Source organism: Streptomyces sp. NPDC002785 (assembly GCF_040295565.1).
GTDB lineage: Bacteria > Actinomycetota > Actinomycetes > Streptomycetales > Streptomycetaceae > Streptomyces.
This window is the reverse complement of sequence record NZ_JBEOVN010000005.1, coordinates 55139-104590: the sequence shown is the minus strand read 5'-3', so window position 1 is coordinate 104590 and position 49452 is coordinate 55139. Positions and strand designations below refer to the sequence as shown.

Annotated in this window: 46 protein-coding genes and 4 pseudogenes; 19 read left to right on the top strand and 31 right to left on the bottom strand. The window is 67.7% G+C overall.

What is annotated here, in order from left to right; genetic code table 11:
* Nucleotides 1-56: 56 nt before the first annotated feature.
* The 14 genes from ABTZ94_RS03125 to ABTZ94_RS03060 form a co-directional block, all read right to left on the bottom strand.
* Nucleotides 57-773 (bottom strand): hypothetical protein, encoded by a 717-nt coding sequence (locus ABTZ94_RS03125; RefSeq protein ID WP_351196898.1) that lies wholly within the window; start codon nucleotides 771-773, stop codon nucleotides 57-59.
* 72 nt (nucleotides 774-845) lie between these two features.
* The gene (locus ABTZ94_RS03120) at nucleotides 846-1400 is read right to left on the bottom strand and encodes a GNAT family N-acetyltransferase (protein WP_351196906.1); all 555 of its coding nucleotides are present in this window, start codon (nucleotides 1398-1400) and stop codon (nucleotides 846-848) included.
* Nucleotides 1400-3682: an MMPL family transporter gene (locus ABTZ94_RS03115; protein WP_351196896.1), complete on the bottom strand. Its 2283-nt coding sequence runs from the start codon at nucleotides 3680-3682 to the stop codon at nucleotides 1400-1402. Before ABTZ94_RS03115 ends, ABTZ94_RS03120 begins: the two co-directional genes overlap by 1 nt.
* A gap of 224 nt (nucleotides 3683-3906) precedes the next feature.
* Entirely contained in the window at nucleotides 3907-4617 is a 711-nt protein-coding gene (locus ABTZ94_RS03110; protein WP_351196894.1) for a hypothetical protein, read from the bottom strand.
* Between the two features lie 74 nt (nucleotides 4618-4691).
* Nucleotides 4692-6818: a phosphocholine-specific phospholipase C gene (locus ABTZ94_RS03105; protein ID WP_351196892.1), complete on the bottom strand. Its 2127-nt coding sequence runs from the start codon at nucleotides 6816-6818 to the stop codon at nucleotides 4692-4694.
* Nucleotides 6819-7276: 458 nt separating this feature from the next.
* Nucleotides 7277-8785, bottom strand: coding sequence for an Asp-tRNA(Asn)/Glu-tRNA(Gln) amidotransferase subunit GatB (gene gatB / locus ABTZ94_RS03100; protein WP_351196890.1), 1509 nt, complete (start codon nucleotides 8783-8785; stop codon nucleotides 7277-7279).
* Between the two features lie 15 nt (nucleotides 8786-8800).
* A complete protein-coding gene (locus ABTZ94_RS03095; protein WP_351196888.1) occupies nucleotides 8801-9040 on the bottom strand; it encodes a hypothetical protein in 240 nt (79 codons plus the stop codon).
* A complete protein-coding gene (gene gatA / locus ABTZ94_RS03090) occupies nucleotides 9037-10539 on the bottom strand; it encodes an Asp-tRNA(Asn)/Glu-tRNA(Gln) amidotransferase subunit GatA (RefSeq protein WP_351196886.1) in 1503 nt (500 codons plus the stop codon). Before gatA ends, ABTZ94_RS03095 begins: the two co-directional genes overlap by 4 nt.
* Nucleotides 10540-10544: 5 nt before the next feature.
* The gene (gene gatC, locus ABTZ94_RS03085; protein ID WP_015036350.1) at nucleotides 10545-10841 is read right to left on the bottom strand and encodes an Asp-tRNA(Asn)/Glu-tRNA(Gln) amidotransferase subunit GatC; all 297 of its coding nucleotides are present in this window, start codon (nucleotides 10839-10841) and stop codon (nucleotides 10545-10547) included.
* Nucleotides 10842-11034: 193 nt separating this feature from the next.
* On the bottom strand, nucleotides 11035-13194 hold the full coding sequence (locus ABTZ94_RS03080) for a putative bifunctional diguanylate cyclase/phosphodiesterase (RefSeq protein WP_351196884.1): 2160 nt from the start codon (nucleotides 13192-13194) through the stop codon (nucleotides 11035-11037).
* Nucleotides 13195-13550: 356 nt separating this feature from the next.
* Complete coding sequence (ligA, locus tag ABTZ94_RS03075) at nucleotides 13551-15743, bottom strand: NAD-dependent DNA ligase LigA (protein ID WP_351196882.1); 2193 nt, start codon at nucleotides 15741-15743, stop codon at nucleotides 13551-13553.
* 30 nt (nucleotides 15744-15773) lie between these two features.
* Nucleotides 15774-16799 (bottom strand): methionine synthase, encoded by a 1026-nt coding sequence (locus ABTZ94_RS03070; protein WP_351196880.1) that lies wholly within the window; start codon nucleotides 16797-16799, stop codon nucleotides 15774-15776.
* A gap of 110 nt (nucleotides 16800-16909) precedes the next feature.
* Entirely contained in the window at nucleotides 16910-17599 is a 690-nt protein-coding gene (locus tag ABTZ94_RS03065) for an SDR family oxidoreductase (RefSeq protein WP_351196878.1), read from the bottom strand.
* Nucleotides 17600-17715: 116 nt separating this feature from the next.
* Nucleotides 17716-18255: an LOG family protein gene (locus tag ABTZ94_RS03060; RefSeq protein ID WP_351196876.1), complete on the bottom strand. Its 540-nt coding sequence runs from the start codon at nucleotides 18253-18255 to the stop codon at nucleotides 17716-17718.
* 100 nt (nucleotides 18256-18355) lie between these two features.
* Here ABTZ94_RS03060 and ABTZ94_RS03055 point away from each other — a divergent pair, with 100 nt between their 5' ends.
* Both ABTZ94_RS03055 and ABTZ94_RS03050 read left to right on the top strand, forming a co-directional pair.
* Nucleotides 18356-18691, top strand: coding sequence for a DUF427 domain-containing protein (locus ABTZ94_RS03055; protein ID WP_351196874.1), 336 nt, complete (start codon nucleotides 18356-18358; stop codon nucleotides 18689-18691).
* Nucleotides 18692-18786: 95 nt separating this feature from the next.
* Nucleotides 18787-19587, top strand: coding sequence for an alpha/beta fold hydrolase (locus tag ABTZ94_RS03050; RefSeq protein ID WP_351196872.1), 801 nt, complete (start codon nucleotides 18787-18789; stop codon nucleotides 19585-19587).
* Nucleotides 19588-19766: 179 nt separating this feature from the next.
* Here the strand turns inward: ABTZ94_RS03050 and ABTZ94_RS03045 are convergent, their stop codons facing one another.
* Nucleotides 19767-20234: an ATP-binding protein gene (locus ABTZ94_RS03045; RefSeq protein ID WP_351196871.1), complete on the bottom strand. Its 468-nt coding sequence runs from the start codon at nucleotides 20232-20234 to the stop codon at nucleotides 19767-19769.
* A 289-nt stretch (nucleotides 20235-20523) separates the two neighbouring features.
* Between ABTZ94_RS03045 and ABTZ94_RS03040 the strand changes: the two genes are divergently transcribed.
* The 8 genes and pseudogenes from ABTZ94_RS03040 to ABTZ94_RS03010 all read left to right on the top strand — a co-directional run.
* Nucleotides 20524-21372, top strand: a complete 849-nt coding sequence (locus ABTZ94_RS03040) for a helix-turn-helix domain-containing protein (RefSeq protein WP_351196869.1) — start codon at nucleotides 20524-20526, stop codon at nucleotides 21370-21372.
* Nucleotides 21373-21384: 12 nt separating this feature from the next.
* Nucleotides 21385-21588 carry a DUF397 domain-containing protein gene (locus ABTZ94_RS03035; RefSeq protein WP_351196867.1) on the top strand — a complete coding sequence of 68 codons (204 nt, stop codon included), beginning with the start codon at nucleotides 21385-21387 and terminating at the stop codon, nucleotides 21586-21588.
* 30 nt (nucleotides 21589-21618) lie between these two features.
* A pseudogene (locus ABTZ94_RS37735) lies at nucleotides 21619-21721 on the top strand (IS5 family transposase); the annotation flags it as partial.
* 269 nt (nucleotides 21722-21990) lie between these two features.
* Nucleotides 21991-22452 (top strand): hypothetical protein, encoded by a 462-nt coding sequence (locus ABTZ94_RS03030; protein ID WP_351196865.1) that lies wholly within the window; start codon nucleotides 21991-21993, stop codon nucleotides 22450-22452.
* Between the two features lie 6 nt (nucleotides 22453-22458).
* Nucleotides 22459-23844 carry a hypothetical protein gene (locus ABTZ94_RS03025; RefSeq protein ID WP_351196863.1) on the top strand — a complete coding sequence of 462 codons (1386 nt, stop codon included), beginning with the start codon at nucleotides 22459-22461 and terminating at the stop codon, nucleotides 23842-23844.
* Nucleotides 23841-24152: a hypothetical protein gene (locus tag ABTZ94_RS03020; RefSeq protein ID WP_351196861.1), complete on the top strand. Its 312-nt coding sequence runs from the start codon at nucleotides 23841-23843 to the stop codon at nucleotides 24150-24152. The genes ABTZ94_RS03025 and ABTZ94_RS03020 overlap by 4 nt, the downstream gene beginning before the upstream one ends.
* 196 nt (nucleotides 24153-24348) lie before the next feature.
* On the top strand, nucleotides 24349-24774 hold the full coding sequence (locus ABTZ94_RS03015) for a DUF5959 family protein (protein ID WP_351196859.1): 426 nt from the start codon (nucleotides 24349-24351) through the stop codon (nucleotides 24772-24774).
* 28 nt (nucleotides 24775-24802) lie between these two features.
* Nucleotides 24803-24961, top strand: a pseudogene (locus tag ABTZ94_RS03010) (IS5/IS1182 family transposase); the annotation flags it as partial.
* Between the two features lie 62 nt (nucleotides 24962-25023).
* Here ABTZ94_RS03010 and ABTZ94_RS03005 read toward each other — a convergent pair.
* Nucleotides 25024-25440: pseudogene (locus ABTZ94_RS03005) on the bottom strand (aminomethyltransferase beta-barrel domain-containing protein); the annotation flags it as partial.
* 110 nt (nucleotides 25441-25550) lie between these two features.
* On the opposite strand from ABTZ94_RS03005, the gene ABTZ94_RS03000 reads away from it, so the two are divergent.
* From ABTZ94_RS03000 to ABTZ94_RS02990, 3 genes are all read left to right on the top strand, one after another.
* On the top strand, nucleotides 25551-25745 hold the full coding sequence (locus ABTZ94_RS03000) for a DUF397 domain-containing protein (RefSeq protein WP_351196857.1): 195 nt from the start codon (nucleotides 25551-25553) through the stop codon (nucleotides 25743-25745).
* Between the two features lie 518 nt (nucleotides 25746-26263).
* Entirely contained in the window at nucleotides 26264-27910 is a 1647-nt protein-coding gene (locus tag ABTZ94_RS02995) for an alpha/beta hydrolase (RefSeq protein ID WP_351196855.1), read from the top strand.
* 417 nt (nucleotides 27911-28327) lie between these two features.
* On the top strand, nucleotides 28328-28522 hold the full coding sequence (locus ABTZ94_RS02990; RefSeq protein WP_351196853.1) for a DUF397 domain-containing protein: 195 nt from the start codon (nucleotides 28328-28330) through the stop codon (nucleotides 28520-28522).
* A gap of 389 nt (nucleotides 28523-28911) precedes the next feature.
* Here the strand turns inward: ABTZ94_RS02990 and ABTZ94_RS02985 are convergent, their stop codons facing one another.
* The 4 genes from ABTZ94_RS02985 to ABTZ94_RS02970 all read right to left on the bottom strand — a co-directional run bounded on the left by ABTZ94_RS02985 (nucleotide 28912) and on the right by ABTZ94_RS02970 (nucleotide 32331).
* Nucleotides 28912-29646 carry an ATP-binding cassette domain-containing protein gene (locus tag ABTZ94_RS02985; RefSeq protein ID WP_351196851.1) on the bottom strand — a complete coding sequence of 245 codons (735 nt, stop codon included), beginning with the start codon at nucleotides 29644-29646 and terminating at the stop codon, nucleotides 28912-28914.
* Nucleotides 29647-29662: 16 nt separating this feature from the next.
* Complete coding sequence (locus ABTZ94_RS02980) at nucleotides 29663-30247, bottom strand: hypothetical protein (RefSeq protein WP_351196849.1); 585 nt, start codon at nucleotides 30245-30247, stop codon at nucleotides 29663-29665.
* Between the two features lie 2 nt (nucleotides 30248-30249).
* Nucleotides 30250-31623 carry a hypothetical protein gene (locus ABTZ94_RS02975; RefSeq protein WP_351196847.1) on the bottom strand — a complete coding sequence of 458 codons (1374 nt, stop codon included), beginning with the start codon at nucleotides 31621-31623 and terminating at the stop codon, nucleotides 30250-30252.
* Between the two features lie 168 nt (nucleotides 31624-31791).
* Nucleotides 31792-32331 carry a hypothetical protein gene (locus tag ABTZ94_RS02970; protein WP_351196845.1) on the bottom strand — a complete coding sequence of 180 codons (540 nt, stop codon included), beginning with the start codon at nucleotides 32329-32331 and terminating at the stop codon, nucleotides 31792-31794.
* A gap of 225 nt (nucleotides 32332-32556) precedes the next feature.
* Here ABTZ94_RS02970 and ABTZ94_RS02965 point away from each other — a divergent pair.
* The 3 genes and pseudogenes from ABTZ94_RS02965 to ABTZ94_RS02955 form a co-directional block, all read left to right on the top strand.
* Nucleotides 32557-32993 (top strand): annotated as a pseudogene (locus ABTZ94_RS02965) (helix-turn-helix domain-containing protein); the annotation flags it as partial.
* A 39-nt stretch (nucleotides 32994-33032) separates the two neighbouring features.
* Nucleotides 33033-33671 carry a flavin reductase family protein gene (locus ABTZ94_RS02960; RefSeq protein ID WP_351196843.1) on the top strand — a complete coding sequence of 213 codons (639 nt, stop codon included), beginning with the start codon at nucleotides 33033-33035 and terminating at the stop codon, nucleotides 33669-33671.
* Between the two features lie 188 nt (nucleotides 33672-33859).
* Nucleotides 33860-34363, top strand: a complete 504-nt coding sequence (locus ABTZ94_RS02955; protein WP_351196841.1) for a hypothetical protein — start codon at nucleotides 33860-33862, stop codon at nucleotides 34361-34363.
* A 170-nt stretch (nucleotides 34364-34533) separates the two neighbouring features.
* Here ABTZ94_RS02955 and mnmA read toward each other — a convergent pair whose 3' ends face one another.
* On the bottom strand, nucleotides 34534-35670 hold the full coding sequence (mnmA, locus tag ABTZ94_RS02950; RefSeq protein WP_351196839.1) for a tRNA 2-thiouridine(34) synthase MnmA: 1137 nt from the start codon (nucleotides 35668-35670) through the stop codon (nucleotides 34534-34536).
* Between the two features lie 61 nt (nucleotides 35671-35731).
* Between mnmA and ABTZ94_RS02945 the strand changes: the two genes are divergently transcribed.
* The gene (locus ABTZ94_RS02945; RefSeq protein WP_351196837.1) at nucleotides 35732-36442 is read left to right on the top strand and encodes an N-acetylmuramoyl-L-alanine amidase; all 711 of its coding nucleotides are present in this window, start codon (nucleotides 35732-35734) and stop codon (nucleotides 36440-36442) included.
* A 5-nt stretch (nucleotides 36443-36447) separates the two neighbouring features.
* On the opposite strand, the gene ABTZ94_RS02940 is transcribed toward ABTZ94_RS02945, so the two are convergent.
* On the bottom strand, nucleotides 36448-37617 hold the full coding sequence (locus ABTZ94_RS02940; RefSeq protein WP_351196835.1) for a cysteine desulfurase family protein: 1170 nt from the start codon (nucleotides 37615-37617) through the stop codon (nucleotides 36448-36450).
* A 115-nt stretch (nucleotides 37618-37732) separates the two neighbouring features.
* Nucleotides 37733-37918, bottom strand: a complete 186-nt coding sequence (locus tag ABTZ94_RS02935) for a hypothetical protein (RefSeq protein WP_351196833.1) — start codon at nucleotides 37916-37918, stop codon at nucleotides 37733-37735.
* A 310-nt stretch (nucleotides 37919-38228) separates the two neighbouring features.
* Here ABTZ94_RS02935 and ABTZ94_RS02930 point away from each other — a divergent pair, with 310 nt between their 5' ends.
* Nucleotides 38229-39347, top strand: a complete 1119-nt coding sequence (locus tag ABTZ94_RS02930; RefSeq protein ID WP_351196831.1) for an amidase domain-containing protein — start codon at nucleotides 38229-38231, stop codon at nucleotides 39345-39347.
* 45 nt (nucleotides 39348-39392) lie between these two features.
* On the top strand, nucleotides 39393-39809 hold the full coding sequence (locus ABTZ94_RS02925) for a hypothetical protein (protein ID WP_351196829.1): 417 nt from the start codon (nucleotides 39393-39395) through the stop codon (nucleotides 39807-39809).
* A gap of 350 nt (nucleotides 39810-40159) precedes the next feature.
* Here the strand turns inward: ABTZ94_RS02925 and ABTZ94_RS02920 are convergent, their stop codons facing one another.
* The 8 genes from ABTZ94_RS02920 to ABTZ94_RS02885 form a co-directional block, all read right to left on the bottom strand.
* The gene (locus ABTZ94_RS02920) at nucleotides 40160-41026 is read right to left on the bottom strand and encodes a thioesterase family protein (RefSeq protein ID WP_351196827.1); all 867 of its coding nucleotides are present in this window, start codon (nucleotides 41024-41026) and stop codon (nucleotides 40160-40162) included.
* Nucleotides 41027-41133: 107 nt separating this feature from the next.
* Entirely contained in the window at nucleotides 41134-41805 is a 672-nt protein-coding gene (locus ABTZ94_RS02915; RefSeq protein ID WP_351196825.1) for a trimeric intracellular cation channel family protein, read from the bottom strand.
* 18 nt (nucleotides 41806-41823) lie between these two features.
* Nucleotides 41824-43071 (bottom strand): ABC transporter ATP-binding protein, encoded by a 1248-nt coding sequence (locus ABTZ94_RS02910; RefSeq protein ID WP_351196823.1) that lies wholly within the window; start codon nucleotides 43069-43071, stop codon nucleotides 41824-41826.
* Nucleotides 43068-44168, bottom strand: a complete 1101-nt coding sequence (locus ABTZ94_RS02905; protein WP_351196821.1) for an ABC transporter ATP-binding protein — start codon at nucleotides 44166-44168, stop codon at nucleotides 43068-43070. Before ABTZ94_RS02905 ends, ABTZ94_RS02910 begins: the two co-directional genes overlap by 4 nt.
* Nucleotides 44165-45166, bottom strand: a complete 1002-nt coding sequence (locus ABTZ94_RS02900; protein WP_351196904.1) for an ABC transporter permease — start codon at nucleotides 45164-45166, stop codon at nucleotides 44165-44167. The genes ABTZ94_RS02905 and ABTZ94_RS02900 overlap by 4 nt, the downstream gene beginning before the upstream one ends.
* A gap of 144 nt (nucleotides 45167-45310) precedes the next feature.
* Nucleotides 45311-47086, bottom strand: coding sequence for an ABC transporter substrate-binding protein (locus ABTZ94_RS02895; protein ID WP_351196819.1), 1776 nt, complete (start codon nucleotides 47084-47086; stop codon nucleotides 45311-45313).
* Between the two features lie 95 nt (nucleotides 47087-47181).
* On the bottom strand, nucleotides 47182-48186 hold the full coding sequence (locus ABTZ94_RS02890) for an ABC transporter permease (RefSeq protein ID WP_351196817.1): 1005 nt from the start codon (nucleotides 48184-48186) through the stop codon (nucleotides 47182-47184).
* Nucleotides 48187-48633: 447 nt separating this feature from the next.
* Nucleotides 48634-49416, bottom strand: a complete 783-nt coding sequence (locus ABTZ94_RS02885; protein ID WP_351196815.1) for an enhanced serine sensitivity protein SseB C-terminal domain-containing protein — start codon at nucleotides 49414-49416, stop codon at nucleotides 48634-48636.
* Between the last annotated feature and the right edge of the window lie 36 nt (nucleotides 49417-49452).

Genomic DNA, 49452 nt, shown 5'->3' with positions numbered 1-49452 from the left:
GGAGCGGGCTCCCTGTCGTGGGGGAGGTCGTTAGACCGCCGTAGGGCGGTGCGTACTCACTTGGTGGTGCCCACGGTCGGCAGGGGCAGGATGAGGTCGAAGTACATACCGGCGGAGATCACCAGGCCGAGGACACCGAGCGCGATGCCGGCGGTCGCGACCGCGCGCACCCAGCCGGGCTGCGGGTGCGGGGAGGGCGCGCCGAAGGCCGGGCGGATCAGGGCGAAGATGCCGACCAGCAGGGCGAGCAGAGCGAACAGGCCGTTGACCAGCGCCGTGGAGTGCCAGGCGTCGCCGTAGATCTCGGAGATCTGCTGGGCCGCGGTGCCGCCGCTCGAGGTCTTGATCTGCCCGATCAAGGTCTGGCGCTCGGCGGCGATCTTGCCGGTCCAGGACCCGCTGAGCGCGACGACACCGAGACCGGCGGCGGCCACGGCCGCGGCGGCCGAGCCGAGGCCGGACGTCCCCTTGCCGGAGTCGTCGAAGTCGGGGTCCTTGAAGTCGGGGTCCTCGAAGTCGACATCCAGGTCGGGATCCTGATCGGAGCCGGAGGCGGAGGCGGAGCCCGCCCCGGCGGCGCCGGCCACCGCGAGCTCTCCGTCGCCTTGGGCCGGTCCCTTGTCGAGGCTGTGCGCCGCGTCCTTGGCAGCGGTCTCCTCGGCCGCGTTCGCGTCGGCTGCGTTCTCCTCGGCCCCGGTCTCCTCATCATCGAGAACAGCGGGAGCGACGGAGCCGGTGGGAGTGGTGGGGTTCTTGGGAGTTCCGGGGTTCATGTCCCGCACGCTAGGCGGCCCAGATGAGAACCCTCTTAAAACCGTCGCCGGCCCGTCCCACCTCCCCCGTCCTCAAGCCTTCTGCGCCGGCCACTCCCGGGCCAGTACGGACCAGATCTCCAAGTCGTGCCGCTCGCCGCGGTACAGGTAGCTCTCGCGCAGCACCCCGTCGCGTGTCATGCCGAGCCGCTTGGCCACGGCAATGCTTCGGGTGTTCGCGGCGGACACATCCCACTCCACGCGGTGCATGCCGCGCTCGTGGAACGCCCAGTCGATCAGCTTCCGTGCTGCCCGCGTGACCAGGCCACGCCCCTCCCCCGCCGACTCCAGCCAGCAGCCGGCCTCGCAGTTCCCGGACTCCGTGTCGAAGATCCGGAACAGGACACCGCCGACGAGCGTGCCGTCCAGCCAGATGCCGTAGAGCCGCCCTGTGTCGGCCGCCTGCTTCTCCGCGTACTGCCGGAGCAGGGCGCGCGCCGAGTCGAGGTCGGTGACGAACGAGGCGAACGGGATCCAGGGGTCGACGAGCCCGCGGGCCCGGTCCACATGGGCGAGGAACTCCTCCGCCTGCCAGATCTCCAGCGGACGCAGTTCCGCTCCGTCGTCGCCCAGGGATATCGCGAACATCATGCTCCTTCTCGAACCGATTCCGCTGCTTGCGCTGCTTGCGCTGCTTGCGCTGCTTGCGCTGCTTGCGCTGCTTGCGCTGCTTGCGCTGCTTGCGCTGCTTGCGCTGCTTGCGGGATCTTCGCATGCGGCGCGCGGTACTCGGGAGGCTCGATGCTGATCCGCGGCAGCTGCCGGTCCAGCCAGCGCGGCAGCCACCAGTTCGCTCCGCCCAGCAGATGCATCAGGGCGGGAACCAACAGCGTCCGGAGAACGAAGGCATCGAGCGCGACCGCCGCGGCGAGCGCGATACCGAACATGGCGATGACCCGGTCCCCGCTGAGGACGAACGCGAGGAAGACCGAAATCATGATCACGGCAGCGGAGTTGATCACGCGGCCGGTCTCGGCGAGGCCGACCCGGACCGCCCGACGGTTGTCACCTGTCTCCAGCCACTCCTCGTACATCCGCCCGACCAGGAACACCTGGTAGTCCATGGAGAGCCCGAACAGCACGGACACCATGATGACCGGCAGGAACGGTTCGATGGGCCCCGAGCTGCCCAGCCCCAGCAGCTCGCTCCCCCACCCCCACTGGAAGATCGCGACGACGACGCCGAACGAGGAGGCGACGGCGGCCACATTCATCACGGCGGCCTTCAGCGGAATGCCGATCGACCGGAAGGCCAGCAGCAGGAGCAGACAGCCGAGCCCTATGACGACGCCGATGAAGAGCGGGAGTTTGCCGATGATGATCCGGGCGAAGTCGTCGTAGCTGGCCGTCACCCCGCCCACATGGGCCCGGAGCGAGGTGTTCGCCTCGGCCCGCGGGAGAACGTCCGTACGCAACCGGTCGACGAGCGCACTGGTCTCCTGCGACTGCGGTGACGACTTCGGTACGACGGTGACGAAGGCCGCACTGCCGCTGTTGTTGTACGTGACCGGGCCGACCGAGGCCACGCCGTCGGTGCTCCGCAGGACGGCCGGCAGGCCGTCCATCGCCAGCCGGTCGTCCGCGCCGTCGAGCTGCGCGGCAACCGTCAGCGGGCCGTTGACGCCGGGCCCGAATCCGTCGGCCAGCAGGTCGTACGCCTGCCGGGTGGTCGACGAGGAGGCGTTGTTGCCCTGGTCGGCGGTGCCCAGATGCAGGGAGAACGTGGGCAGCGCGAGGACCAGCATCACCACGGCGGCGAGCGCCCCGAGCAGCTTGGGGTGGCGTTCGACGAACGCGGACCAGCGGGCGGCGAAGCCGGTGGGCAGTTCGGGCTGCAGCCCGTGCTCGGCGAGCCGTCTGCGCTCGCGCCGGCTCAGCGCCCGCATGCCGATGAAGGACAGCAGGGCGGGCAGCAGGGTCACGGACGCGGCCACGGTCAGGACGACGGTGAGCGAGGCGGCGATCGCCACGCCGTTGAGGAACCCGAGCCGCAGGATCAGCATGCCGAGCAGCGCTATACAGACGGTGGCTCCGGCGAAGACGACGGCCCGCCCGGTCGTCGCGACGGCGTTCTGAGCCGCCTCGGTGACCGTCATGCCTCTGCGCAGCCCTGTGCGGTGCCGGGTGACGATGAACAACGCGTAGTCGATTCCGACGCCGAGCCCTATCAGCATGCCCAGCATGGGGGCGAAGTCGGCGACGGTCATCACATGGCCCAGCAGCACGATGCCTGCGTACGCCGTGCCGACGGAGACGAGGGCGGTGGCGATGGGCAGCATGCTGGCGGCGAGCGAGCCGAAGGCGAGGAACAGGACGACCGCTGCGACGACGACCCCGATGGCCTCGCTGAAGTGGACGGACGGCGCTTCGGTGAGGGCGATGGCCGAACCGCCCAGTTCCACCTGGAGGTGGTCGCCGGCGGCAGCCTTCGCCGTGTCGACGACCTCCTGGGCCTGCTGCACCGGGATGTCGTCGGACTGCTGGTCGAAAGTGATCGTGGCGTAGGCGGTGTGTCCGTCCGCACTGATCTGCCCGGCGCCGGACGCCCCGTACGGCCCGGTGACGGCGCCGACACCGGGCAGTTCCTCGACCGTGTGCAGGGTCCGGGTCATCGTCTGCCGGACATCGGCGGCCCGCACGGTGGAGTCGGTGGTGTGCCAGACGATGGTGTCCGTGTCACCGCCGATGTCCGTGAAGCCGCTCTTGAGGAGCTCGGCGGCTTGGCCGGACTCCGTACCGGGCACCCCGTAGTCGTTGGAGTAGGCAGAACCCGCGAAACCCGCCGCGGTGGCCGCGCCGCCGAGGGCGAAGAGCCAGATGAGGACGGCGATGAGACGGTGCCTGATACACCAGCGGGCAATGGCAGCCAACGGACGTGCTCCCTGATGGTTCGCGGTTCTTTACCGGAACAAAACGTGAATTGCCCGTAAAGAACGCATTACCTGAGAACCTTCACTCTGGCAGCCGTTGGTGATCCTTTGTCCCTTTCGTGGCCTTACTCACAACGGTTTCCGGCCACTTCACTCGGCGAGTCGTTCCTCCTCCGCCTCCAGTTCGTCCTCGAACCGCTCCTCGATCTCCGCGATGCCCTTCGTCAATATGTCCGCCAGGTGGGCGGGGCAGGCCAGCAGCTCGCTCCCGAATCCCTGGCCGGGTTCGGGTGCGGGGCATGTTTCGGGGGCGTAGAGATGCGCGACGCGGCGAGAGCGGCCCGGGAGAGGCTGCCGGGCGGTGTGGCGTGGGCCTCCAGGTCCCAGTACGGATCGCCGTACGGATAGTCGTTGAGCACACCGCCCAGGCTGTGGACGCTGTTCTCGTGGCTCTCGGGGATGATCTCGGGGATCCCGCCCACGCTGCCCGGCAGGATCACATCGGCGGCGATCCGTGCCCATCCGACGGCGTTGTGGGGGCAGGCCGCGGCCTCGTCCCACGCGGTGAGCGGAACCTGGGCGTCCGGCGCGTCGAGCAGCGCAGACGCATCCGTGTCCCACTCCTTCATGCTCCCCGTGTACGGATGGTCCGCATGCCCGCAGCCGGGCGCCCGGCGCAGCCGCTCGTCCATGGCCTCCGCCGCGGCGCCGAGCGCGTCCACAACGGCCCGCTCGACAGGGTCGCCGCGCCGCCCGATGACGTACGGCGCCATGTTCACCAGCCCGAAGGTCAGCAGAACGGCATGCTCGCCGTCCGGTTCGGCGGCGAGCATGCGGGCGCACTCCAGGACGACGGGGTCCGCCTTCTCGGGATCAGCGCCCCGGGGGTCGGCGCCCACCGTGACGGCGGGCCATTCCTCGATCGGTTCAGTCATGATCAAGGAAACGCCCCGCCGCGCCCCGGTTCCGCCGGACATCGAACTCCCGTGCCTTTGCGCGCGCTGGTCGGTCAGCCGGAGACGCTCGCCCGGCCGTTCTCGATGTGTCCCATCAGCCGGCGCCGGAAGGCATCGTCCCCGTCGACGGTGACGGCCAGGTCGTACCAGCCGTGTGCGTCGGCCGCCGAGTGCACGACCGTACGGCTGCGCCCCGGCTTGACCTTGACGGTCCTGGTCCAGTCCCGCAGGTCCGCCTCGTCGACGTAGCTCAGCGGCCGTACGGTGAAGGTGAGCGTCGTGCGCCCCGTGTTGCGCAGGGTGAGATGCAGATCCCGCTCATGCGCGTCGACCCGCGAGGCGACCTCGGCCCCGGCCGAAATGCCGTCCTTCGCGGACCCGGCGAACTCGCGCCGAAAGCCGTTCGGCCCCGTCACCGTGAACCGGTACGCCGCGCCGGTAAGGGGCACCGTCCATTGCGCCGTGCCCCTTACATCCCGGTGCTGCGGTACGGGAAACTCTCCCGCGTACGGATACAGCGCGAAATGCGCGGACGAGCGCCCTGTGTTGCTGAGGGCCACCTGCACCGCCCCGTCCACCAGCTTCGCCCGGGCGTCCGGCTGGTACGGCAGCGCACGGGCCGGGCGCACCCCGGCCTCCTGTACGGGCATGTGCTGCACGAGCGGCGGCTTCGGCGCCCAGCGTCCGCTGAACGGCGGGATGGCGCCCGGCTGTTCCACCTCGGGTCGGCGCCGCGCGTGCTTGAAGTCGAAGGCCGAGGTCAGATCGCCGGTGACGGTGCGCCGCCAGTCGCTGATGTTCGGTTCCCCCACACCGGTCCAGCGCTCCAGGAAGCGGATCACGGAAGTGTGGTCGAAGACCTCGGAGCAGACGTAGCCACCCACGGTCCACGGCGACACCACGAGCAGCGGCACCCGCATCCCGAGGCCGGTGGGCTTGCCCTCCCACTGCTCCTCGGCCACCTCGGGCGGTGCGACCGGCGGCGGCACATGGTCGAAGAAGCCATCGTTCTCGTCGTAGTTGATGAGCACGGCGGTGTGCCGCCACACATCGGGGTGCTTGCCCAGCGCGTCCAGGACCTTGTAGACGATCGTCGCGCTGTGGATCGGCGAAGAGACGCTCGGATGCTCGGAGTCGACGGCCGACGGCACCAGATAGGAGACCTCGGGCAGCGTGCCCGCCGCCACGTCCTTGGCGAACTCATCGGCCAGGGTTCCGGTCTCCACCCGGCGCAGCGCACGCTCGAAGAGGCTGCGTTCGGTCTTGTCCAGGGTGGCGACACCCTCTTCGAGCAGACCGAACAGCCGCTCCCGCTCCGTGGCGTCCGCGTCCCGTACCGCCGAGTAGAACGACTCCATGTACGTATGGCCGCCGGTCTTCGCCAGTGCCTTGCGGGCGATCGCCTTGAAGGTGGCGAAGAACTCGATCTGGTTGTCGGTGAAGTTCTCCCACTCGGTGTACGTACGCCAGCTGCGCCCGGCCTTCTCCAGCCGCTCCGCATACGTGCCCCAGTCGTATCCGGGGTGCGTGCCCTCGCTGTACGCGTCGTTCCCGACGGCCCGCTTGCCGTTCGCCTCGTTGCCCGTCTTCCCGCTCCACAGGTGGTTGCGGTTGGGGCTGGTCGAGGTGTGGATGGAGGAGTGGTAGGCGTCGCAGACCGTGAACGTGTCGGCCAGTTCGTAGTGCAGCGGGATGTCACGGCGGTCGTAGTACGCCATGGTGGCGGCCGTCTTGGCGGTCACCCAGCCGTTCATCCACCCCCCGGCCCACGCCTTGCCGCCACCGCTCCAGGAGTGGTCGAGCGCGCCGATGTACTGGAGGTCCTTCTTCTGCGTCTCGGCGGCGTCCCGCACCGGGAACGGCAGCACGGAGGTGCCCAGCGGAGCGGGCTGCTCGAAGACCGGCTTGCCGGAGGGCAGTTCGACGGCGTTGCGGTCGCCGAAGCCGCGTACTCCCCGGAGCGTCCCGAAGTAATGGTCGAAGGAACGGTTCTCCTGCATCAGGATCACCACGTGCTTGATGGCTCCGAGCCCGTCGGCGCCACCGGACCCCGCCGAGTGCGCCGGCTGCGCGGCGATCGCTGCCTGCAGCGACGGCGGCAGCAGCGACCCCGCCGCCGCGACGCCCAGCGCACCGCCGCCGAGCGCGAAGAGCCGTCGCCGTGAAATGTCCGTGGTCAAGTGAGCCTCCCGAGTCCTGTGGTACAGCCGGGAAACTAATCAAGCCAGGTGGCGCCGGGAAGGATTTCGTACGGCTCGGTGGTGAACGTCCAACAGGTCGTCCGGGAAGTCCAACCGGTGAGGCGCTGCGGACGCTCGGACAGAGCGGCGAGCGAGCCGGCGTACGTGAGGTCCGGGCCGGGGTTCACGCCGATCAGCGCGGCGAGCAGCGGGCCAGGACCCGCCGCCGCGACGACCGGGAGCAGGGCCGAGGATCGCGTACCGGCACGCCCAGCAGGAGGACGACGGAGAGGATCTCGGCAGTGCCGGTGTTCGGCGGACTCCGACTCCTCGGATGGGTGAAGGGGCGGTACACCCGGCTCACGGGTGCACCGCCCCTTCAGGGACGTACGGGAACCGCCCACGCACAGGACGGCCGGCCTCCCAGGATCGGCCCTTGTTACCGGGCCTTTCCGGGATCAGCCCTCGACGCCGAGCTTTTCCAGGATCAGCTCGCGCACGCGGGCCGCGTCCGCCTGGCCTCGGGTGGCCTTCATGACCGCGCCGACGAGCGCGCCCGCCGCCGCGACCTTGCCGCCGCGGATCTTGTCCGCGATGGCCGCGTTGGCGGCGATCGCCTCGTCCACGGCCGTGCTCAGCGCGCCCTCGTCGGAGACGACCTTCAGACCGCGCTTCTCGACGACGGTGTCCGGGTCGCCCTCGCCCGCGAGGACGCCCTCGATGACCTGACGTGCCAGCTTGTCGTTGAGGTCGCCCGAGGTGACGAGCTCGGCCACCCTGGCGACCTGCACCGGCGTGATCGGCAGCTCGTCGAGGCCGCGGCCGGTCTCGTTGGCGTTACGGGCCAGCTCGCCCATCCACCACTTGCGGGCCTGGTCCGAGGGGGCGCCCGCGTCGGTCGTGGCGACGATCAGGTCGACCGCGCCGGCGTTGAGGATGGACTGCATGTCGTGGTCGGAGACGCCCCACTCCTCCTTCAGCCGGTTGCGACGCAGCCGCGGCAGCTCGGGGAGGCCCTTACGGAGCCCCTCCACCCACTCGCGGGCCGGGGCGACCGGAACCAGGTCGGGCTCGGGGAAGTAGCGGTAGTCCTCGGCGTTGTCCTTGATGCGGCCGGCCGTGGTCGAGCCGTCCTCCTCGTGGAAGTGCCGGGTCTCCTGCACGATCGTGCCGCCCGAGCTCAGCACCGCGGCGTGGCGCTGGATCTCGAAGCGGGCGGCGCGCTCGACGGAACGCAGCGAGTTCACGTTCTTCGTCTCGGAGCGCGTACCGAACGTCTCGGTGCCGTTGGGGCGCAGCGACAGGTTGACGTCGCAGCGCATCTGGCCCATCTCCATCCGGGCCTCCGACACACCGAGCGCCCTGATGAGCTCGCGGAGCTCGGCGACGTACGCCTTGGCGACCTCGGGGGCGCGTGCGCCCGCTCCCTCGATCGGCTTGGTGACGATCTCGATGAGCGGGATGCCCGCACGGTTGTAGTCGAGCAGGGAGTGGGACGCGCCCTGGATACGGCCGGTGGCACCGCCGACGTGGGTCGACTTGCCGGTGTCCTCCTCCATGTGGGCGCGCTCGATCTGCACCCGGAAGATCTCCCCGTCCTCCAGCTGGACGTCCAGATAGCCGTTGTAGGCGATCGGCTCGTCGTACTGGGAGGTCTGGAAGTTCTTCGGCATGTCCGGATAGAAGTAGTTCTTCCGGGCGAAGCGGCACCACTCGGCGATCTCGCAGTTCAGCGCGAGGCCGATCTTGACGGCGGACTCGACGCCGATCTCGTTGACGACCGGCAGCGCGCCGGGCAGGCCGAGACAGACCGGGCAGGTCTGTGAGTTGGCGTCCTGCTTGAGCTCGGTCGAGCAGCCGCAGAACATCTTGGTCTTGGTGCCGAGCTCGACATGGACCTCCAGGCCCATGACGGGGTCGTAGGACGCGAGCGCGTCCTCGTACGACACCAGGTCAGTGACAGTCACGGTGAAACTTCCCTCTCAGCCCAGCAGTACGTCGTCATCGCCGATGCGCTTGAGTTCGCGCACCAGCAGGGCGACACCAGTGGCGATGGCGGCGGCGGAGACAACGGCGTCGATCAGTCGGAGCGTGTCGTGTTCGAAGCGGGCCTTCCTGGCCTGCTTGATGACGCCGAGCGCCCCGAAGGCGGTGGTGCCGATGGACAGGTACGTACCGGTCTTGGACTTCTTGAAGCCCTTGGCCTTGGTCAGTGCGCTCACAGCGACGGAGCCTCCTCCAGCAGCGGGTGGCCCCACTTTTCCACGAAGGCGGCCTCGACGGCGGCTCCGACCTTGTACAGCCGGTCGTCCTTCATGGCGGGGGCGATGATCTGCAGTCCGACCGGCAGGCCGTCCTCCGGGGCCAGGCCGCAGGGCAGCGACATGGCGGAGTTGCCGGCGAGGTTGGTCGGAATGGTGCACAGGTCCGCGAGGTACATCGCCATCGGGTCGTCGGCGCGCTCGCCAATCGGGAAGGCGGTGGTGGGCGTCGTCGGGGAGACGATGACGTCAACCTGCTCGAAGGCCTTCTCGAAGTCCTGGGTGATGAGGGTGCGGACCTTCTGCGCCGAGCCGTAGTACGCGTCGTAGTAGCCGGAGCTGAGGGCGTACGTACCGAGGATGACGCGGCGCTTGACCTCGTCGCCGAAGCCGGCCTCGCGGGTGAGCGCGGTGACGTCCTCGGCGGACCTCGTGCCGTCGTCGCCGACCCGCAGGCCGTAACGCATGGCGTCGAAGCGGGCCAGGTTGGAGGAGCACTCGGACGGCGCGATCAGGTAGTACGCCGACAGAGCCAGGTCGAACGACGGGCAGTCCAGCTCGACGATCGTGGCGCCGAGCGACTTCAGCAGCTCGACCGACTCGTTGAAGCGCTGGACGACACCGGCCTGGTAGCCCTCACCGGCGAACTGCTTGACGACACCGACGCGCATGCCGTCGACGCTGCCGTTGCGTGCTGCCTCGACGACCGGCGGGACCGGGGCGTCGATGGACGTCGAGTCGAGCGGGTCGTGCCCGGCGATCACCTCGTGCAGCAGGGCCGCGTCCAGGACGGTACGGGCACAGGGCCCGCCCTGGTCCAGGGAGCTGGAGAACGCCACCATGCCGTAGCGGGAGACGCCGCCGTAGGTGGGCTTGACGCCGACGGTGCCGGTGACGGCTGCGGGCTGGCGGATGGAACCGCCGGTGTCCGTGCCGATGGCGAGCGGGGCCTCGTACGACGCGAGCGCGGCCGAGGAGCCACCGCCGGAGCCGCCCGGGACGCGGGTGAGGTCCCACGGGTTGCCGGTCGGGCCGTAGGCGCTGTTCTCGGTGGAGGACCCCATGGCGAACTCGTCCATGTTGGTCTTGCCGAGGATGACGACGTCGGCGGCCTTCAGCTTCTTGGTGAGGGTCGCGTCGTACGGCGGGATCCAGCCTTCGAGGATCTTGGAGCCGACGGTGGTCGGCACGCCCTCGGTGGTGAAGATGTCCTTCAGCGCGAGCGGGACACCGGCCAGCGGGCCGAGCTTCTCGCCGGCCGCCCTCTTGGCGTCGATGGCACGGGCCTGCGCGAGCGCGCCCTCGCGGTCGATGTACAGGAAGGCGTGGACCTTCTCGTCGACCGCGTCGATCCGGGCCAGGTGGGCCTCGGTGACCTCGACGGCCGTGAGCTCACCGGACGCGATCTTCGCGGCGATCTCGGCCGCGGTGAGCTTGATGATGGTGCTGTTGTCCGTCATGGCTGTTAGTCCTCCCCCAGGATCTGCGGCACCTTGAAACGCTGCTGCTCCTGGGCCGGGGCGCCGGAGAGCGCCTGCTCGGGGGTGAGCGACGGACGGACCTCGTCCGCGCGCATGACGTTGGTCAGCGGCAGCGGGTGGGAGGTCGGCGGTACGTCTTGGTCGGCGACCTCGGAGACGCGGGCGACCGCGCCGATGATGTCGTCGAGCTGACCGGCGAAGTGATCGAGCTCTTCGCCCTTCAGCTCCAGACGCGCCAGCCGGGCGAGGTGGGCGACCTCCTCGCGCGTGATGCCAGGCATGCAGCGATCCTCAGGGGTTGGTGTGTGGTTTTGGCCCAATCCTATGGTGTCGCCCACAGCCGCTCCCGCCACCCGGGCGAACACCCTGGTCAGACGCCGGTTACAAGCCCGTCCGGCGTTTCGGACCCGCCCGGCGATCGAAGACGCAGCGGCCACCGGACGCCCCCGGTGCCCACACACCGCACCCCCGCACTCACGTCGTCGCGGGCCGCGACTCGACCGCCCGCCCGGACGGACGCTCCAGCTCGGGCGTCGCTGCGGCTGCGGCTGCCGCCGCTGCGGCAGCCGCAGCGGCCAGCTCCGCCGGCCGACGCCACCCGTGCTCACCCCGTGCCCGCAGCCAGGCCGTCGTCTCCTGCGGCGGCATCGCAGCGGCGACCAGCCACCCCTGCACCGCATCGCACCGCAGATCCCGCAGCCGCTCCCAGGTCTCGTCGTCCTCGACCCCTTCCGCGACGACCAGCAGACCGAGCGAGTGAGCCAGGTCGATCGTGCAGCGGACGATCTCCGCGTCCTCGTTGTCGATGGCCAGACGGGCCACGAACGACCGGTCGATCTTCAGCTCGCTGACCGGCAGCCGGCGCAGATGGACCAGCGAGGAGTACCCCGTACCGAAGTCGTCGAGGGACATCTTCACACCGTGTCCGGTGAGTCCGGCGAGGGTGTCGGCGGCGCGCTGCGGGTCCTCCAGCAGCACGTGTTCCGTTATTTCCAGCTGCAGCGCCCCGGGCGGTACACCGTGCCGGGCGAGCCGGGCCGCGACACCGCCCGCGAATCCGGGGGTGTGGACGTCGCGCGGGGAGACGTTGACCGCGACCGGGACGAACAGCCCCTGCGCCCGCCACCGGGCGACCTGGGCCAGCGCCGTCTCCAGGACGTACTCCGTGAGGTGCGGCATCAGGCCGGACGACTCGGCGATGGCGATGAACTCGTCCGGAGGGACCCGCCCGCGCTCCGGATGCACCCAGCGCACCAGCGCTTCGAGACCGGCCACCTGGCCGTCGAAGCGGACCTTCGGCTGGTAGTGGAGCTCCACCTCGCCGGCGTCCAGCGCACGCCGCAGATCGCCCAGGAGCCCGAGCCGGTCCGGGGTGTTGCTGTCCCGCTTCGACTCGTACACCTCGACGCCCGTACGGTCGCGCTTGGCCTGGTACATCGCCACGTCCGCGCGCCTGAGCAGCCCTTCGGCGTCCAGTGCGTGGTCCGGGTAGACCGCGACCCCGGCACTCGCCTCCAGCACCAGGGTCAGACCGTCCAGGTCCAGCGGGGAGGACAGCTCGGCGACCAGATGGCGGGCGACCCGCTGGGCACTGGTGGCGGAGTCAGCGGTCGGCAGGAGCACGGCGAACTCGTCACCACCGAGCCTCGCGGCCTCCGCTCCTCGCGGGAGCGCGAGTCTGAGACGTTCCGCTATCTGCAGCAGCAGCCGGTCCCCCGCCAGATGACCGAGGGTGTCGTTGACCGCACGGAAACGGTCGAGGTCGATCAGGACGAGAGCGGACCTGGTGCCGATGGCCTCGGCGTCCTCCAGGGCCGTCCAGGTGCGTTCCAGCAGCCACTGCCGGTTGGGCAGTCCGGTCAGCGGGTCACGCAGCTGCTCCTCGGCCCGGGCGCGGGCGATCCGGAGGGTGGATTCCAGGGCGATCAACGGGGCCGCGAAGAGCGGCAGGAGTACGGGCATGGCCATCGCGACGACACAGATCAGCGGTGCGATGCCGAGCAGGGCAACCGCGACGAGGCCCTGGCGCAGCAGGGCGGTGCGGGCGATGGTCGGCAGCCCGCCGCCCTGGGGCGCCCGTGCGTACCACTGCAGGACCCGGGTCACCAGAAGATAGGTGGAGGCGGCCAGGAGGACTTCCGGCACGGCGGCGATGCCCCAGTCGAGTGGCTGCGAGGGCGACTCGACCGTCTGCACCTCACCGAACGCGGCGAGCACCAGGGCTGCCGCGCCTATCCCCAGGATGTCCACCGCGCCGTGCAGCAGCCCCTGCCACCAGCGGTGTCTGCGGGCCACGCCGACGAGGACGACGACGACCAGGCTGACCAGACCGGCGGGCACCCAGCCGTACAGGAACAGCACGGCAAGGGTGAGGGCGGCCCCGGAACCGGTGCCACCCCACCAGCGGTCGCGTCCGAGCGCGACCAGATGACCGACGATGATTCCGGTGAGGACGGCGAGGGACCAGCCGACCCTGCCGTCGGGGAAGAGCGCGTGTCCTTCGCTCACGGTCCGGTAGAAACCGGTCGCGAGCTGAACAACGGCGATCGCCACGATGACGGCCCCCACTTTGGGCGTGAGGCCGACGAAACCTTGCAGCCGCGACACCGGTGCGGCGCTCTCGGTCGGTTTCATTCCGTCCCTCTCACAGCCGGCGGTGCCGATGTCGCCCGATGGTTCAACTCCACGCCACACGACCCGACTTCCCACGCTGTGGCCGGGCATGGCAGGCTCACATCTCAACAGTAGGCCGCAGAAGGCTTCTACGGGCAGCGCTCTACAGCTCTTGCCCGAATGCGGACCGACCGTCCGTCAGCACCTGGTATGCGCCGATCGGGTGAACCCCGTCCCCGACGACAACCCTTTTCGCTTTCGCCCCTCTACACCCTTTCTGCATCGTCTTGTTCGCCGCTCGCCCACCGATCGGTCCCATGCCGGGGTTGTCCGACAGGGGGCTGTCCTGTCCATCGGTTCTCCGACGGGGAACTGTCCTATTCCGCCGGCTCTCCGACAGGTACGGCTGTCTCGCGCGCGGCATCCGGACCCTGTTCGAGCAGTACGGCGAAGCCGTCCTCGTCCAGCACGGGCACCTTCAGCTGCATTGCCTTGTCGTACTTCGAGCCGGGGTTCTCGCCGACGATCACGAAGGAGGTCTTCTTCGAGACGGAACCCGTGACCTTCGCCCCCCGGCTCTGGAGCGCCTCTTTCGCGCCGTCCCTGGTGTGCCCGGCCAGCGTGCCGGTGACGACGACGGTGAGTCCTTCGAGCGGTCGCGGTCCCACCTTCTCCCCCGCCCCCTCGTCCTCCATCCGGACCCCGGCCTCCCGCCACTTGCGCAGGATTTCCCGGTGCCAGTCCTCGGCGAACCACTGCTTCACCGAGGCGGCGATGATGGGGCCGACCCCGTCGGCATCGGCGAGCTCCTGTTCGGTCGCCTCGTCGATCCGGTCGATGGAGCGGAACTGACGGGCCAGCTCCTCGGCCGCGACCGGGCCCACATGGCGGATGGAGAGCCCGGTGAGGATCCGGGCCAGCGGAACGCCCTTGGCCGCGGCGATGGCATCGAGCATGGCGAGGGCGTTCTTCTTCGGCTCGCCCTGCTGGTTGGCGAAGACCCAGGCGGCCTTCTCCTCACCGGTCTTCGGATCGCGCTTGGGCAGTCCGCTGTCCTGGTCCAGGACATAGGCCCGGATCGGCAGCAGCTGCTCGGCGGTCAGCCCGAAGAGATCGCCCTCGTCACACAGCGGCGGCTCGGCAGGCTCCAGCGGCTTGGTCAGGGCCGCGGCCGCGACATAGCCGAAGTGGTCGATGTCGAGGCACTTGCGGCCCGCGAGATAGGCGAGGCGCTCGCGCAACTGCGCGGGACAGGAACGCGCGTTGGGACAGCGGACGTCGACATCGGCCTCCTTCATGGGCTTCAGCTCCGTACCGCACTCGGGGCAGTGCGACGGCATCACGAACGCCTGCTCGGTGCCGTCGCGCAGATCGACGACCGGGCCGAGGATCTCCGGGATCACATCGCCCGCCTTGCGGAGCACCACCGTGTCCCCGATGAGGACGCCCTTCGCCTTCACCACGTTCTGGTTGTGCAGGGTGGCGAACTCGACCTCGGAGCCCGCCACCTCTACCGGCTCGACCTGGGCGTACGGGGTGACCCGGCCGGTGCGTCCGACGCCGACCCGGATGTTCACCAGCTTGGTGTTGACCTCCTCCGGCGGGTACTTCCAGGCGATCGCCCAGCGCGGGGCGCGCGAGGTGGAGCCGAGCCGGCCCTGGAGCGGGATCTCGTCGAGCTTGACGACGACGCCGTCGATCTCGTGCTCCACGGAGTGCCGGTTCTCACCGAAGTACGCGATGAACTCCCGTACCTCGTCGAGGGAGTCCACCACCTTGTTGTGCCTGGCGGTCGGCAGACCCCATTCATGCAGCAGCTCGTAGGCCTGCGAGAGGCAGTCGATGTCGAAGCCCTCTCGGGCGCCGATGCCGTGCACCACCATGTGCAGCGGACGGGTGGCGGTGACCTTCGGGTCCTTCTGGCGCAGTGAACCCGCCGCCGCGTTGCGCGGGTTGGCAAATGGCTTGTCGTCGGCCTCGACAAGGCGGGCGTTGAGCTCCTCGAAGGCTTCCATCGGGAAGAAGACCTCACCGCGGATCTCGACGAGCGCCGGAATCCGCTCCCCCTTCAGCCGGTGCGGGATCTCGGCGATCGTACGGACGTTGGGGGTGATGTCCTCGCCGGTGCGGCCGTCGCCGCGGGTCGCGGCCCGGGTCAGCCGCCCGTGCTCATAGGTGAGGTTGACCGCGAGACCGTCGACCTTCAATTCGCACAGGAAGTGGTAGTCGGCGGTGCCGACGTCCTTGGCGATCCGCTCGCCCCAGGCCGCCAACTCCCCATCGTCGAAGGCGTTGTCCAGCGAGAGCATCCGCTCGCGGTGCTCGACGGAGGTGAATTCCGTCAGGTACGGACCCGCGACCTTCTGCGTCGGCGAATCCGGGGTGCGCAGCTGCGGATACGTCTCCTCCAGGGCCTCCAGCGCGCGCATCAGCCGGTCGAACTCGGCGTCACTGACGACCGGCTGGTCGTTCACGTAGTACCGGAAGCGGTGCTCCTCGATCTGCTCCGCGAGGAGTGCGTGCTGCTCCTGCGCCTGTGAGGGCACTGCCATCTGCTGTTCGCCGGCCATCGTCTCGTCCTCCCGTTACCCGTTGCCCCGTTACTCAGGGTTGTCTGCGAGCGATCTCGCGGCCCGGGCGCAGTGGGCGAGCGCGGCGCGTGCGTACGCGGGCGAGGCACCCGCGAGCCCGCACGACGGGGTGATCACCACGGACTCCGTCAAAGTCCCCGGATTCAGCCCCAGCCTGCGCCACAGCGTCCTGACACCCATGACGCTACCGCCCGGGTCTGACAATCCACCTGAGGCCGGGTCGGTGCCCGGAACCACGCCGAGGAAGAGCTGAGTGCCGCCCTCGACGGCTTCCCCGATCGCCTCCTCCTCACGCTCGGTGAGCAATGAGAAATCGAACGAGATACCGTCGGCCCCGGCCCGGCGCAGCAGTGCGAACGGCACGTCGGGCGCACAGGTGTGAACGACCGTCGCCCCGTCCCCGCCCGCCCCCAGGACATCGCGCAGGGTGCCCTCCACGACCTGGCGGTCCACAGCCCGGTAGGTGCGGTAGCCGCTCGCCGTCCTGATCTGCCCGCGCAGTACGCCGGTCAGCGACGGTTCGTCGAGCTGGAGGATCACCTCGGCGCCGGGCACCCTGCGCCGTACCTCCGCGAGGTGGGCGCGCAGCCCCTCCGCCAGCGAGCCCGCCAGGTCGCGGCAGGCCCCCAGATCGCCGAGCGCGGCCTCGCCGCCCCGCCGTTCCAGTGCGGCGGCCAGCGTCCAGGGACCGACGGCCTGGACCTTGAGCGGTCCCTCATACCCCTGGGTGAACTCCTCCAGCGCATCGAGGTCCTCGCCGAGCCATGACCTGGCCCGGCGGGTGTCGCGTCCTGGCCGGTCGCTGATCCGCCAGCCACTGGGCTCGACATGCCCGTACAGGTCGACGAGCAGCCCGATGGTCCGCCCGATCATGTCCGCACCGGGCCCGCGGGCCGGCAGTTCCGCCAGATACGGCAGGCCCTCGCCGTCCCCGAAGGACCCGGTGACGGTCTTGGCCGCCTCCCGGGCGTCTCCCCCAGGCATGGAACCGATTCCGGTGGCCGGGCAACCCCTGAACTTGCTCTTCTCGCTCACATGGGAAGCCTACGGTCCGGGCGGCCGGGCCCGTCGCGGGGCGGCCCGGACCTCCTCGGGCAGCATCCCGCGCGACAGTCCGGCACCGGCCCTGCCCGGCAACCGGACGCTCAGCGTCCGGGGCGCACCGTGAGGTCGTTGACCTCGGCGTCGCGCGGCAGGTCGATGGCCATCAGGATGGTGGTGGCCACCGACTCCGGGGCGATCCAGCGGGAGGGGTCGTACTCCTTGCCTTCCTGCTGGTGGACCTTGGCCTGCATGGGGCTGGCGGTGCGCCCCGGGTAGACGGAGGTCACCCGGACGCCGTTCGCGTGCTCCTCGTGGCGCAGCGAGTCGGCGAGCGCCTTGAGGCCGTGCTTGCTCGCGGCATACGCGCTCCACTCGGCGTGTGCGGCGAGGCCGGAGCCCGAGTTCACGAAGAGCACATGGCCCTGGGCGACCCGCAGTTGCGGCAGGAGGAGCCGGGTCAGCTCGGCGGGCGCGACCAGGTTGGCGTTGAGCTGGAAGTGCCATGCCTTGGGCGTGAGTTCACCGACCTTGCCGAGCTCGACGACGCCCGCGATGTGCAGCAGCGAGTCGACCCGCTCCGGCACCGCCTGCTGGGCGAACGCCCAGGAGAGCCGGTCCGGGTTGGAGAGGTCACCGACGAGCGTACGAGCGCCGGGGTGGAGCTCGGCCAGCTCCTTCGCACGGCCCGCGTCACGGGCCAGCAGCACGGTCTCGTCCCCGCGTTCCAGAAGACGACGGGTGACAGCTGCGCCGATGCCGGAGCCGGCCCCGGTGATGACGTGAGTGGACATGCCCCCCATGATCGCACCCTGCCCGGCCGCACCCCGCCGACCGGTCACTGCAAGCCGGCCGCCGCGGGCCGGTCACCGCAGGCGGCTCACCGCCCCCCGCACCCGCCGCCCCCGCATCACTGCAGGCCGGACCACTCCTCCAGGTGGGCCAGGGCGCCCACGCCGTCCTTCGCGAAGAACACCAGGTCGGTCAGCGGGATGGGCAGGAAGCCCTCGTCCTCCATGCGCTGGAACTGCTGGCGCAGCCCGTCGTAGAAGCCCGCCGTGTTGAGCAGGACCACCGGCTTGTCGTGCTTGCCGTGCTTCTTCAGCTCCAGGATCTCGGTCGCCTCGTCGAGCGTCCCGGTACCCCCCACCATGATCACGATCGCGTCGGCCTTCTCCAGCAGCAGCGCCTTGCGCTCGGCGAGATCGCGCGCGATCACCATCTCGTCCGCGTTGGCACGCGCCTTCGCGGCCAGGAAGTCGACCGACACCCCGACCAGTCGTCCGCCCGATGCCTGCACCCCGTCGGCGACGACCTTCATCAGGCCGCTCTCCGACCCTCCCCAGACCAGTGTGTGTCCGCCCCGGCCGAGCAGTTCGGCGAATTCGCGGGCGGGCTGGGTGTAGCGGTCGTCGAGGTCGGCGGCGGAGAGGAAAACGCAGATATTCATGCGGACACCGTAAGGGCCACCGCTGACATCCCCGGGCGGACAGGTGGAAATCCGGCCGACGCCGGGGAAGAAACCGGCCCGTGGCACCGCTGAACCAGACATGACTTCCACACGAGGACACATCATCACCGTCGAACCCGGCACCGAGCATGTACGTGTGGTGCGCGACGGACAGGTGCTCGCCGAGAGCAGGCGCCCGCTCGTCCTGCGCGAGACGGGCTGTCCGGTCCGCTACTACCTGCCGCCCGGGGACGTCCGTACCGAACTCCTGACGGCTTCGGACACCCATACCCACTGCCCGTTCAAGGGCGAGGCCTCCTACTGGTCGCTGCCGGACGCGGCCGATCTCGTCTGGGCGTATCCGGAACCAAAGCCCGAAGTCGCCGCGATCAAGAACCACTTCTGCTTCTACGACACCGAAACCATCTCCGACTGATCGCCAAGCACCGCTGCGACCTGCGGATTTGAAGAACCTCAAAAGATTCACGGCCGCGGCGATGACTTTTCCGCACCATCGCAGTCAACCCTCACATGGACAAGACTCTCTCCCGCGACGGCACCGCGATCGCGTACCGGCGCCGCGGCCAAGGACCGCCGGTGATCCTGGTCGGCGGGGCACTGAGCACGGCGGCGACCGAGGCCCCTCTGGCGCGCATCCTCGCTCCGCGCTTCGAAGTCGTCACGTACGACAGGCGCGGCCGCGGCTCCAGCGGCGACAGCGGGCCGTACGCGGTGGGACGCGAGATCGAGGACCTGGCCGCACTGGTCGCGGCGGTGGGCGGCCGGGCCTCGGTGTTCGGCGTGGGGGCCGGCGGGGCGCTGGCCCTGGAGGCCCAGGCGGCCGGGCTGCCCGTCGACCTGCTGGCGGTGTACGAACCGCCGTACACCCCCGGGGCCTCGGGAGCGCAGTTCAAGGCTTGCTGCACGGCCCGGCTGCACCGGCTGCTGTCCGCCGGGGACCGCGGCGGGGCCGTGGAGCTGTTCCTTTCCGTGACGGGCGTCCCGGCCGACATGATCGCCCGGATGCGGCGCGCACCGCTCTGGCGCGGTCTGGTGTCGATGGCGCACACACTGGCGTACGACGATGCGGTCCTCGACGACGGCACGATTCCGGCCGAGCGGTTCGCGTCCGTCACGGCGCGCACACTGGTGGTCTGCGGCGGCTTCAGTACCACCCGGGCCCGGCTGTCGGCCCACGCCCTCGCGGACGCACTCCCGCGCGCCCGCCACCGCACCCTGACGGGCCAGACACGCGAACTGGCGCCCCAGGCGATGGCCCCGGTCCTGGCGGAATTCTTCGCCAGGGACGTGTATCTGCGCCAGGCTTCCTGACGCCACGGTCCACCCCGCTCGGCCACGCCCGTACAGGGGTCGGACGTGACCGAGCGGGGCGCATGCGGAATGACCGGCGGGGACACGTCCTGACCTCAGAGGTCGCCGATTCCGGCACCGTCGGGCTCGCCTGTGTCGGCGGAAACGAACCCGGTCGTCTCCCTGATCCGTATCTCCCATCAGGCGCCGATGGTGAGCTCGAACCAGACGGTCTTGCCGCCCGGTCCGTACGCCCCTTCCCCTATGGCACAGCCTCCCCAGCGGTCGGCGACGAGTTCGAGGATGGCCATGCCCCGCCCGGTTTCGGCGTCGGGGTGCGCGGACGGTGCATACGGCTCGGGAAGATCCGGGCTCATGTCCCACACACTGACCCGGAGCACGGGGTGCCGCCACTGGAGCCGTACGGAGGCGGGCCCCTTGGTGTGCCGTACGGAGTTAGTAGTCAGCTCGGACGTCAACAGCTCGGCGCGGTAACTGAGTTCGTCGAGTTTGTGCGCACCGAGAACGGCGCGAAGGGTGGTGCGGGCGATTCGGGGGCTGCGCGGGTCACAGGGAAAGGCCAGCTCGTAACTCCAAGGTTCAGTGAACGGGATGGGGACGGGGTGCTGGTGGATGTGCGGGGCGTAGGGGGTGGGTTCAGCCCTCACGGGCACCTCCTGGGGTGCGTGCGAGTGGTGACAAGTAAATGTGCGCCACGGGTGGTTACTGCCGTGGTGGCGGTGGCAATGCCGCTCCAGGGCCCGCCTTCCCGGGTGGGCGGGACGGATCGGTGCGCTTCCGCCGTAACGGCAACCGAGCAAGTGGCGCAGGTCACAACCTAGAGTCATGAGTACTACTCGTGCTACCCACTTCACTAAAACGGGTCATATATGCGATTCCGGTGGACGCCCACACCGCAAGGTCGGCAAGATGTGCGCGCGAGCAAGGAGTTGATCCATGGCGCCACGCCAAGCCCCCACCATCCGTCAGCGTCGTTTCGGTGCAGAACTCCGTCGGCTGCGCGATGCAGTCGGCATGTCAGCACCCGTTGCCGCCGAACGGCTCGGGGCAGACCGCACGATGATCTCCAACATCGAGTCAGGGCGATTCGGTATCAGCGAGGAACGGCTGCGCCGGCTGGCCAGCATCTACGAGTGCGACGATCCGGAACTGATCGATGCCCTCGCCACGATGACCGGAGGGCGCCCGCGAGGCTGGTGGGACGAATACCGGGGCAAGATCCCGCCGGACTTCCTGGACGTGGCGGAACTGGAGCACCACGCGACGAGCTTGCGCACACTCCAGACAGCTCACATTCCCGGCCTCTTCCAGACCGAGGATCACGCTCGCGCCCTCTTTGACCTCTTCGTGCCTGCCTTGCCCAGGTTGGAAGTCGAAATGCGGGTGGCCCATCGGCTGGCCCGGCACAGTGTGGTGGCGACCGACCGGGTGCCTTACGTGGGCTTGGTCCACGAAGCGGCTCTTCGGCTTCGTACCGGGGGGCGCAAAGTGGCCAAGGCCCAGTTGGAGCACCTCTTGGAGGAGAGCGAACGCCTCAATGTCCGGTTGCTCGTGATCCCCTTCACGGCCGAGGGCTTCCCCATGGCCGGGGACACTCTGATGTACGTGTCCGCCGCCAGCCACCACTTGGACACCGTTGAGGTGGACTCTCCGATCGGTGCCGTCTTCATGGACTCACCGACCCAGTTGGCCAACTTCCGACGTCGGCTGGACTTGGTCGAACAGGTCGCGTTGAATCCGAGTGAGTCGAGGGATCTCATCCTTGAGATCGCCGGAGAACTGTAGGAGGAGTTCGCCTTGCCCGAGTTGTCCGAGCTGAACTGGATCAAGTCCTCGTTCTCGGAGGCCTCCGGCAATGCCTGCGTTGAGGTCGCCGCAGCGAACGCGGACCTCATCGCAATCCGCGAGAGCGAGAACTCGGATGCCGTTCTGGTGACAAGCCGGGGTGCGCTGCGTGCACTTGTCCTCGGAGTGAAGACCGGCTACAGCGAAATCGGCTGACCTGGAATCCAGCCACCGGGCCAGAGCCTCCACCAGCATGCTGCCGGGGCGCGTAAAGGGGGATCTGCAGAAGGAACCACCCGGCGGTGTCGGCGTTGAACCCGGCGACCACGGACTCGGCCGGTGCCGGGGTGACCTGTCACACCGTGCTCGCCATGTCCGGTGAACTCACCAGGTGCGTGCAGCGTTCCCGCCGCGGATGTCGGCGACCGCACCGATCGGAACGACAACAGCTTCTGACCGCAGCCTCGCCCTTCTGTGCAGGCAACGCGGAGGTCTCCGGCGTGGGTCCACCGACTTGCGTTGACTCGCGGGGTGGGTTGGTCGGTCGCTCCAGTCGGGTGGATTATGGAATCCGCGCCGCGGAACGCGCCGCGCGGAGTGTCGGGGGACGAGGGACATATGGCGTGGGACGAGTGGGAACAGCTGAAGGCCCAGGCGGCTGAGAGGCATTCGGCGCAGATGCAACTCAACCAGCATCCCGCCGATGCCGGAACCGGCGGAGGCGGGGGTGGCGGTCAAGGGGGTAAGGGCGATGAGCTCCGCGTCAACCACGTCTCACTCAACGGGAATTCGAACTTCCTGATCGAGCTGTCAGGGCTCCTCTACGAGGGGCGGCCCGACGGCGACCTCTGCACAATGGCGCGCGCGCCGCGCTCACACCCGGACGTCGCGACGAAGGTCGATCAGTTCGCCCGCTTCGCGGACGACCAGTACCAGGACGTGACGTCACTGCTCGCAGCGTTGTCCACGCGGCTCAGAGAAGCAAATGGCACGTTCGTCGACTACGACGGTGAGGTGGTTGGCGGCATGATGAACGCCATTCTCGAGCTGGGGCAGTACATAGCCCCGGAAGACAGGTGAGCCCCCATGACCTACACCTACCGACAGGACGTCAGGTTCCTTGAGGATTGCAACCCTGCTCTCGTGGAGCGCAATGCCCTTGAGTTCAAGAGGCTGCGTGATCTGCTGCTCGATGTCGAGCCTGGCGCGAAGCGGGCCGCCACCCACACGCAGTGGGTGAGCGAGAACCGCAAGCCATACGACAACCGGCTCCGCGAGGCACGTGACCTGATCACGCATCTGGCCGACGGCTATGACAAGGCTCAGAGCGCGCTCCTGCACTACGCGTCGGCGCTTGAGACCGCCAAGTCCCACTACTCGGACGGCAAGGCGGCGGAGCAGACGTTGGCCAGCCTCATATCCCAGGTCGCGGACGCCGAGACACGTGAGGCGCAAGAAGCCGGCCCGATGCATCAGTGGGAGGACCTGCGGGGTACGACGGGGTTCCTGGACTGGGCCGCCGAGCTCACGGTGGACATCGACGACATCAAGGACGAAGCGAACCGCGCTCACGATCAGGCCAGTGCGGCCTATCACCGCGCCAAGACGGTGGAAAGTGAGGCCCGTGACGCGTGCACGGTGGCGCTTGACAAGGCACACAAGGCCCTGCCTGATTTCCGCGGTGGCGACTTCGTTGACGCGAAGAGCCTGATCGACGCCATTCCCGCGCTCCGAGCCGAAGCCGCCGAAGCCAGCAGGGACTCGCTCACCCATCTCCCCGGCAGCGGATCCAAGGCGGAGTTCACCAAGGCAGTGGGGAAGGACGGCGTATCGCCGCCCCTCATGGACATCAGGATGCGCCTCACCGAGCTTCCGAAGGCCACCGATGCCTACTGGGCCGTGCCGAGGAACGCTGAGGAACGTCGCGAGTGGATCGCGGCGAACAAGGACATCATCACCGCGGCGGCGCAACGATCCGGCCTACCCCCCGACATGGTCGCGGGCATCGCCTGGCAGGAGGTGGGCGGACAATGGGGCTGGATGGACGATGGTGTCGACACCATTCGCGAACTGGCCAGGGACGGCTGGTTGTCCGACACCCCGGAAAACCTGCCCTCGCGGCTCGGTGGCTCGCCGGACGAGACGTCCTTCGGTCCCATCGCTATCCAGGTGAGGAGGGCAGCGGAGGTCCTCGGATACGACCCGGCAAACCTCACAGAGGGGCAACGGGATACCCTCGAGGCATCGCTCCAGGATCCCGGACAGAACATCTTCATCGCCTCCGAGTATCTGGCCATGCTCAAGGAAGAGAGCGGCTTCGCCGACGTACCGGCGGACGAAATGACGCGAGAGCAGCGCCAGGAACTCGCCGCCCGCTACAACGGTGGCCCCTATTGGCAGGATGACAACGCCCAGGCCTACGGCCGTGGCTTCGACAAGAATCTGGACGATGCGAGGAGCGCCCTGAAGTGACCGGCCTGCTGCGAGGGCCATGGGGAGTGATCCTCATCCTCGCGAATCTGCTCAACGGCTACGTTGCCTACGGCGCACTTGTGACTCAGCCGCAAGGGGCCTGGGACGAACAGACGCTGACGGGTATCGAGTTCGCGTCGGCGCTGCTGATCATGCTCGGCGTCATCACCTCTTTGCTCGCCCTGCTTCCCGTGCGGCGGCGGACCCTCAGCCGCTGGTGGCTGGCGCCGTCACTGATCTTTCTGGCAGTAGGCGCAGCACGCTGGGCGTACATCGTTCACATCTATCCGCAGGGTCCCGGCGGCTGAGTAGCGCAGCAGCTCCATTTCCATTGAGTTCGCCGTTGTGCGCGTATGAAGAAGGGGCTCCTGGTAGCTCGCGGTAGTTGAAGCCAGAGCGACTGGGAGGCCCTTGTTGTTGCAGTCCTGCGTGGTCACCATCATTGTGAATCGGGGTGCGAGAGGATCAGAGCATCTTGCCCACTCACTCGTCTACAAGATAGCCATGATTGACGATGCACAGGCCCTGGAACTCTTCCGGTTCGCTGATCGCGTGCAGGGCGTGACTGTCAGGGGCGCGTGCGATGCACCGATGGTGATGGCGGAAGAGAGGTACTACGCGGCCGAGATCGTGCTGGAGAGCGGCTTCGTCAACGGCAGCGTTGGACTGCACGTTTCAGACAGTGATCTGGATGAATGGGGTCGTTGCCTCGATGCCCTTGAGGCCCAGGAGGGGGCCCAGTGGCCGCCCGGCAGTCGGAGTGCGTGGCTGGCGGTGGTTCCCGAGGATCCGTTGGAGGTGACCGTGCACGACTCGCCCTCGACGCAGATCGCGGTGAAGGTGCCCGTGGACGTGGCGTCCGGGTGGCTGCAGGAGAGCCGACTGCGGCTTGAGCACGTACGCAAGGCGGTCGCGCAAGAGTCGACCTGACGCCCTGCCGCAATGGAATGATCTTGCGATGGCTGGTGTGATCACGGCGTCGGAGCCGACCTGGATAGCCCCGTTCAGCGGGCTGAGCGCCCGCCAGTTCCGGAAGCTGGTGACGGCACTGCGGCGCGAGGGCGCCGATGAGATCAGCCGGGACCGGCCCTGGGGCCTACCGTTCGAGCCAGCAGCCTATGACGGCCGCCCTGGCAGTGCCGACCCCGGCGGTCAGCCGAGGCCGGTCAGTCCGGGCGATCAGCCGGCCGGAGCCGCCTCCCGCCGGACCGTCGTCGCGATCGTCGCCGAGCCGACCACGCGGGTGCCGTCGTACAGGGCGACCGCCTGGCCGGGGGCCACGCCGCGTACCGGCTCGGTGAACGAGACGTTCAGGACGCCGTCGACCAGTTCGGCCGTCACCTCGGTCTCGCCGCCGTGGGCGCGGAGCTGGGCGGTGTACGTGCCGGGGCCGGCCGGGGCCGTGCCGCACCAGCGGGGCTTGATGGCGGTGAGCGCGGTGACGTCGAGGGCCTCGACCGGGCCGACCGTCACCGTGTTGTTCACCGGGGAGATGTCCAGGACGTAGCGCGGCTTGCCGTCGGGAGCGGGGTGGCCGATGCGCAGGCCCTTGCGCTGGCCGATGGTGAAGCCGAAGGCAGCCTCGTGGGTTCCGGCTTGCGAACTATCGTTCTCTCCTGGACCTGATGGTGCGCTCGGCGCTCCCTCACGATGAGTCGCGCGCACTCATCCGGTCTATCGCCCGCGAGTTGTGAGAGGTCCAGACTATGCCCGAACGTGAATGGCAACGCTCGTCCTACTGCGCCGGTGGCGGCAACAACTGCGTGGAGATTGCCGCCGGTAACGCGAACCGCATCGTCCTCCGCGAGAGCGAGAGCCCGACTGTGGTCATATCGACGAACCGGGCAGCGCTACGCGCCCTTGTGCGCGGAGTGAAGGACGACAAGTCCGCGCTTATCTGAGGTAGGGCAAGTAGATCTCCTGGTGGATCGTCATGCGCTGCGTCTGTCACGTTGGGCTCGCCGGCACGCCGAGGAGTCGGCCCACGGGTGCATAAAGCCGGTCGAGGCTGTCGAGGGTCGAGACGTCCGCTGCCGCCGCGCCGGAACTTCCCGGTCTCGACGCCTCGTTGACCGGTGCGGCACTGATCGAGGGCATGCACCGGCGGATGGTCTTCCGCTGCCGGGGTCCGCGAGGGTCCCCGGATGTCGCCGCGTGGGTGACTGAGGTGTTCGTCGACGCGTTGGTGCCTCGGGCGGGACCGAGCCCGTGCTGGTGACCGTCTCCTGTTCGTCCCGTCGCTGAGGCGAGTGCCGCCCGTCGCTGAGGGCGGTCCGTCCCCTACAACTCGGGGAGCACCCACGACTGTTGTGTCATCCCCAAGGTGGAGGGGAGGTGCAGCCCGGCGGGGGATCCGCATGCGAGGCCGGTTCCTGAAAGATCTTTCCTGTCCGAACATACGACCGGAAGGATCGATATCATGCGCAGACGACGTCTCGCGCCCCTGTTGGCCGTGAGTATCACGGCAACGCTGGCTCCCGCGCTCGCCACCTCGACGGCCACCGCCGCTCCGACGGCCACCCCGTCGACCGCCTCCTCGTCCGCCACCAAGGGCGCGCTGGACCGGTACGTGAAGCAGAAGCCGCTGTGGAAGCGGTGCGAAGCCGACTCTCCGGCGGAGTTCGAGTGCGCCACGATCAAGGTCCCGCTGGACTACCAGGTTCCCGGGGGCAAGCGGATCGACTTAGCCATATCCCGGATCAAGAGCACCGCGCCCGACAAGCGACACGGTGTCCTGTTCTCCAACCCCGGCGGCCCAGGGGGACAGGGGCTCTACATGCCGCTGGGGATGCAGGAGAGGCTCCCCGAGTCCGCACAGCAGAAGTACGACCTCATCGGCTTCGACCCGCGCGGTGTGGGACAGAGCAGCCCGGTTTCCTGCGGTCTGGAGCCGGAGGAGGAGAACTGGCTGCGGCCGTACAAGGAGAAAACGTTCGACAAGGACGTCGCCTGGGCACGAGACGTCGCGAACAAGTGCAAGGAGAAAGCGGGCGACACGCTTGCGCACATCACCACGCGCAACACCGCGCGCGACATGGATCTGCTCCGGGCGATCCTCGGTGAGAAGAAGATCTCGTACGTGGGTTACTCGTACGGCACCTACCTGGGCGCCGTCTACACCCAGCTCTTCCCGGGCCGGGCCGACCGGTTCGTGCTGGACAGCGCGGTCGATCCGGCGCGCGCCTGGCGAGGGATGATCCAGTGGTGGGCGGAAGGCGCCGAGCCCGCGTTCGACCGGTGGACCGAGTGGGCCGCCGAGCGTTCGGAGAAGTACGGCCTCGGTGACACCCCGAAAGAGGTCGACCGGACCTTCTGGGACCTGGTCGCGCAGGCCAACGAGAAGCCCATCGAGGTAGAGGGGCAGCCGACCACCGGTGATGACATCCGGAGCGGTATGCGCGGGGCGGTCTTCAGCCCGGAGTACGCCACCGAGGGGGTCGTGGAGCTGAAGAAGGCCGCGGCCGGCGAGCCCGCTTCCGCGAAGAAGCTCGCGGCGTTCGCCGGATCCGAGGGGACCGGGACTGCAGGCGCCGCCGCCGATGCCGCCGAGGCGCCGTCCGACAACATGACGGCGAGCTTCTGGGCCGTGGTGTGCGGCGACAACTCGGTTGCGTGGTCCCGTGATCCTGAGAGCTACCGGCAGGACGCCATCGAGGACAAGGGCCGTTACCCGCTCTACGGTGACTTCGCGTCCAGCATCAAGCCCTGTGCGTTCTGGGACAAGTCCGTGGAACCGGCGACCAAGGTGAACAACAAGGTCGGCTCCCTGATCGTCCAGAACGAGTGGGACTCGCAGACCCCGCTGCCCAGCGGTCAGGCCCTGCACGCCGACCTGAAGGGCTCGAAAATGGTCACCGTCCTCGGCGGCGAGGGCCATGGCGTCTACCCGAACGGCAACGCGTGCACGGACGGTACGGTCACCAAGTACCTGCTCACCGGCAAGCTCCCGGCGAAGGACGTGACCTGCAAGGCGACGGCCGACTCGAACGCGGAGGCACGGAAGAACCAGAAGCGGGACGTGCTCCCCGGGTCTCCGCTCCCGGAGCGTGCCCCGGACCGTTTCTGAGCCCGGTCGAATGGCCCATTGCCGCATGACCCATTGACGATGGGGCGGGACCTCCTGGCGGGGTCCCACCCCATCGTGCGTCGCCGGCGCCGGAGTCGGAGGAAATCGGTTCGTCAGGCCCTGTGGCGGTGTGCCACGGTCGGCCAGGGAACACCTCTCGACGCGCCCTGCTCCGTAGCAGGTGCGCTGGCTTCCGGATTCCCCATGGCGGGGGATCGGTGTTGTACGCAGCAGCCCACAGCCCCACCTGGACACAGTGCAGGCGGACTCCCCTATCGGCGCTGTCTACTTCGACTCCCGACACAACTGACCAACTTCCGTAGGCGGCTGGACGCGGTCGAACAGGTGGCGTTGAATCCGGCGCAGTCGCAGGACGCCATCCTGACCATCGCAAATGACCTGTGAGAGGTGTCAGCCTTGCCCGAACTGAACTGGCTCAAGTCCTCGTTCTCCGAGGCCTCCGGCAACAATTGTGTCGAGGTCGCGGCGGTGGAGGCGAACCACATCGCCCTCCGCGAGAGCGAGAGCCCGGCCGCTGTCATATCGACAAACCGGGCAGCGCTACGCGCCCTCGTGCTCGGAGTGAAGGCCGACAAGTCCGAACTCGGCTGACGGAAGCCAGTGTTTGTCGATCCGCCAGGAACACGAAGGGCTTCGCGTGCAGCAAGCCCCCGGCTGTCCGTTTCAGGCTCCCGCCTCCGCGATGACCCAGGCCTTCGGCTCGTGCCCGCCCGGCTCCCGCTCCGGTCCACCCCGCCTGCTCACGCCGACGCCTTCGCCTCCCGCTCGCGTTCCCGTGCGCGAACGATGCACGTACAGCATCCCGCATGTCGAAGAGACCTCGGAGCAGAGCAGGACTGTGCAGCGGCAGGGTGGCACTGCCGATTACGGATGCGTGGTGGATCGAAATGACCCGGTGCCGGTCGAAGCGAGTCTGCAGCAAGTGGCCAAGGTATTCACCACTACTGACTGATCACCTCCAGCCAAATCAAACCCTTCGGTCAGCTGTTGTCTGTGACAGCCGTGTATGCGACCTCGGCGCGACGCGCGGAGGGTACCTGAGTGGGTGCATGGCTGAGGAACTCGCCGGTGGACCCCGTGAAGGCGATCGATCCGTTGGTGAGAACGGTGACCTGATCGGCTTCTTCAGCGAGGTCAGCAACATCATGCGTAGACATCAGGATCTGGACCTCGTCACTCACGATACGAAGGATCAGATCGCGGAACCGCCGTCGCTGGGTCGGGTCCATGCCGGCAGTCGGCTCGTCGAGGAGGAGCACCTCGGCGCTATGAACCAAAGCTGAGGCGACACCGATACGGCGCAACTGCCCACCGGAGAGCTGCTTCACCTTCACGTCAGCGCGGTTGAGCATCTGCACCCTGTCGAGGGCATCAGCGGCGGCGTCCCATGCCGCGCGGCGGTTCATGCCCTTCAGCCATCCGGTGTAGGCAACCTGTTCCCGTGAGGTGAGTCCAGTCATGGAGGTGATCGCTTGCGGCATCCAAGCGACTTTGCTGCGGTATTCCTCCTGCCGAGCCGACAGCAAGCCGAGCCTCACCGAACCGCTCAGGGGCTGGTTCACACCGGCGGCCAGCTTCAACAGTGTTGACTTACCGGCACCATTCGGCCCAAGAAGTACCGTGAATCCTTCGCCAATAGTATGGCTCAGATCGGTCAGAATATTTGGCTTTCGGCGCCCGTAGGCGTAGGAAACGGAATCAAGCTCCAAGAGCACGGTACGGACGACCCTTTCAAACGGAACGATGAATACGGTAATTCATGACCAAGCCGACGGCGAAGACGGTAAGGCAGAAGAAATAGGTGACAGCGAGGCCCGCGGGGTGAAGAGTCACTGCCCATGGCCACGGGCGACCGAAATCGCGGTACCCGATGAACGTGACGATGAACACCCACCCGATAGGCGCCAGCGGTGCAGCCTGCGCATGGAGTGCTCCGGCGATGAGCATCAGACCGGTCAGGAAAATTGTATTGCGCCCGGCTTCGATGGCCTCTTGGGAGCCCATCCATTCTCCTACGCCGAAACTGGCTGATACTGCGATGCCAACAGTGAGGACGACGAGGCCGGTGTCGAACCACCGCACTTTCCGTACCGACAGGATTTCTGCCTCTACAAGTCTCTGCGTAAGACTATAGGAAAGGCTCGACGTGACAATAAGCGGGGCGATGTGCATAAGTTGCACGCGATTGCTTCCGCTGCTCAGCATCCCCGGCAGTACAATGCTCTCGCCATACCCCAGCACCACAATCACGATGAACAGAGCAAGGCTTGGAATTATCACGGCAGAAAAACGGCGAGACTTAAACCAGAGAGGCATTATCAACTTCCTGCCCGGGCGAGCTTGCACGCTTTTTCTTGCTCTAGGTGAAACCAATCGGATTGCTTGGCAGTAGTGGGAAGTTTGGAACTCTGCTCTGCAAGCTGCTCAACCTTTGCCAAAACCTCGTCAGAGTTCTGGAAGGCGCCTCCGTATTCGCTTCTACGCCATGCGAGATAGGGCTTATCGGAATCAACCTTCTTTGCTGCCCAGAGCATCGCTGCATCATGTGGAACGACCCAGTCAGCAGATTTCCCGCGATCGAAGTGCTCGGGAAGCACGCAGGGGAACCGGACCGAGGTCAGGAGAACGGCGTATCGGATATTGGCCATGCCACCGCCGAGCTGACCGGCCTGACGGGACAACGGAAGCCACCAGGTCGACGCCGAAGACCTCTTCCGGTGGCGCTCGACCAGAATGGAATCCGAGACGGTGTCCGGCATTTCGACGTTCACGCCGGCAGCCTGCAGCTTTTTGACGGCGCCTGCCACCTCTCCTTGCACCTCATCAAGCGACCCGATCGCCCCGCCGTCCTGTGCCATGCACACCCGCGGTGCTGAACCCGTGCAGCTCACAGCCGCATGGCCGGCACTGACCGGACCGTCCGCGATGCCCCATCCAGCAGCGGTTCGAGCACACGACACCATGACGGCCAGGGCGACGGCCACGGCCGAAGTGCGCCAGAGCCACGATCGGGACGCACTGAGCCACCACGCCGATACAGCCACCGCCCCGGCAGCGGCGAAAAGGAAGGGGACGAGCACGCTAGGGGCGTCGTACAACTCGCCGAAGGCGAGCGACGTATCAATCTGGCCGAATGTATGCCTGGGCCACACCGGTTCGCTGTAGCCCCCTGAACCGCTGATCAAGTAGAACAGCGTGATGCAGGACAAGGGGGCGACAATAAGCCGTGGGCCAATGTGGCCGAGTCCGCAACCGATCACTGCGTATGCGCACACGATGCCCATACCCATGAGCAGCGGGGCCAGGCCGCGCGGAGAGGGAACCAGGCCGGTCTCGATGAGTCGCATCACCACGGGGAGCAGCAGGATGAGCCATCCAGCCACGATCACGGGGGCGAGAGTGTGTGCGGCTACGCGGTACCGGGACCTCCCGGGAGCGAGCGCCCAGACCCCGTCTTTCACCAGGCGTCCACCCTCCCAGACGGCAAGTCCCAGGGTGATCGCGTAGGCGAAGGCGTAGAAGTAGGACAGTGAAACAGCCACTTGCTGAGGGGCCCACAGCGGGCCGGCCACCACTTCTTGGCGGGAATCCTCAAGGTGCATGACGTAGAAGAAGTAGAAGATGATAATGCCGACCCAAACGGGCGCGGTCCACAACGCCGGGCTGGTGCGTAGGCGGACTCGGATGTTCAACTGACGGCAACCGTTCTCAAGCAGGGCGAGCCGGGAAGCACGCTCCCGCGCTTCCCGGCCACTGGAACATGAGGCACCCAGGGTGCTGAGGCGTGTTTCGAAAGTCCCGTCTGGCCGGGGCGCCTGGCCCCGCCCTGCGGGCGGACGACGCTACTTTCGACACACGCCCTAGTCGGCCTTTGTGGTGTCCACGTAGACCTTGCTCACCGACAGGCTCCCCGTGATGCTGGTGGAACCGTTGATTTTGGGAATAGTGAAGTATCGGTTGTCGCCACCGTCGTAGTGGGCGCTCCACTCGCCGCGGGACGTACCTCCGTTGAAGCAGGCGGTGAACGTCTTGTCCCCCATGTCCTTGTCCTGGGCGAAGGGGATGGCCTGCCAAAGCTTCACAGTCACGGAACTTCCTCCGGGACCTGACACCGAACAGCCGGTGAACTGGATTTCGGTGTAGTCGTTGTCGGCCCAGTGTCTCGACTCTTTATTTCCCGGCTTCCAGTCCGACATGCTGCTCTCGAAGTTCGCCGGCTGCACTACACCCGGCTCAGCTTCCCCGTAAAGCTGCATCAGGCCGGCCTCATTAGGGTTGAAAGTGTAGGCATCGTCGCTGGGCGGGGTGGAGTCGTCCGCGCTGGCTGACACGGCCGTGCCGGTGAGGGCGACAGCGGTGAAGACGGCAATCAGCCCAGATCGTATGTGGCGGTTGTACATGAAAGCCCCTCTTTCAGTGGTTGATCGGCACCCCTCCTGGGCTGCAGATCATGTTCGCCACAGTTGATCATCGACGTTTTGGCGGAGGCAATGCTTCCGCCAAAGGATCTCCTCGGATTCGCCCCCCGTCATCCACATCTGACGGACGAGGCTCGTGCTCAACTCGCTGTGAAGTTTGCGGCGTTGTTCCCACATCTGGACGAGCGGCGGCTGCGCTCTGCCACCCCGGCGGACCGGGCCTCGCACGGGCCGGCCGCGGAGTGGGACCAGGCCCTGCTGGCCGATCCCGCACTGACGGGATGTCCCGCCAGCAACTGGACGATCTCATAAGGAGCTTGGGCCCAGATGGTGACGCCCGAAGCCGCCGCCCGCCCCAACTCGCCTTCTCCGAACAGGTCCTGGCCACCGTGCTCCACCTGCGGGTCGCCCTGGCTGCCGAACCCCTCGCCGTGCTGTTCGGCAGCAGCCGAACAGCCATGCACCGCACCCTCCTCAAGACCAGGAGACTGCTCGACGTACACGGCATCGTCATCCCACTCGTGCCATCCCCGCCTACCGCCCTCGCAGCCCTCCGGGCCCGGATCCTCGCACAGAGCAACGAGACTCACAACAAGATCAAGGCGACGTGTTGTCGTTCCGACCTGCCGGAACGCAAGGTCTGATTCCCGCCAGCAAGCTGACTCCCTGTGAAAGGCAAATGAATGCACGTGGACCCCGGACTCAAGGTGCTGTACTTCGGGACTCCGGTGGTACTGATCAGCTCACGTAACGAGGACGGCACGGCGAACCTCGCGCCGATGTCCTCCGCATGGTGGCTGGGCCAGTCCTGCATGCTCGGTCTCGGCAACAACGCCCAGACAACCGCGAACCTGCTCCGCGAGGGCGAATGCGTGCTCAATCTGCCCTCATCGGCGATGGTCGACGCCGTGGACCGGATCGCGCTCACCACCGGGAAGCCGACCGTGCCGGACTACAAGGTGAAGCAGGGCTACCGATACGAACCCGACAAGTTCGCGACCGCACAGCTGACCGAGCAGGAATCGGAGCTGGTCCGGGCGCCGCGGGTCGCGGAATGTCCGATCCAGATGGAGTGCAGGGTCGTCTCGTCCCATCCCTTTGGCAGCCCCGCTTCCCAGGCCACCGCCTTCCAGGTCGAGGTCCTTCGGGCCCATATCGAGGAGGAGCTGGTCATCCCGGGAACGCATTATGTGGATCCGCGCGGCTGGGACCCGCTCATCATGAAGTTCTGCGAGTTCTTCGGCGGTGGACGCAACGTTCATCCCTCGAAGCTCGCCGCAGGCTGGAACATGCCTCATCAGCTCCAGCCGACGGCCTTCTGAGCCGGTACCGCCTGGCAGCAACTCGCCTGCATTTTGTGATCATTCACGCGGAGCGACCCAGGCCTGCACGATGGTCATCGCCAAGTCCGGCAGCCGCGTTACCATCGCGCAGCACACCAGCAAGTACCGCACGACGACCATGGCGTCCGCCCGCAGTCGTAACCATCCCCGCTCAGTCTGGATCGCCCATGTCACTCCGCGCTGGTAAGCGCGCCGCCCTCACCGGGGCCGCCGCAGTCCTCGTCGTGCTGTGTGCGGCCGCCGTCTGGTGGTTCAACCGTACCGACGACACCCCGTACGCACTCACCGCCGAGCCGAAAGTGAGCGTCACCTACGAGGGCGAGCGTCCGCCCGAGGAGGTGCGTACATTCCTGACGGTGTTCGTCCAGCGTCTGGCGGACGGGGATGTGAAGGGCATCGACGCGCTGGCCGACGGCTACCCCGACGGGGCGGCGACGACCCGGGAGTCCTCGGACTTCCTGCGTCCGCTCGCCACGGCGGCAGCAGGCGGCCAGGTCACGGCCCGCGCCGAACCAGTGCGCGACAACCGGTCGTTCCTACAGCGTCTCAAGGCCCCCCAGGGCGGTACGTCCGAGGCCGAACTCACCCTCTCGGACGGCAAGCACGTGCGCATCCAACTGGCCAGGGAACACGGCGTGTGGTGGGGCTACGCCCTCGCCCCGGCCGACTGATCCCGGGTCCCGACCAGCATCGCGCCCCGCATCCGACAGTTGCAGGATGCGGGGCGCGATGTGCGTGGCCCCGTCGGTCGCCCGCCGGGAACCACGGTCGACCGGAGCCGAAATACCGTCCGGTACGAGAAGGTCTGTGACGACCGCGAGGCCGGTGCCGGCCCTGCCGGTCAGCCGGCCGCTGCCCCTGCCTCCGTGCGCCGCACCGCCGTCGCGATCGTCGCCGAGCCGACCACGCGGGTGCCGTCGTACAGCACGACCGCCTGGCCGGGGGCCACGCCGCGTACCGGCTCGGTGAACGAGACGTTCAGGACGCCGTCGACCAGTTCGGCCGTCACCTCGGTCTCGCCGCCGTGGGCGCGGAGCTGGGCGGTGTACGTGCCGAGGCCTGCCGGGGCCGTGCCGCACCAGCGGGGCTTGATGGCGGTGAGCGCGGTGACGTCGAGGGCCTCGACCGGGCCGACCGTCACCGTGTTGTTCACCGGGGAGATGTCCAGGACGTAGCGCGGCTTGCCGTCGGGGGCGGGGTGGCCGATGCGCAGGCCCTTGCGCTGGCCGATGGTGAAGCCGAAGGCGCCCTCGTGGGTGCCGACCTTCGTGCCCGACTCGTCGAGGATGTCGCCCTCCGCCTTGCCGCCGAGCCGGCTCGCCAGGAAGCCCTGGGTGTCGCCGTCGGCGATGAAGCAGATGTCGTGGCTGTCGGGCTTCTTGGCGACGGCGAGGCCCCGGCGTTCGGCCTCGGCGCGGATCTCGTCCTTGGTGGTGAGGGTGTCGCCGAGCGGGAACATCGCGTGGGCGAGCTGCTTCTCGTCCAGGACTCCGAGGACGTACGACTGGTCCTTGGCCATGTCGGAGGCGCGGTGCAGCTCGCGGCTGCCGTCCTCGTTCAGCACGACGGTGGCGTAGTGGCCCGTGCAGACCGCGTCGAAGCCGAGCGCGAGGGCCTTGTCGAGCAGCGCGGCGAACTTGATCTTCTCGTTGCAGCGCAGACACGGGTTGGGGGTGCGCCCGGCCTCGTACTCGACGATGAAGTCGTCCACGACGTCCTCGCGGAAGCGTTCCGCCAGGTCCCAGACGTAGAACGGGATACCGATGACGTCCGCGGCGCGGCGCGCGTCACGGGAGTCCTCAATCGTGCAACAGCCGCGCGCCCCGGTACGGAAGGACTGCGGGTTCGCGGAGAGTGCGAGGTGCACACCGGTCACGTCGTGGCCCGCCTCGGCGGCGCGGGCTGCGGCGACGGCGGAGTCGACACCGCCCGACATGGCGGCGAGCACACGGAGGGGGCGCTGGGAAGTCTCAGTCATAGCTCCACCAGAGTACGGGGCGCCGGGAACCGAACACTCGCGGACAATCGTTGTGGATCACATGGGGACCAAGGGGACGGCGGGCGCCAAGGGCTCCGCGGGGGCGAAGTCCGGGCACGGCATCAGCCGCCGCGGGCTGCTGATCGGCGCTGCCGTCACGGCCGCGGGTACGGCGGTGCTGGCTCGGAAGACGCTGGAGCGTGCCTGGTGGCGGCTGCCCGGGGTGGACAAACCCCGCACGCCGGGCGAGGTGGACTACGCGCGGGCCGAGTGGATATCGGCGTCCTCGGCGAACTGGCGGCGGGCCGACCGTCCCGCCGACTACCCGATCGACCGGGTCGTCATCCATGTCACCCAGGGCAGCTACCGGAGCGCGGTGAAAGTCTTCCAGGACCCGGGACACGGGGCGGCGGCGCACTACGTGGTGCGCAAGGACGGCCATGTGACGCAGATGATCCGTGAGCTGGATGTGGCGTTCCACGCGGGGAACAGGTCGTACAACGAGCGCAGTGTCGGCATCGAGCACGAGGGGTTCGTGGACCGTCCGCAGGACTTCACGGCGGCGATGTACGGGGCGTCGGCGCGGCTGACGGCGGCGCTATGCGGGCGGTACGGGATACCGGTGGACCGCGAGCACATCATCGGGCATGTGGAAGTGCCGGGTACGGACCACACCGATCCGGGGAAGCACTGGGACTGGGACCGGTATCTGAAGCTGGTCCGGGCGGCGAATTCGAACCCGTCACCTTCAGCCGGCGCCGGACGGTCCTGATCTCCTCAGCTGAGTCCCGCCGTCCGTGCCCGTTCCACCGCCGGGCCGATCGCGCGGGCCACCTCGTCGATGTCCTGCTTGGTGGACGTGTGGCCGAGCGAGAAACGCAGGGTGCCGCGGGCCAGGTCCGGGTCGGTGCCGGTGGCCAGCAGGACGTGGCTCGGCTGGGCGATCCCCGCTGTGCACGCGGAGCCGGTGGAGCACTCGATGCCCTGGGCGTCCAGCAGCAGGAGCAGGGAGTCCCCCTCGCAGCCGGGGAAGGTGAAGTGTGCGTTGGCGGGGAGCCGGCCGCCCGGCGCAGGGTCGCCGCCGAGGACGGCGTCGGGGACGGCTGCCAGCACGGCCGCGACCAGGTCGTCGCGTAGACCACCGATCTCGCGGGCGAACTCCTCGCGCCCGTCGGCGGCCAGCCGTCCCGCGACGGCGAAGGCGGCGATGGCGGGTACATCGAGGGTGCCCGAGCGGACGTGCCGCTCCTGGCCGCCGCCGTGGAGCACGGGTACGGGGGTGTACTCGCGGCCGAGCAGCAGCGCGCCGATGCCGAACGGTCCGCCGGTCTTGTGCGCGCTGACCGTCATCGCGGCAAGCCCGGACCGTGCGAAGTCGACTTCCAGCTGCCCGAAGGCCTGGACCGCGTCGGCGTGCATCGGTACGTCGAACTCGCGGGCCACGGCAGCCAGTTCACGTACCGGCATGATCGTGCCGATCTCGTTGTTGGCCCACATCACGGTGACCAGCGCGACATCGTCGGGGTTACGGAGGATCGCCTCGCGCAGTACGTCCGGGTGGATGCGTCCGTGCGGGTCGACGGGGAGATATTCGACGTTCGCGCCCTCGTGCTCGGCGAGCCAGTCGACAGCGTCCAGCACCGCGTGGTGCTCGACGGGGCTGGCCAGCACCCGGGTGCGGTGGGGGTCGGCGTCGCGGCGGGCCCAGTACAGACCCTTCACCGCGAGGTTGTCGGCCTCGGTGCCTCCGGAGGTGAAGACCACCTCGCTGGGGCGTGCGCCGAGGGCGTCGGCAAGGGTCTCTCTCGACTCCTCGGCGGTACGGCGGGCCCGGCGCCCGGCGGCGTGCAGTGAGGACGCGTTACCGGTGACGGCGAGCTGGGCGGTCATCGCCGCGATCGCCTCCGGAAGCATCGGCGTGGTCGCGGCGTGGTCGAGGTAAGCCATGGTGGGCTCGATTCTACGAGCCTGCGGCGGGGCGTATGCCGGGCGCATCGCAGCCCGGTCCCCGCGCACCGGGCAGGGCACTCGGTCGCGCGCCCGGATCCGGAGTCCGATCCGGTCAGACCGCGTCGACCAGGGCGTGGGTGCCGCATTCGGTCAGGGCCATCAGGCGGATCTTCGGGTGTCCGCTCTGGTTGACGCTTCCCTTGCCGGTGAAGCCGAACCCGACTGCGTTCGCCGGGGCGTTGGGGATGTCCAGTGCGGTGCCGTCCCAAGCAGCCAGCCGTAGCCCGAAAGCGAACACTCCCGCAGCGACGGTTGCGGCCAGCGTGCCGCACCGCCGCTCGAAAGGTCAGGAGCACTCTGCGCGCTTCCGATTCACACACCGATGATCAACGGTGGCCATACCCATGTCCGCGCTGGCCCCCCACCAGCAAGATCACGATCTACGGCTGGAGTACTAAGCGGTCAATTAAGAGTCGATATTGAGCCAAGGGGCAACCCCTCCCTCTCCTTGAACCTCTTACTGCCGTAGAAGTTACTGAGATTTATCATCTGAAACAGGGGAAATACGATGAAGAAGAGAACGGACGCGACGGGGCATTGTACTGAGCGTGGCCATCGTCGCCGGGACGGCCTTAATTGCTCCCTCTGCGCACTCTGTCAATCTCTCTACCGAGGCTAAAGCAACCTTGTCGTCAGACGACACCGCCCAGTTCGCGGAAATTGCTGAAACTTACCTCCAGTGGCGAGCCGACAGTGTCACGGCCGTTGCTCGGGATGTGCGTCCGCTCAGGAGTCCTCGACAGCTCACCGCCACGTTTCTGCAGCGACTTGGCAGTGAGATTGAACAGGTTGCCGAAAATGGCCAGGCGCTTGCCGAGATCAACGGCGGCTATACGCGAGCCGAGGTTGATATCACTCCCGGCGAAGCAACAGTGCAGGGTGACACCGTCGATCTGAAGATCACAGAGGACACTCGTCTGCTCTATCCCAACGTACAAGAAGGTGACCCGGAGGCCGAAGAGTACTCACTCGACCATACCCTCACGTTCAAAAAATCGACGTCAGGGGAATGGCTGCTCAGCCGAGACCATGTTGACCCGGATACCGGGCCGGCACCGATCACTCACGTATACACGCCGATCGAGGCCCAGCAGGAAGCTGACGCGGAAGATGAGGGAGAAAAGGGGGAGAGTTCCGGCACCATTCCTGAACCCGGAGACGACGCTACGATAACGAAGCCGACCGCAGGGTACAGCTACAAGAAAATGGTCGCCTACGCTGAAAAATACTGGTCAAATCCCAAATCCGAATATCGTACATACGGAAGTGATTGCACCAACTTCGTCTCGCAGGCCATGAAGGCTGGCGGCTGGGCTGTCGTCGGACCGACTGATGCAGGGCAACGTTCAAACAACAAGAAGTGGTTCTACACCATTTATGTAGATCGGACCAGTTACACCTGGGCGGGAGCCGAAAACTGGTATTGGTTCGCCAAGAAGCACTCTGGCCGTACCAAGATTCTTGCCCGAACCTCACAGTTGCAGCTTGCGGATGTACTGCAGGCGGACTGGACCCGCAATGGCGTCATCGACCACACCATGATTGTGACAAAGGTGTCCGGCAGTGAAAAATATCTAACTTACCATTCAAAGAATACGCACAACAAGAAGTTGAGCGCCTTGCTGGCACAGTATCCAAAGGCATATTGGTACGCCCACCGCACCTGACAGTGCCTGTTCATGGAAATCCAATAGCTTCACCTGGAGGCATGTATGGGCGCGCGTCACACCGTATTGTTCTCTACAGTCGTGGTCTTTGCCGCTCTACTGGCCGGCTGCGACAGTGGCGGGCCTGAAAGGTCCGAGCGGCAAACCGTCGATGCCTATGTGGCTGCCCTTAACCAGGGTGACCCGTCTACTCTCGCCAAGCTGGCCCCTCCGGGGTATGAAGGAGTGGAAGACGAGGTACGGCAGATCGTTAAAGAAAACGGTGGAAAGGGTCTGAAAGTCGCCAGCGTAGCAATCTCGCACGACTTCGGGCCAGATGTCGCAAGCGCACTCATCGTCGCTACCGACAAGAGTGGAAATCCATTCAGGGAAACTCTTCAACTCGATCGGGATGGAGAAATGTGGAGGATCACCCTGGGGCACAAGCCCGGAACTGAGGACCGCGAATCCTCCGCTCCGTAAGGCTGATGCTCGTTCAAGCCGTGCCTCGGCCGTCCGGCTGAGGCACAGTTCGTGTCTCTGTAGCTGGTCTGCCCGGACGGCTGCGACGTTTCCCCAGCCGCTCAGACCTGCTCAGCCTTTTCGCTGCCTCCCAGCTGTTCGGGCTCCTGGTGCAGAGCTTCACCCGCCTTCCTCCTGCCAGCTCCGCACACGCCTCCCCGTACAGCGCCACGACCGCCGCCGCGTAGCGGGCGGCGAGCTCGGCGGCGGTACCAGACCGCGGTCTGGAGCAGCAGGATGATGGAAAGCAGCCGGTCGGATTTCACGCCACCAGCTTTGCCCCGGCCCTCCGCGCCCCGCCCGCTCTTGCCTCAGCGGCGCGGCGCCCGCGCCAGTTGGCGGGACTGGGCCACCAGTCGGTCCGCGCTGTCCCAGACGTCCGCGTCCTCCTCCAGGAAGCCGCCCGCGAGGTTGCGGGTGGTGACGGAGACGCGCAGCGGGCCGGGGGCGGGGCGGCAGCGGATGTGGGTGGTGAGTTCGATGGTCGGCGTCCAGCCCTTGAGGCCCAGCTCGAACGAGGTGGGCGGCAGTGCGTCGACGGTGAGCAGGAGCGAGAGCGGGTCGGCGTCGCGGCCGTCCGCGAGGCCGAACCAGCCGCGCATCTCACCCTTGCCGGAGGGGGCGCCGACGGCCCAGCCGATCGTCGCCGGGTCGAGCTTGATGTCGAGCCGCTCGGTGATGGCGGAGCTGCCGGGGATCGGGGCCGGGCCGTCGCTCGGACCGAGGCAATGCTCCAGCGGCGGGATGGCCGGCGGCTTCGCCGATGTGCGGACCTCGTCGGGCAGCGCGTCCAGATCGCCGTAGGTGGCGATGACGCGGATGCGCTCGATCTCGGTGCCGTCCTTGGCGTACTGGAAGAGGGAGGCCTGGCCGGTGGAGAGGGTGCGGCCGGTACGGACGGTCTGGGTGCGGATCACCGCGGGACCGGGGACGGATGCGGTGAGGTAGTGCGCGGAGACCGAGAAGGGGTCCGGGTGCGGCAGGGCCTCGCCGAGTGCGCGGCCGAGCATGGCCAGCAGGTAGCCGCCGTTGACTGCGTGGATGATCGTCCATCCGGCGGAGAGCTCGGCGTCGTAGACGCCCTCTTCGCGAAGTGTGACAGCGGTGTCGCGATCGAACTCGCTGTCCCCGATGGTTGCCTGCGTGGTCTGCGCCGCCCGCTCTGCTGCCTGTGCCATGCGATGCACCGTACACCGATTGTATTACTGAGCGGTAGCTTTTTTATGGCCGGAAGATGTCGGCGCACGGCGCCGGCCCGGCCGCCAAGCCGCACCGGGATATCGCGTCAGATGGCCGCGGGGCTCTCCTCGGCCGTCGCCGACCGGCGGTTGTAGGCGCGCGGGGCCCGCCAGTGGTAGCGCATCGCCAGCAACCGCAGCACGAACGCCACGATGACCGCAGTGCCGCTGGTGAAGGCGTTGAGCGCGCCGAAGCGGATGCACAGCACGATCATGGCGGCGCCGACCATCGCGGGCACCGCGTACAGGTCGCGGTCCCAGCGCAGCAGCGAAGGCACCTCGTTGGCCAGTACGTCGCGCAGTACACCGCCGCCGACCGCGGTGGCCAGCCCCAGGGCCGCCGACGCGGTGAGCCCGAGGCCGTAGTCGTACGCCTTGACGGTGCCCGTGACGCAGAACAGCCCGAGGCCGGCCGCGTCGAAGACATTGACGCCCACCTGGATCCGTTCGACGTGCGGATGCAGGAAGAACACCAGGCCGGCGGCGAGGAGCGGGGTGGTGAAGTAGCCGAGATCCGTGAACGCCGCGGGCGGGACCGCTCCGATGACGATGTCACGGACCAGCCCCCCGCCCAGCGCGGTGACCTCGGCGAGTACCGCGATGCCGAAGACATCGAAGTTCTTGCGTACGGCGAGCAGAGCGCCGGAGATCGCGAAGACGAAGATTCCGACGATATCGAGCGCATGCTGGACGGAGGGCGTGAACAGTTCGTTGAGCACCGGGCAATTGTGCCGGTACTACTCCTTCGGGTTGTCCTCCGGCGCATCGGACGATGCGGTGCCGTCATCCGCGGCGCTCTCGTCGGCCTCCGGCTTGTGCACCGTGTCGGTCTCCGGCTTCTGCACCGTGACGATCTGGACCGCCTCGCGCGCCGCCGCCGTCACCGTCTCGCCGGGCACCTGGTCGGGCGCGTTCTCCGGGTGGTGGCAGGCCACCTGGTGTCCGGTCTTCAACGCGACCAGCGGCGGTTCCTGCGTCTTACAGATCTCCGTCGCCTTCCAGCAACGGGTGTGGAAGCGGCAGCCGCTGGGCGGCGAGATCGGCGACGGCACGTCGCCCTTCAGCAGGATGCGCTCGCTCTTGGCCGAACGGCGCTTCGGGTCCGGGATCGGGACCGCCGAGAGCAGCGCCTTGGTGTACGGGTGCATCGGAGCCTTGTAGAGCGACTCTCGGTCGGCCAGCTCCACGATCTTGCCGAGGTACATCACCGCGATCCGGTCCGACACGTGCCGGACGACGGAGAGGTCATGGGCGATGATCACGTACGTCAGGCCCAGCTCGGCCTGAAGGTCGTCGAGCAGGTTCACGACCTGCGCCTGGATCGAGACGTCCAGCGCCGACACCGGCTCGTCCGCCACGACCAGCTTGGGGTTGAGCGCGAGCGCGCGGGCGATCCCGATGCGCTGGCGCTGGCCGCCGGAGAACTCGTGCGGGTAGCGGTTGTAGTGCTCGGGGTTGAGGCCCACGACCTCCAGCAGCCGCTGCACCTCCTTCTTGACGCCGCCCTCGGGCATGACGCCCTGCAGCTTGAAGGGGGCGCCCACGATCGTGCCGATCGTGTGCCGGGGGTTCAGCGAGGAGTACGGGTCCTGGAAGATCATCTGCATGTCGCGGCGCATCGGGCGCATGGCGCCGACGCCGAGGTGCGTGATGTCCCTCCCCTCGAACTCGATGTTCCCCGCGGTGGGTTCGAGCAGCCGGGTGATCAGCCGGCCCATCGTCGACTTTCCGCAGCCCGACTCCCCGACGACGCCCAGGGTCTCGCCCGAGTGCACCTCGAAGTCGATCCCGTCGACGGCCTTCACGGCACCGGCGTTGCGCTGCAGCATCCCCTTCTTGAGGGGAAAGTGCTTCTGCAGCCCGGTCACCTTGAGCAGCACCTCGCGGGAGGCTGCGTCCTTGACCGCCGCGCCGCTCCCGGCAGACCTCTGCGCCGGAACGTCCACGCCCTTGTCCTCGCTCGTCACGGCCTTGTCCTCGCTCACAGCTTGGGCGCAATCTCTTCGGTCCAGATACGCTCCCGCTGCTCCTGCGACATGTGGCAGGCGGCCCAGTGCCGGCTGCCGACCTCCTGCAGCTCGGGCCGTACGGTGCGGGTCACGTCGTCCTTGGGCACATCCGCGTACGGGCAGCGCGGGTTGAAGGCGCAGCCCGACGGGATGTTGATGAGCGACGGCGGGGAACCCTTGACCGGGATGAGCCGGTCGGTCTGGTCGCGGTCGAGGCGCGGCATCGAGCCCAGCAGACCCCAGGTGTAGGGGTGCCGGGGCTCGTAGAACACCTTCTCGGCCGGTCCGCGCTCGACGCAGCGCCCGCCGTACATGACCAGGAGGTCGTCGGCGAGCTCGGCCACGACACCCAGGTCGTGGGTGATGATGATGACCGCGGAGCCGAACTCCTTCTGCAGGTCCCGGATCAGGTCGAGGATCTGCGCCTGGACGGTCACGTCCAGCGCGGTCGTCGGTTCGTCGGCGATCAGCAGCTCGGGGTTGTTGACCAGCGACATGGCGATCATCGCGCGCTGGCGCATCCCGCCGGAGAACTCGTGCGCGTAGCTGTCGACGCGCTTGTCGGGCTGCGGGATGCCGACCCGGTCGAGCATCTCGATCGCCCGCTTGCGGGCGGTCTTCTTGTCCACGTCGTGATGGACGCGGTACGCCTCCACGATCTGCTTGCCGATCGTGTAATACGGGTGCAGCGCGGACAGCGGGTCCTGGAAGATCATGGCCATGTCGCGGCCGCGCAGCCTGCGCACCTCGTCCGGGTCCGCGGACAGCAGTTCCTTGCCGTCCAGCCAGATCTCGCCGGAGACCTGTGCCTTGCGCTTTCCGTACTGACCTGCGGTGTGCAGGCCCATGATGCCCAGCGACGTGACGGACTTGCCGGAGCCGGACTCGCCGACGATGCCGAGGGTCTTGCCCTTCTCCAGCTGGAAGTTGAGCCCGTCGACGGACTTGACCAGGCCGTCGTCGGTCGGGAAGTGCACCCTGAGGTCGCGCACTTCGAGGAAGGCGGTGGGAGCGGGTGAGCCGGCCGGGGCGGGCTCGCCCAGCGCGGCACCGCTCTTGTGCAGTTCGGTCATCCCAGCCTCACTCGCGGGTCGATGACGGCGTACATAATGTCGACGACGAGGTTGGCGACGGCGATCGCGAGAGCCGCGAACAGGGTGACGCCGAGGATCACTGGCAGGTCCTTGCTGCTGATGGCCTGGACCGCCGCGAGCCCGAGCCCCGGAAGGTTGAACGTGGACTCGGTGAGGACGGCGCCACCGAGGAGTACGCCGATGTCGAGGCCGAAGACGGTGAGGATCGGCGTCATCGCGGAACGCAGGGCGTGCCGGGTGATGACGGTGCCCTCGCCCAGACCCTTGGCGCGGGCGGTACGGATGTAGTCCTCGCCGAGCACTTCGAGCATGGTGGCTCTGGTGAGCCGGGCGTACATCGCGGCGTTCAGGAAGGCGAGCACGATCCACGGCAGGACCAGTGTCTGGAACCAGGTGCCGATGCCGTCGTCCGTGGAGAGGTTGTCGGCGATGTGCACCCAGCCGAAGTTGTGCACGAAGAGGCCCATCGCGACCATGCCGGTGAAGAAGATCGGCAGGGAGACGCCGGCGAGGGCGGTGGTCATCGCGGCGCGGTCCCAGATGCTGCCGCGCCGGAGCGCGGACACCACACCGGTGGCGACACCGCCGAGGAGCCACAGGACGCAGGCACCGGCGGCGAGCGCACCGGTGACGGGCAGGGCGTCCTTGAGTGTGGTCCAGACCGGTACCTCCGTGCGGAAGGAGTAGCCGAAGCAGGGCGCGGCGCAGTGGGTGACGTCGTCACCGTTCACATAGTCGCGTCCCATCGGGATGCCCTTGACGAACTCCCAGAACTGGACGAGGAGGGGGTCGTCGAGACCCAGTTTGATCCGGATGCCCGCGAGCTGCTCGGCACCCGTGGCCTTGCCGGCGAAGAGGACGGCGACGTCCTGACCCGCCCACTTGGGCAGCATGAAGAAGATGGTGAAGGTCGCGAGCAGTACGACGAGCACCATGATGACTACGGCGAACAGGCGCCGGATGAGATAAGCAAGCACTGTGCGCGGCCCGGCGGTGGCCGGGAACCCCTTGTGGGGGCTCCCGGCCATCGCCACGGCCATCACCTGCCCTTCGGACTGGCGGGTTTCGGCGGCGGTGGAACAGTCAACCGGGTTGACTGCAAATGCTGTTGACTACAGCGACTACTTGACGACGCCGAGCGAGACGTAGTCGTAACGGCCGTTGTAGGCGTCGGACATGTAGGCGTTCGTCAGTCGGTTGCCGCGCCAGGTGATGTTCTTCTCGTAGATGAAGGGCATCCAGTCGGCCTGGTCGAGGATCCGCTTGTCGAGAGCCTTGTAGATCTCGCCGGCCTTGACCGGGTCGGTCTCCGCGATCGCGTCGTCGAAGAGCTTGTCGATCTGCGGGTCCTTGAGCTGCGACTCGTTGTAGTTACCGGTCTCCGACAGGAACCGGCTGTCCCACAGCGGCTGTCCGAAGCCCTGGCCGGACGGGAAGTCCGGGCCCCAGCCGCTCATCGTCATGCCGTAGCCGCGCTTCTTCACGACAGCCGGCGAGCCGGTGATGCTGGAGGACTCGGCGCCGTCGATCGCGTCGACCTCGACCTTGATGCCGACCTTGCCGAGCTGCTCCTGCATCGCCTCTGCGACGTCGACCTCGCCCGGGTTGTTGTTACGGGCGGTGAGCTTGGTGGAGAAGCCGTCCGGCTTGTTGCACGCCTTCAGCTCTTCCTTGGCCTTGGCCTCGTCCGGCTTGCCCTTGCGGGCGAGAACACCGTACGGGTCGTAGTCGCTGTGGCCCTTGATGGAGGCCGGAAGGGTGCTGTTGGCGATCGCGCCACCGGCGATCTCGCCACCGCGGGTCTGCTGAAGGCTGGCGAAGTCCGTGGCGTAGAAGACGGCCTTGCGGCAGTGGGCGTTGTCCAGCGGCTTCGTCGTGTGGACGAGCGCGACGTAGCGGACGAAGGACGTCTGCATGTTGTCGACGCTGTTCTTGTACTTCGAGACGGCGGTGACGCGGCCGGACTGGGTCATGCCGGTGCCGTTGAGGTCGACGTCGTAGTCGCCCTCCATCAGCTTCTTGTCGTTCTCCTCCAGGTTGGCGGAGATCGTCACGGTGACCTTGTCCGGCAGTGCGGCACGCAGCGGGTCCGACGACTTCTGCCACTTGTCGTTGCGGACGAGCACGATGCTCTTGCCCGGCTTGTACGACTCGAACTTGTACGGGCCCGAGGAGAACGGCCGCTGGGTGTACTTGGCCTTGGTGTCCTTCGACGCCTTCACGGGCGAACCGGACGGCATGGCGAGGAACTGCTCGAAGTCACCGTTGGGCTTGGGCAGCTTGAAGATGATGGTGTTGTCGTCGGGCGTCTCGATCGCCTTCAGACCGAGCTTGTCCGCGGACTTGTCCTTGTACGGGCCCTTGTACTCGCCCTTGGGGTCCAGCGTCTGCATCAGGTACTGCGGGCCACCGGTGATGGTGTCCGTCGCCCAGATGCGCTCCATGCCGTACTTGACGTCCTTGGAGGTCAGCTTGGAGCCGTCCTCCCAGGTGAGGCCATCGCGCAGCTTGTACGTGTAGGTCTTGCCGCCGTCCGAGATCTCACCGGGGCCGGTGGCCAGGTCGCCGACCAGCTTGGTGGAGGCGGCGCCCGGCTTGGTGTCGTACGTGACCAGCTGGCGGGTGTAGAAGCGCATGAAGTCCCAGGCCATGCCGTAGTAGGCACGCTGGGGGTCGGCGGAGTCGAGGTCCTGCTTGCCGACCATCTTCAGCGTTCCACCCTTTTTGGTGGACGGGTTGGCGACCTTGTTGAACGCCGCGTTGAAGCCGGCGCCCTTCGTCTTGCCGCCGCCATTGTCGCCGTCGTCGCCGCCGCCGCACGCGGTGGTGGTCATCAGCGCCGCGACCACGAGGGCCGCACCAGCGGTGAGCCGTCGTTTCGAGGTAACTGTGGACATTTTCTCGCAACCTCCGAGATCGCGGTCCCAGGCCATTGCTTGCCGGAGAACCATGGGAAGAGCCACCTGACAGTGCGGCAGGGGCAAGTCGTGGGCTATCGGGTCCCCTTGGGATCCAGGGCGTCGCGCAGCCCGTCCCCGAAGAGGTTGAAGGCCAGTACGGTGATGAAGATCGTCACGCCGGGGAAGACCATGAACATCGGGTCGTGCTCGTACGTCTCCAGGGCGTCCCGCAGCATTCCGCCCCAGGAGGCGGTGGGCGGCCGCACACCGGCGCCGAGGAAGCTGAGGGCCGCTTCGGTCAGGATGTTGGTGGGGATCATGAGCGTCGCGTAGACGGTGATCGGCGCCACCAGGTTCGGCAGCAGCTCACGGAAGAGGATGTGCACCCGCCCGCCGCCGAGACTGCGCGCCGCTTCCACGTACTCGCGTTCACGCAGCGAGAGCGTCTGGCCCCGGACGATGCGTCCCACGTACGGCCAGCCGAAGAAGCCGATGACGGCGACGAGTACGGCGATGCGCACCCCGCTGCCGGTGAGACCGAGCAGGTCGTCGGGGAGGACCGAGACGAGGGAGATGATGAAGAGGAGCTGCGGGAAGGACAGCAGCACGTCCATCACCCGGCTGATCACCGCGTCCACCCAGCCGCCGAAGTAACCGGCGACGATCCCGAAGAGCGTGCCGAGCGCCACGGCGACCAGGGCCGCCAGGAATGCCACCAGCAGCGAGATCCGGGCGCCGTAGACGATGCGGCTGAAGACGTCGCGCCCCTTGTTCGGCTCGACACCGAAGAGGTAGTCGCCGCTCACGCCACCGAGGTCGCCCATGGGGAGGTTGGTCAGCGGGTCGAGCATCTCCTGGTGGAATTCGTTCGGCGGGTGACCGAACAGGCTCACGATCAGCGGCGCGAAGACCGCCACCACGACCAGGACGAGCACGGTGATGGCGCCCGTCAGCGCGACCTTGTCCTGCTTCAGGCGGTTCCAGGCGATCTGCTTGAGGGAGCGTCCCTCGACCTTCTTCACCCCGGAGTCGACTGCGGGACCGCCGGTCGCGATCGGGTCCGCTTCCTTGGTCGGCTCGTGCAGTGGTGCCGTCATCGTGGCAAGGACCCCTCTCAACCGGCGGTGGCCGGGCCGAACTGGCCGCTGTGGCGGCGCGATCAGTCAGTCGTACGCAGAGGCGGCAAGACGCCCTTGCTGCGGGAGTCTTCATTGCCGTCGCGCAAGGTAGCCATAGCGCCGGGCGAATGGATGCCTAACCGTGATGCGGTCAGGGGTGTTCCGTTATCCGGACGGAAGTGAACGCCCCTCGAACACGTGTCAGTTGAGGCGGAAGGGGGCACGCGCGTAGATTCTCGTCGCTTTCACCATCAGATACGCCCAGCACGGAAATCTCGGACATGGAGAGTTCGCGCCTGTGGCGAGGGCCGGGCGACGCGCCGATTCACCCGAGCACGCACGGGAGCGGGCGGTCGCAATCCGGAAGTCGGGTGCGTACAGCGACATTTCGGGCGTCGGGAGCGTACGACTGCGCTACCGGCAGAGTCAGTACACGCCCTGCGGCGGCGGATAGCCGTAGCCCGCCACCGGGGCCGCCGGCGCGTGGGCCTCGCGGTCGTAGAACGGACGGGAGTTGGCGCGCAGCCACATCGCCACCGGGTCGTACTCGTCGGACATCGCGACGGTGGAGACGGGCAGCCCCTCCGGAACCGCGCCGATCGACTGCTGCATCATCGCGCGCACCGCGTCGACCGAGGTCTGGCTCGTGTCATAGAGGTCGAGACCGACGGCGAGATACGGGACGCCGAGCGCGGGCTGCACCCAGGCACGGCGCAGCGAGCGGATCACGGGGGTGTGATGGGCGTTCTGCGTGAGCAAGGCGTAGAACTGCGGGATCTCGATGGCCGGCTCGGTGAGCCGGAGCGGGCCCGCGGGCATCCGGTCGAGGCCGGTGGCGATCCGGCGCAGGTCCAGCCAGGGGATGCCGACGCCGCCGCCCGGGGCGTGCGGGTTGAGCCAGATGCCCCAGCGGTCGGGGAAGAGGGCGCGGGCGATGTCGCGGCCACCGACCAATTCATGGGCCCGGTTCCAGCCGCTGGCCGAGAGTTCCTGGGCGGAGGTCACACAGGGGGCGTAGCCGAGGCCGTCGATCTCCATGTTCCCGTACTGGGCGTCGGGCGAGCCCGCCCGGCCGTGCCAGAGGAGCATCCAGATCGGGCCGTTCGCGAGGGCCTGCAGCAGTGCCTCGTACGCGTCGTAGCGCCCGGGCGTGACTTGGCGCAGCATGTGCTCGACCTGCCCGGCCGCCGCGGTGCCTGACGCACTCACCTGGTCCCGCCCCTCTTCGATCCACTGTGTCGGCCC

Excerpts from the sequence above, each read along its gene's own strand:
- ABTZ94_RS03125 (WP_351196898.1), bottom strand. The coding sequence starts at position 773 with ATGAACCCCGGAACTCCCAAGAACCCCACCACTCCCACCGGCTCCGTC.
- ABTZ94_RS03120 (WP_351196906.1), bottom strand. The coding sequence starts at position 1,400 with ATGTTCGCGATATCCCTGGGCGACGACGGAGCGGAACTGCGTCCGCTG.
- ABTZ94_RS03110 (WP_351196894.1), bottom strand. The coding sequence starts at position 4,617 with ATGACTGAACCGATCGAGGAATGGCCCGCCGTCACGGTGGGCGCCGAC.
- gatA (WP_351196886.1), bottom strand. The coding sequence starts at position 10,539 with ATGACGGACAACAGCACCATCATCAAGCTCACCGCGGCCGAGATCGCC.
- gatC (WP_015036350.1), bottom strand. The coding sequence starts at position 10,841 with ATGCCTGGCATCACGCGCGAGGAGGTCGCCCACCTCGCCCGGCTGGCG.
- ABTZ94_RS03080 (WP_351196884.1), bottom strand. The coding sequence starts at position 13,194 with ATGAAACCGACCGAGAGCGCCGCACCGGTGTCGCGGCTGCAAGGTTTC.
- ligA (WP_351196882.1), bottom strand. The coding sequence starts at position 15,743 with ATGGCCGGCGAACAGCAGATGGCAGTGCCCTCACAGGCGCAGGAGCAG.
- ABTZ94_RS03065 (WP_351196878.1), bottom strand. The coding sequence starts at position 17,599 with ATGTCCACTCACGTCATCACCGGGGCCGGCTCCGGCATCGGCGCAGCT.
- ABTZ94_RS03060 (WP_351196876.1), bottom strand. The coding sequence starts at position 18,255 with ATGAATATCTGCGTTTTCCTCTCCGCCGCCGACCTCGACGACCGCTAC.
- ABTZ94_RS03055 (WP_351196874.1), top strand. The coding sequence starts at position 18,356 with ATGACTTCCACACGAGGACACATCATCACCGTCGAACCCGGCACCGAG.
- ABTZ94_RS03050 (WP_351196872.1), top strand. The coding sequence starts at position 18,787 with ATGGACAAGACTCTCTCCCGCGACGGCACCGCGATCGCGTACCGGCGC.
- ABTZ94_RS03040 (WP_351196869.1), top strand. The coding sequence starts at position 20,524 with ATGGCGCCACGCCAAGCCCCCACCATCCGTCAGCGTCGTTTCGGTGCA.
- ABTZ94_RS03030 (WP_351196865.1), top strand. The coding sequence starts at position 21,991 with ATGGCGTGGGACGAGTGGGAACAGCTGAAGGCCCAGGCGGCTGAGAGG.
- ABTZ94_RS03025 (WP_351196863.1), top strand. The coding sequence starts at position 22,459 with ATGACCTACACCTACCGACAGGACGTCAGGTTCCTTGAGGATTGCAAC.
- ABTZ94_RS03015 (WP_351196859.1), top strand. The coding sequence starts at position 24,349 with ATGATTGACGATGCACAGGCCCTGGAACTCTTCCGGTTCGCTGATCGC.
- ABTZ94_RS03000 (WP_351196857.1), top strand. The coding sequence starts at position 25,551 with ATGCCCGAACGTGAATGGCAACGCTCGTCCTACTGCGCCGGTGGCGGC.
- ABTZ94_RS02995 (WP_351196855.1), top strand. The coding sequence starts at position 26,264 with ATGCGCAGACGACGTCTCGCGCCCCTGTTGGCCGTGAGTATCACGGCA.
- ABTZ94_RS02980 (WP_351196849.1), bottom strand. The coding sequence starts at position 30,247 with ATGCCTCTCTGGTTTAAGTCTCGCCGTTTTTCTGCCGTGATAATTCCA.
- ABTZ94_RS02970 (WP_351196845.1), bottom strand. The coding sequence starts at position 32,331 with ATGTACAACCGCCACATACGATCTGGGCTGATTGCCGTCTTCACCGCT.
- ABTZ94_RS02960 (WP_351196843.1), top strand. The coding sequence starts at position 33,033 with ATGCACGTGGACCCCGGACTCAAGGTGCTGTACTTCGGGACTCCGGTG.
- ABTZ94_RS02955 (WP_351196841.1), top strand. The coding sequence starts at position 33,860 with ATGTCACTCCGCGCTGGTAAGCGCGCCGCCCTCACCGGGGCCGCCGCA.
- mnmA (WP_351196839.1), bottom strand. The coding sequence starts at position 35,670 with ATGACTGAGACTTCCCAGCGCCCCCTCCGTGTGCTCGCCGCCATGTCG.
- ABTZ94_RS02945 (WP_351196837.1), top strand. The coding sequence starts at position 35,732 with ATGGGGACCAAGGGGACGGCGGGCGCCAAGGGCTCCGCGGGGGCGAAG.
- ABTZ94_RS02940 (WP_351196835.1), bottom strand. The coding sequence starts at position 37,617 with ATGGCTTACCTCGACCACGCCGCGACCACGCCGATGCTTCCGGAGGCG.
- ABTZ94_RS02925 (WP_351196829.1), top strand. The coding sequence starts at position 39,393 with ATGGGCGCGCGTCACACCGTATTGTTCTCTACAGTCGTGGTCTTTGCC.
- ABTZ94_RS02920 (WP_351196827.1), bottom strand. The coding sequence starts at position 41,026 with ATGGCACAGGCAGCAGAGCGGGCGGCGCAGACCACGCAGGCAACCATC.
- ABTZ94_RS02905 (WP_351196821.1), bottom strand. The coding sequence starts at position 44,168 with ATGACCGAACTGCACAAGAGCGGTGCCGCGCTGGGCGAGCCCGCCCCG.
- ABTZ94_RS02895 (WP_351196819.1), bottom strand. The coding sequence starts at position 47,086 with ATGTCCACAGTTACCTCGAAACGACGGCTCACCGCTGGTGCGGCCCTC.
- ABTZ94_RS02890 (WP_351196817.1), bottom strand. The coding sequence starts at position 48,186 with ATGACGGCACCACTGCACGAGCCGACCAAGGAAGCGGACCCGATCGCG.